Origin of the sequence: Lysobacter sp. Hz25 (genome assembly GCF_046097045.1) — a bacterium.
Lineage (GTDB): Bacteria > Pseudomonadota > Gammaproteobacteria > Xanthomonadales > Xanthomonadaceae > Lysobacter > Lysobacter antibioticus_B.
Genome location: NZ_CP175666.1, coordinates 348130 through 404690 on the forward strand (window position 1 = coordinate 348130; position 56561 = coordinate 404690).

Here is a 56561-nt window from a genome sequence, read left to right on the forward strand (position 1 = left end):
AGGCGCGGTAGTCGAGGTCGAGCACGACATAGCCTTCCTGGACCAGCAGGTTGTGGAACATCTGCTCGCGGAAGTAGTTCGGATAACGCGCGCTGACGTTCTGCAGGTAACCGGCGCCGTGCACGAACATCACGATCGGGTACTTCTTGCCCGGTTCGTAATTCTTCGGCCCGTAGAACTTGCCCCAGACCGTGCCGGCGCCGTGCTTGGACGGCACCTGCACGTACTCGGGCTGGATCCATTCGCGTTCACGGAAGCCCGGCTTGCGGGTGTCGGTCAGGGCGACGGTGTTCTCGCCGCTGCTGTCGACCACGGCGAGCTGCGGCGGGGTGTAGCTGTCGGAATGGCGCACCAGCACCTTGCGGCCGTCGGGCGAAAGCATGAAGTTTTCGACGCCGTCGAGCGCGGTCACTTCGCGCACCGCGCCGCCGTTGCGGTCGACCGCACAGACTTCGTAGTCGCCCGGCCACTTGCGGTTGCACAGGAAGAAAAAGGTCTTGCCGTCGGCGCTCAACTCCGGCTCGGACACTTCCCAGCGGCCGGAGGTGATCGCGCGCGGCGCGCCGCCGCCGCTGGCGACGTACAGGTGCGAATAGCCGCTCTGTTCCGACAGCAGCCACAGGTCGCTCCCGCCCTTGCCAGTGTCGGGCAGCCAGCCGAAATCGTTGAAGTTCCAGCCGATCCAGGCCGCATCGGTAAGGCGGTGGCGGGTCTGCAGCGTGGCCTTGCCGAGGTCGACCGAGGCCAGCCAGCGGTCCTTGTTGTCGATCGCGCGCACCAGCACCGCGGCCTGGCGGCCGTCGTCGCTCCAACGGATCGAGACGCCGCTGCCGTCGCCGTCGGTCTCGATGCGGACCGGGCGCTCGCCCTTCAGCGGGTCCTTCTTGGCGGCCTTGCGCAGCGCCGCGAGCGGGTCCTCGCCGATGCCGGGCAGGCCGCCGAACTTGAGTTCGCTGGCCTTGGCATTGGCGACGTCGACCAGCCACAGCTTCTGCGGCAGCGGTTCGTTGCGGCCGACGCGGGTGCGCACTTCCTCGAATTCCTCGTAGCCCGACTCGGTCACGTACTTGGGCATCTTGCCGGCGACGCCGGCATCGCCCTTCTTGGCCTGGGTGACGACGAGCAGCCAGCGCGCATCGGGCGAGAGCGCGCTGTCGACGATCTCGACGTCGTCGCCGAGATAGGTGGGCTTCGGCGCGCGGCTGCCGTCGCTGCGGCGCCAAGCCTCGTCCTGCTCGCGCGCGGCTTCGCGCTGGGCGCGGTCCTCGCGCAGGGTCTGCAGCATGGCGAGCTGGCGTTCGCGCAGGTCGTCGGCTTTCGGCGCCTTGGCCGGGTCGTTCTCGGCGCGGACCTGGGCGGCCTGGCTGAGGCCCTGACCGGCACGCCACTGGTACCACTGGTTGTCGACGCGGAACACCAGGTTGCCGTCGCGGCTCCACTGCGGCCGCGACTCGGTGTCGTTGCTGCGGGTGACCTGGGTCAGCGCGCCGCTGCGCAGGTCGCGCACGAAGATATCGCCGTTGCGCACGAAGGCCATGCGCGTGCGCTGGGTGTCGTAGGCCGGAATGGCGCCGTCGAGATCGTTGCGCGCGGCGCCGTCGAGGCGCTGCGGCGTGCCGCCGGCGACGCCGACCTGCCAGGTGTCGCGGATGATCGAGTCGTCGCGCCTGAGCTGGTACTGCACGCGCTGGCCGTCCCAACTCCACCAGGCGCGTTCGACCGGGGCTCCGATCCAGTCCGGGTTGGCCATGGTGTCGGCCAGGGTCAGCGGCGCGGCGGCCTGGGCGAAGGCGGCGGAGGCGAACAGCGCGCAGGGCAGCGCGGCGAGCGTGACGAAGGAAAGGCGCATCGAGCGGGCTCTGGGACAAAAGTCCGCGCAGGGTAGCAGCCGGATAGCGTCCGACGGGCCGGCCGTTGGTCATGCCCAGGCCCATGATCGCCGGCTCCGGCAAGGGTCGTGGCCGATGAATCGGCGGCGCGGCGGGTCCGCTCCGGTGGCTTGTCCGAGCCCGCTCGCCGGCTTTGCCGAAACCGGCCCCGGCGCGTCGCCGCGCCGGCAAAGATTGCCGTTCGCGCTGCCGCGCCGGCACAGATCGCCATTCGCGTCGCCGCGGATCGCCCTTCGCGAGGGCGGCGCGTCGGTCATGGCCGCGTGTCGCATTTTGTCGCACGAGGCCGGCCGGATTCGGGCGGTTTCGTGATGCAGTCCCGGGCCCGGCAGCCGCGTTCGCGATCTCATCGAGGCCTTGAGGCGACGCGCTCTTGTCGCGGTCGCCAGTGGCCGGCGCCGCCGTACCCGGATCGCATCAACACGTCGCGATCACGTCTTTGCGGTTTATGTGATTCGACGAAATCGCCGTAATCCGCGTTTACCGCGCCCACGCTGCGGCGCAAGATGAACAGGCCGGCGCACTGTATGGCGCCGTGGAGGCAATACACGTGGACGCCCTGCTGCTGTCGCGTATCCAGTTCGGCTTCGTGATCTCGTTCCACATCCTGTTCCCGGCCTTCACCATCGGCCTGGCCAGTTGGCTGGCCTTCGTCGAATGGCGCTGGCTGCGCACCCGCGACACGCTCTGGCGCGATCTGTATTTCTTCTGGACCAAGGTCTTCGCCGTGTCGTTCGGCATGGGCGTGGTCTCGGGCATCGTCATGAGCTTCCAGTTCGGCACCAACTGGGCGGTGCTCAGCGAACAGGCCGGCAACATCCTCGGCCCGCTGCTGTCCTACGAGGTGCTGACCGCGTTCTTCCTCGAAGCGACCTTCCTCGGCGTGATGCTGTTCGGCTGGAGCCGGGTCAAGGAACGCATGCATTTCCTCGCCACCTGCATGGTCGCGCTGGGCACGCTGATTTCGACGTTCTGGATCATCTCGGCCAACAGCTGGATGCAGACGCCGGCCGGCTACAAGATCGTCGAAGGCGTGTTCGAACCCGACAGCTGGTGGGCGATCGTCTTCAACCCCTCGTTCCCGTACCGCCTCGCGCACATGGTGCTGGCGGCCTTCATCACCACCTGCTTCGTGATCGGTGGCGTCGCCGCGTCGTATCTGCTGCGCGGTGTGCATGTCGAAGCCGGCAAGCGCATGCTCAAAGCGGCGGTGATCTTCGCCGCGATCACGGTGCCGGCGCAGGTGTTCGTCGGCGACCTGCACGGTTTGAACGTGCGCGAACACCAACCGATCAAGGTCGCGGCGATGGAGGCGCACTGGGAGTCGGGCGCGCCCGGCGAAGGCGTGCCGCTGATCCTGTTCGCGGTGCCGAACGAAAAAGCCGAACGCAACGACTACGAAATCGCGGTGCCGAAGCTCGGCAGCCTGATCCTCACCCACACCCTCGACGGCGACATCCAGCCGCTGAAGTCGGTCCCGGCCAGCGAACGGCCTCCGGTGAAACCGGTGTTCTACGCCTTCCGCATCATGGTCGGGCTCGGCGTGGCGATGCTGCTGCTGGTGCTGTTCTCGCTGTGGCAGTGGTGGCGCGGGCGCTTGTACCAATCGCGCGCGGCGCTGTGGGGCTGGCGCGTGCTGACCCTGAGCGGTTTCGTCGCCTTGCTGTCGGGTTGGTACGTGGTCGAGATCGGCCGCCAGCCCTACGTGATCTACGGTTTGTTGCGCACCGCCGATGCGGTCAGCCCGATCGCGGCGGCCAGCGTGATGACCTCGCTGATCGTGTTCGCGGTGGTCTACTTCGTCGTGTTCGGCGCCGGCATCGGCTATCTGGTCAAGCTGATCCGCAAGGGCCCGCATCCGCACGAACCGCCACCGCGCAGCGAGCAGGGCGAAAAGACCGCGGCGCGGCCGTTGTCGCTGCCGGACGAATCCAGCGAAGCCGGCGCCTAGGCGCGGCCCGGTGCGCGCCGGCGAGGCCGCGCGCGCTCATGCAAAGCACGATGGAGTAGGACGATGGAATACTGGCTGCCCGTGATCTGGTTCGGCGTGATCGGCTTCGGCGTGCTGATGTACGTGTTGCTCGACGGTTTCGTGCTCGGCCTCGGCATCCTGGCGCCGTTCGCCGAGGACGAAGGCCAGCTCGATCACATGATGAATACCGCCGCGCCGATCTGGGACGGCAACGAAACTTGGCTAGTGCTCGGCGGCGCCGGACTGCTCGCCGCGTTCCCGAAGGCGTATGCGCTGGTGCTGTCGGCGCTGTACTTGCCGGTGTTGCTGATGCTGATCGCGCTGGTGTTCCGCGGCGTCGCCTTCGAGTTCCGGTTCAAGGCGCGGCGCGCCAAGCCGGCCTGGGGCGCGGCGTTCGCGCTGGGCTCGATCTTCTGCGCCTTCGCCCAAGGCTTGATCCTCGGCGCGATCGTCGAGGGCATGCCGATGCAGGAAGGCAAGTACGTCGGCGGCGTGTTCGACTGGTTCAGCCCGTTCTCGATGCTGACCGGCGCGGCGGTGGTGTTCGGTTATGCGCTGCTCGGTTCGACCTGGCTGATCCTCAAGACCGACGGCCGCATGCAACTGATCGCCCGCACCCTGGCGCGGCCGCTGGTGCTGGTGGTGGCGGTGTTCATCGGCCTGGTCAGCGCCTGGCTGCCGTTCCTGGATTCGCGGATCATGGCGCGCTGGTTCGAGGGCGGGAATTTCTACTGGCTGTTCCCGGTGCCGCTGCTGGTGATCGGCAACGCCTATGCCCTGTGGCGCGCGGTGATGCGCGAGGGCAACGACGCCCAGCCCTTCGTCTACGCCCTGCTGTTCTTCGTGCTCGGCTTCCTCGGCCTGGTGCTGGGGATCTGGCCGAACATCGTGCCGGGGCTGTCGATCTGGGATGCGGCCTCGCCGCCGTCCTCGCAGGGCTTCGTGCTGGCCGGGCTGGTGGTGCTGCTGCCGGCGATCCTGGGCTACACGTATTGGTCGTATCGCGTGTTCCGCGGCAAGATCGCCGCCGACGCCGGGTATCATTGATGCGGCCCGGCGTTCGCAGATAGGACCGGGACGCCGCCCATAGGGGCCGCCGTCCGCACGACTGGATCGTCGACGGGGCGGTCCTAACACTTCGGCTTGCGCCTGGCGCTGAACGCCCAGGTTCGCGACACCCGGACGGGCGGGTATGCTGTACATCACATCTGCGGCGCAGAAAAACCCGTCCCCCGGCCGTACCCGCCCGCCCTAATGCAAGCCTACGTTTACAAAAGTCTCCGCAAGGCAGACACCTATGTGTTTTTGAGCGAGCGCGACGATTTCGCCCGTTTGCCCGACGCTGTCCGCGATCAACTGGGCACCCTGCAGTTCGTGCTCGAAACCGCGCTGACTCCGGAACGCAAACTCGCCCGCGCCGATGCCGCGGCGGTCCGGGAGAATCTGCGCCTGCGCGGTTTCCATCTCCAGTTCCCGCCGGCCCTCGAGGAGGCGCGGACGCCCGATGCCTGACGCCCAGACTCCGCGCGCCCCGTCCCGCGATCTCGCCCTTGCGCTCGCCGCCGGCCTGGTGCTGGCCCTGGCGACCGGTTTCGGCGGCAGCGTCGGCGGTGCGTTGGCGGCGCTGATCGGTGGCGCGCTGGCGCAGCCGGCGTTCGCGATCGCCGCGCGCCTGTGGCAGCGGCGCGACGCCGCGCCGCAGTGGCGCAGCGAATGGCCGGTGCTGGCGACGCTGTGGGGCGGCGCGACCGCCGCCACCGCGGTGCTGGTGGCCTGGCCACTGAGCGCGTTGTTGCAGAGCGGTTCGCTGCTGGCGGTGCTGGGCTTGAGCGTGGTCGCCGGGCTGGTGCTGCTGGCGCTGTGGCGGCTGTGGCCGCTGTGGCAGGAGGCCGAGCGCGAAGGCGCGGCGCTGGCGCCGCAATGGGCGCGCTTGCCCGATCTCGATCTCGGCGCCTGGCGCGGCCTCGGCGTGGCGGCGATCGTCGCCGGCCTGGTCGGGCTGATCCTGGTGCTGGCCTGGCCGGGCCTGTTGAGCGATGGCCTGCGCTGGACCCTCGCGGTGGTGTTCGCCCTGGTCTCGCCGGCCCTGCACGTGCTGCTGCAGCGGATCGCGCCGGCCGACTACCTGCCCGGCGTCGATTTCGACCCCGAACTCGACACCGTCACCCAGGTCGACGAACTCGGCGACGACGAAGCGCTGGAGCCGGCCCTGTACGCGGCCGCGCGCGCCGGCAAGGTCGAGCGCGCGCTGGAGCTGATCGAACTCGGCGCCGACGTCAACGTGCTGCCGGCCGCCGAGGATCGCGACCGCCGCAGCCTGCCGGTGCTGGCCGCGGTGCTGCCCGACCTGCGCCTGCTGCGCGCCCTGATCGGCGCCGGCGTCGATCTGAACGCCGCCACCGCCGGCATGACCCCGCTGCTGGCCGCCACCCGCGACAGCTGGCACGGTCGTCCCGACGCGGTCATGACCCTGCTCGCCAACGGCGCCGACCCGCGCCTGGCCGACCACGAAGGCAATACCCCGCTGCACCACGCCGCGCGCAGTTCCGACCCCGGCGTCGCCGCCTTGTTGCGCGATGCCCAGGCCGAACTCGACCCGGTCAACCACGACGGTTTTTCCCCGCTCGGCGTGGCCTGCGCCAGCGGCAACTGGCGCCTGGCCAAGTTCCTGCTCGAACGCGGCGCCAAGACCGAACAGCCAGGCGGCGCCCCGGCCTTGCTGGCCGCGGCCGGCGGCGACGAGGACGATCCGGCCGGCGTGCAATTGCTGCTCAAGCACAAGGCGCGCATCGACGCCCGCGACGGCCAGCGCCGCAGCGCCCTGCACGTGGCCGCGTTCGCCGGCCACCTCGATATCGTCACGGCCTTGCTCGCCGCCGGCGCCGATGCCGGCGCGATCGACACCCAGCAGCGCACGCCGCTGCTCGAAGCCGCGCGCGGCGCCCGCCCGGCGGTGCTCGAACGCCTGCTCGAACATCTGCCGCAGGGCGGCGTGGCCGAAGCCGCGGCGCTCGATGCCGACGGCGCCAGCGCCCTGATCCTGGCCTGCCAGGCCGAGACCGCCTCGCCGCCGCTGGTGGTGCGCCTGCTCGATCTCGGCATCGACCCCGAACTGCGCGACCGCCACGGCAAGCGCGCGGTCGACCGCGCCGCCGAGGCCGGCCGCTGGTCGCTGGTGGCCGCGCTCGACCGCGCCTATCCCTTGCCGGCCGCGGTCAGCGGCGAAGGCGACAGCGAGGACGGTGAGGGCGAGCGGGTGATCGTCGACCGCATGCCGGCCGCGCTGCTGCGCGACGGCCTGCGCGAAGGCCGCGCCGCCGAGCTGACCGGCCTGGCCAAGTTGCTGAGCCCGAGCGAGCTCGGCGCGCAGTTGCACGAAGAAGACGGCCAGATCCCCTCGGCCGAACGCATCGACTGGTTGCTCGGCCAGGGCGCCGACGTCAACGTGCGCGACACCAACGGCGACACCGTGGTGTTCGCCCTGCTCGATCGCACCCCGGCCGCGATGCCGGCTCTGCAGGCCTTGCTGCGCCACGGCGTCTCGCCGGCCGGCCGCGGCGGCCTCGGCCGCTTCCTGGCGACCTGTTCGGCCGGCGATCAGGCCACCCGCGGCCTGGAGCAGTTCGCCCTCGACCTGATCGAACGCGGCGCCGACGTGTTTTCGCCGACCCCGGCCGGCGATCCGCCGCTGGCGATCGCGGTGCGCCTGGGCTGGTCGCGTTTGCTCGAACGCCTGCTCGCCGCCGGCGTCGACCTCAACACCCGCGACAGCCACGGCATGAGTGCCCTGCATCTGGCCGCCGCGTTGGGCCGCGAGAGCATGCTCAAGCGCCTGGTCGCCAACGGCGCGGCGCCCGACCTGCTCGCCGCCGACGGCCAGACCCCGCTCGGCGTGGCCCTCTCCTCGGGCCGCCGCGATCTGGCCGACTGGCTGGATTGGCGCGGCTGGGCCCTGCCGCGCCGCGCTCTGCACGCGCAGGACGTCCCGGCCGCGGCCATCGTCGGCGACGCCGATGCGGTCCGCCGCCTGCTCGATCTCGGCCTGCCGGTCGATGCGCTCGACAGCCAGGGCTGCACCGCGCTGCTGCGCGCCGCCGGCGGCGGCCATCGCGCGGTCGTCGACCTGCTGCTCGCGCGCGGCGCCGACCCTCAGTTGGCCGCGCATTCCGGCGCGACCCCGCTGTCGGCCGCGGTCAGCATGCGCCATGCCGAAATCGTCGACCGCCTGGTCGCCGCCGGCGCCTCGCTGGAACAGCGCCTGCCCGGCGACCTGACCGTGCTGATGGTCGCTTGCGCGCTCGGCCTGACCGACCTGGCCGCGCGCCTGCTGACCGCCGGCGCCGACGTCCACGCCCGCGACGCGCAAGGCCGCATGGCCCTGCATTGCGCGGCGATGTTCGGCTTCACCGCGCGCGAGCGCAGCCGCCTGGTGGCCTTGTTCGACACCTTGCTGCTGGCCGGCGTCGACGCCGACCAGTCCGCCGCCGGCGCGACGCCGTTGCTGTTGCTGCTGGGCGCGCGTGCCGAACCCGGCACCGCGGCCGACGAAGACGTGCTGATCGCCGGCCTGGAACTGTTGCTCGACCACGACGCCTCGCTCGACGTGCAGGACCCGCGCGGTTTCGGCCCGCTGCACCTGGCGGCGCTGCACGGCTTGTTGCGTGTGGTGCAGCGCCTGATGCGCCACGGCGCCAACCCGGACATGCGCGATGCCCTCAACCGCACCCCGCGCGAGATCGCGGTGATGCGCGGCTTCATCGACATCGCCGCCGAGTTCACCCCGCCGGCGCCGGACAACGGCAGCAACGTGTCGATGGCGCGCTTCCTGCGCGGCCCGGGCGGCTGAGCGGTTCGCCGCGAGGGGTTTTCTGTAGGAGCGGCGTGAGCCGCGACCACGGGACGCGCAGAGACAGCAACTACGCCGTTACAGATCGAAGCGAAACTCCACAGGGGTAGGAGCGGCGCGAGCCGCGACCGCGCGACTGCGGTCTCGCCTCGTATCGGCGGATGTCCCTGTAGGAGCGGCGTGAGCCGCGACCACGGAACGCGCAGAGACAGCAACTACGCCGTTATTGATCGAAGTGAAACTCCACAGGAGTAGGAGCGGCGCGAGCCGCGACCGCGAATCTACGGCCGCCGGCGCGGGCGGTCGTGGCTGTGCGGTCGCGGCTCGCGCCGCTCCTACTCCTTGAATCGTCGTGGCCGAAGGGTTGCTGTTGCTGTTGCTGTTGCTGTGCGCCGCTACGCACTACAAAGGCAATAGAAGACCCGGAGGGCGGCCTGCAGGGATGCGGGCCGTTTTTCATCGGGACAGGGATGTCCCGTATGAAAAATCCCTGCGGAGGCATCGCTCGTGCGGGCCTGTGATTCAAAGCAAAAGCATTTTTCTTTGGTTACTTTCTTTTGTTGCTTTAGACAAAAGAAAGTTACCCGCCGCTTTAGTGGCGGAAGCTTTTATCGTTTGGTCTTGCTTCCATTAAAGCCACAGGCAAGTGCGAAGTACCCCTGTAGGAGCGACGTAAGTTGCGACCACGCTCTGCCGGCCTCCGGCACAACCCTTCAAGAAAGAGCAGAGCTTCCGTCCGCTACGCGGTCGGGTTACTTTCTTTTGCTAAGCCCAAAAGAAATGTAACCAAAGAAAAGGGCTCTCCTTGCAAGGGCACAGGCCACGAGTGCGATGCCCGCGCCGGGATTTTCCGATAAGACGTCCCTGTCTTATCGGAAAACGCCGCACGTCCTGTGCGGCGCCCTCCGGGTCTCCAGGTGTTCTCGCAAGTTCGGAACTGCGCCAAGCTTTCACGGCAACGGCAACGGCAACGGCAACGGCAACGGCAACGGCAACGGCAACGGCAACGGCTGCCGTGCTCTTAGGGTAGGAGCGGCGCGAGCCGCGACCGCGAATCTACGGCCGGCGCGGGCGATCGTGGCTGTGCGGTCGCGGCTCGCGCCGCTCCTACTCCTTGTATCGTCGTGGCCGCAGGATCGCTGTTGCTGTTGCTGTTGCTGTTGCTGCTGCTGTGCGCCTCTACGCACTACAAAGGCAATAGAAGACCCGGAGGGCGGCCTGCAGGGATGCAGGCCGTTTTTCATCGGGACAGGGATGTCCCGTATGTAGATCCCTGCGGAGGCACCGCTCGTGCGGGCCTGTGATTCAAAACAAAGCATTTTTCTTTGGTTAGCTTTCTTTTGTTGCTTATGACAAAAGAAAGTAACCCGCCGCTTTAGTGGCGGAAGCTTTTAGCGTTTGATCCTGATCCTGATCTTGCGTGAGCGATACGCCGCGAGATTGAAGCGCCGCGGTCGCGGCTCGCGCCGCTCCTACAGGGATGGATTCGCTGTGCTGGCTCGAGCAAGAGCAGAGCATCCATCCGCGTCGGTCCAATGCGGTGCGAATCGGTGCGCACCTTTCCATCGATGACGCCGCCGCCCCTCAATGCCGCGTCACATGCTCCGGCATCGGGCCCTGTTTCTCGACCATGTCGGCGAGCAAGCCTTGGCCGCGATCGGCGTCGAACAGCTCTTCCAATTCCTTGCGCGCATCGCGTGCGCTCTGGATCAACGCGTCCTCGTCGTCGTGGACCAGGTACTGGGCGTTGAGCATGCGCTCGTCGAGTTCGCGGAAGCGTTCGACATGGTCGCGCGCGGTCTCTGGGGCGACGCCGAGTTCGACCAGCACGTCTTCGCCGAGCTTGAGGCTGGAATGGAAGGTCTCGCGCATCGGCTCGGCGCCGAGGTCCATCAGATCCCAGGCGTGGCGGCGGTCGCGGGCGCGGGCGAACACTTTCGCCTTCGGGTACAGGCGGCGGATCGTGCGCACCGTGCGGATGCCGCTGTCGCGGTCGTCGATGGCGATCACGAAGATCTTCACCTGCGCCGCGCCGGCCGAACGCAGCAACTCGGGCCGGGCCGGGTCGCCGTAATAGATCATGTTGCCGAAGCGGCGCATGAAATCGACTTGGTCGGCGCTGTTCTCGATGGCGATGAAGGGCGTGCGGTGCGCCACCAGCAGGCGCGCGACGATCTGGCCGAAACGGCCCATGCCGGCGATCAACACCTGCGGGTGATGGTCGGGAATGTCGTCGTAGGGACGCTTGGGTTTCTCCGCAGGCGCGGCATCGAGCATGCGTTGGGCGCCGATCATCAACAGCGGGGTCAGCGCCATCGACACACCGACCGCGGCGATCAGGCGGTCGCGGGTCGGGTCGTCGAGCAGGTTGGCCTTGACCGCTTCGTTGAACACGATGAAAGCGAACTCGCCACCCAGCGACATCACCGTCGCCAATTGGAAGGCCCCGCGTTTCTCCAGTCCGCCGGCGCTGATGCCGACACCGAACAGCAGGATGAACTTCACCGACAGCAGCACCAGCACGATGCTGGCGATGGTGCCCGGCTCGGCCAGCACGCGCTGCAGGTCGATGCTCATGCCCACGGCCATGAAGAACAGGCCGAGCAGCAGGCCCTTGAACGGCTCGATCTGCGATTCGAGCTCGTGGCGGAATTCCGAATCGGCCAGCAGCACGCCGGCGAGGAAGGCGCCGAGACCGGCCGAGAGGCCGGCGATCTGCATGATCCAGGCCGAGCCGAGCACGGTCAGCAGGGCTGCGCCGGTGAACACCTCGGGCATCTGCGTGCGCGCCACCACGCGGAACACCTGACGCAGCAGCACGCGGCCGCCGAACACGACCGCGGCGATCGCGCCGACCGCCTTGGCCACGGCCATCCAGTTCAGGCCTTCGACCGCGGCGGCCTTGCCGAGCAGCGGAATCGCGGCGAGCAAGGGGATCGCGGCCAGGTCCTGGAACAGCAGGATGGCGAAGGCGAGGCGGCCGTAATCGGTGGCCAGGCTTTTGCGTTCGGACAACAGCTGCAGGCAGACCGCAGTCGACGACAGCGCCAAGCCGAGGCCGACCACGGTCGCCGCCTTCCAGCCCATGTGGCCGCCGAACATCGCCAGCGCGCCCAGGGCCAGGCCGCTCAGCAGTACTTGCAGGCCGCCGGCGCCGAACACCGGCTTGCGCATCACCCGCAGGCGCGCCGGCGACAGCTCCAGGCCGATCACGAACAGCATCATGACCACGCCGATTTCCGAGGCCGCCAGCACCGGCTCGGCGTCGCGGATCACCTTGACTCCGTAGGGGCCCAGCACCACGCCCGCGGTCAGATAGCCGAGCACCGCGCCCAGGCCGAAACGACGGAACACCGGCACGGCGATGACCGCCGCCAGCAGGAACAACAACGCGAGTTCGAGACCGCCACCGTGCATGAGCACCTCCGGCTGGGATTATGGCGCGATACGCCGGGGCTGCGACGATCGGGCCTGCGCTGCATTACGCAACGCTGCGTAGCCGGGAAGGATGACGTCGGGACTTTGCAATGGTTGCCCGCTGCCCGGATTTCAATCGCTGCGGCGGTAACCTCGTTTGAAAGCGCGCTGACCATGGATCGCGATGGACGCGATGCCGCTGGCGAGTGGGTACCCGCGCGACCCTCTCCATCACCCGGGCGGCTTCGATCGGAGCGCCTTTTCAAGGCCATTTTGGCGATGAGACGAATACCGCGGCACAGCCGTTCGGTGCGAGCGCCGTTCTCAATCGCAGTCTCTGCGAGGGCTTCCCAGGACAATGACGGGCGAGCCGCCGGACGCATCGGAGCGTGCGGCGGCGCGCAGGAGCGCAGTCCGTCTTCGAACAGGGAGGTTCATCATGCGAGCGTTGCTGGCGATGTTGACGTTGGTGTTGCTGAGCGGCTGTCAGCCGGGTTGGGAGGAGCAGTCGCGCGAGGCGGTCGCGTTCGCCGCGCAGGATCGGCCGATCGGCAGCGAGCCCGCGCGCGGGCTCAGGTAGTGCGGCGGAGCGGATGCTTCGGGCCTCCCGGCCCCGCGGTCGGGCCGGGAGGCGACGCAAGCTCAGCCAAGGGGGCCGGGTCAGGGCCTGCCCCCGAACCCCTGCCTGGGCTGCCGGGGGGCTGCTCCATTCGGCACCGAATTGCCCTCGAAGCTGAACGAGAGGCATGATGCGGGTCCGCCGGCGGCCTGGCCGCGGGCGACCGGGTTCTAGGGGACCCGGGTCACCGACAAGGAGCAGTGCATATGAATGCAGCAGTCGATTCGAATCCCGGCGGCCGTACGCCGACCGGCGCCTCCCACCCACCGCGCTGGTACGCCGGACAGCCCGCAGCGCAGGACGGGACCTCGGGCTATACCGCTTTGCTGCCCGCCGACGACGAGTGGTCGCGCGACACCGTATTGCGGGCGATCGTCGCCGATGCCTTGCAGCGCAACGGCCAGGTGGTCGACGAGGACACCCTCGAGGCGACCGTGGCTTCGGTCGCCGCACCCGGCGGCGCGCTCGCACAGGCCGCGCTGAGCTGGAAGTTGCATCCGGGCGAAACCCGCGCCGACGGCCGCGTGTCGCCGCCGTTCCATGGTTATGCGGTGGAGGTGCCGGCCGAACTGCAGACCTCGCTGGTCGGCTACGCCAAGACCTGGTCGGCGCAGCGCGATGCGGCGCCGCCGGCGCCGATCGACGGCGCGGTGATGGAGCTCAAGACCCTCGCCCGCAGCGGCGGTCACCGCGATATCGAACAGACTCTGGAAGCGATCGACGCCGCGATCAAAGCCGGCAGCGCCGCCAGCCAGGCCGGCCGTCCGCTCGATGCGGTGGCGATGAGCGCGGTATTGGAATTCGCGACCCGCAGCGGCCACGAGCGCCAAGCGGCGAAACTGCTGGAACGCTACAGCGCGATCAAGGACGTGACCGCTGGCGTCAAGACCCTCGGCCAGAACGCCGGTCGCGTGTTCAACGGCCGCGACCCGGTCACCGGCAAGGCGCTGCGCACCGACGATCGCGTCGACGCCGCGTTCGACTTGCTCGACGGCGGCTTCAAGCTTGCCGGAGGCATCGGCAACGTCGCCCTGATGATGGGCGCGCGCAATGCCGGCCTGGTCGGCACCCTGATCGGCATCGCGCCGATGGGCGCCGCCATCGTCGCCTTCGCCGCGGGCGCGTTCGAGTTGATCAAGCGCGCACGCGAAGCCCTGCTGGCGCCGCGTTGGGACGAGTTCCGCGAGCGCTTCCCGTTCGCCGAAGGCATGGAGCCCAAGCGCGCCATGAACGGCGTGCTGCGGCAGATCGCCGGTATGCCGGTCGATGCCGGCAACGCCTTGTCGACGGCGACGCGCATCCTCGACGGGCTCGGCCAGAACCCGGAAACCCGCGAGCGTTTCCTCGCCTTCCTCAAGCAGAAGGTGCAGCCCGAGTCGCTGGTCGACACGCTCGCCCGTGGCGACCTGGGCCGTTTGAATACGCAGGAGGCGATGCAGTTGGCGCAGGCGGCCAAGGGTTCGGCCAAGGAGTTCATGGATCTGGAGCTGCAGGACGTGAAGCGCTACGTCCGCGATCGCGACGGCGATCGCGAGCGCGGCACGTATCTGTTGCCGCCGGAACTGCGCGACGTCGCCAATCGCAACAACAACCCGGTCGGCGGCGCGGTCGAGGACGGCCTGCGGGTGGCGGCGATCCTGAGCAGCGGCGCCAATGCCCTCAACGGCATGTACAAGGAAATGCTGGGCAAGGTCCAGGGCAGCGAGCTGGGCCAGGGCAAGCTCAACGAACAGCAGCAGAAGAACCTCGCCGCGGCCTTGGTGCCGGCCATGCGCGACGGCGGCCTGACCCAGGTCGATCATCTGCTGGCGAGCAAGGACGGCAGCAAGCTGTTCGCGGTGCAGGGCGATCCGCAGTCGCCGAGCCGGCGCATGGTCACCCTCGATGTCGCCGCGGCTTCGCAGCAGAGCGTGGAAGCCAGCAGCCAGCTCGCCGCACGCGCGATGGCCACGGCCGAGGCGCCGACGGTGCAGGTCAACCAGGGCGGCGGGCGCGGGTTCTAAGCGTTCGTTCGCGCACGGGCCGCATGCGGATCGTGCATGCGGCCTGTGGGAGGCGAAATGGTGGTTTCGTCGCGACCTGGATGCTGCGTTGTCGCGGCCTGCGCCGCTCCTACCCGAGGAGCGGTCGCATTGGGGTAGGAGCGGCGCAAGCCGCGACCGCCATGCCGAAATGCCGGCGCCTGTTCCCATCGCAAGCACGCTCCCGCCACCAACGAAAACGCCCCGCATCGCGGGGCGTTTTCGTTACCGCGCCGGTGAAACTCAGCGCTTCATCGAACTGAAGAACTCGTCGTTCGACTTGGTGGTCTTCATCTTGTCGAGCAGGAATTCCATCGCGCCGATCTCGTCCATGCCGTGCAGCAGTTTGCGCAGGATCCAGATCTTCTGCAGCAGTTCCGGTTCGATCAGCAAATCCTCGCGGCGGGTGCCGGAGCGGTTGATGTCGATGGCCGGGTACACGCGCTTTTCGGCGATACGGCGGTTCAAGTGGACTTCCGAGTTGCCGGTGCCCTTGAACTCTTCGTAGATCACTTCGTCCATCTTGCTGCCGGTGTCGATCAGCGCGGTGGCGATGATCGTCAGCGAGCCGCCTTCTTCGACATTACGCGCGGCGCCGAAGAAGCGCTTCGGACGGTGCAGGGCGTTGGCGTCGACGCCGCCCGACAGCACCTTGCCGGAACTCGGCACGACGTTGTTGTAGGCGCGGGCCAGGCGGGTGATCGAGTCGAGCAGGATCACCACGTCCTTCTTGTGTTCGACCAGGCGCTTGGCGCGCTCGATCACCATCTCGGCGACCTGGACGTGGCGCGCGGCCGGTTCGTCGAAGGTCGAGGAGACCACTTCGCCGCGCACGGTGCGCTGCATTTCGGTCACTTCTTCCGGACGCTCGTCGACCAGCAGCACGATCAGGTGCACGTCGGGATGGTTGTGGGTGATCGCGGTGGCGACCTGCTGCATCATCATCGTCTTGCCGGCCTTGGGCGGCGAAACGATCAAAGCGCGCTGGCCTTTGCCCTGCGGCGCCATCAGGTCGAGGATGCGGCCGGTGATGTCTTCGGTCGAGCCGTCGCCGCGCTCGAGCTTGAACTTGCGGCGCGGGAACAGCGGGGTCAGGTTCTCGAACAGGACCTTGTTCTTCGACGCTTCCAACGGCTCGCCGTTGATGCTGTCGACCACCGACAGGGCGAAGTAACGCTCGCCGTCCTTCGGGAAGCGGATGCGGCCCGACAGATGGTCGCCGGTGCGCAGGTTGAAGCGGCGGATCTGGCTCGGCGAGATATAGGTGTCGTCCGGGCCGGCGAGGTAGGAAGCCTCGGCCGCGCGCAGGAAGCCGAAACCGTCGGGCAGGATTTCCAGCACGCCGTCGGCGGCGACGCCTTCGCCGTGGCGGGTCAGCACCTTGAGCAGGGCGAAGATGACGTCCTGCTTGCGGGCGCGGGCCACGCCTTCCTGGATGCTGAGCTGGTCGGCCAGATCCAGCAGCTTGGGCGCCGGCATGCGCTTGAGATCGCCCAGAGAGTACTGCGGGAAGCCTTCCGGCACCTGCGGGTGCGGGCGCGGGACGAAGTTCTCGCCGTTGCCGTTGTCGAAGGAGCCGTCTTCGTCGCGCTGCTGCGGGCGGTTGTTGCGGTCGCGGTCGCGGCGGTTGCGGAAACGGTCGCGGCGGTTGCCGCCGCGGTTGTCGAAACCGCCGTCGCGCTGCTGGCCTTGCTGCGACTGCGGATTGCCGCGGTCGTTGCCCTGGCCCTGGCCTTGCGGCGCGGCGCTCTCGGCGCCGGAGGCGGCCGGGGCGGACTCGCTGGCGCTGACGGCCGGAGCAGGTGCGGGGGCGGGAGTGCGGGGTGCGGCGGCGACCGGAGCCGGCGCGGCGGGAGCCGGCGCGACCGACGGCGCGGCTGGCGCGGCGGGTCGAGCGGCAGGAATCAGGGGGCTGGCATCGCTGGCAGCGGCCGGAGCGGACTCGGCGGCTTTGCTGACGCGCGGCTTACGCACGCGCTTTTCGGCGGTATCGCCAGCGTCGGGGGTCTTATCGGACAAGCGGAGGTTCCTCGCTAAGCGGCGAGCGCTCGCATCGGGCGAGCGGGACGTCAGGGACGTGGGTTGATAGATGGGTATCAGACGGGGTGCGGCGGGTGGGACGCGAGGTCCGACGCCGGGTGTTGCGAAACTAGCACTGCTGCTGCGTGGCGGCAAGCTTCCCGAGCCGGGCCGTTCACGTTACCGGGCAAGGCCCGGAGCGCTTGCGCCCGCGCGGGGCGGGCGTAAGCGCGGCGGCTTCACATGGCGGGCCGCTTCAGAGCAGGCCGCTTCAGATGGCCTTGTCGATCATCTGGGTCAACAGCGACTTGATGTTCGGCGGCGCGCCGAGCTGGCTCGAATGGACCTGGCCGTCCTTGAACATCAACAGCATGGGGATGCTGCGCACGTTGTAGCGAACGCCCAATGCCGGGAATTCCTGGACGTCGACCTTGACCACCTTGGCCTTGCCTTCGTACTGGTCGGCCAACTGTTCGACGATCGGGCCGATGGCCTTGCACGGGCCGCACCAGGGGGCCCAGAAATCGACGAGGACGGGTTCGGACGACTGCAGCACGGTGGCGTCGAAGTCGGAATCGCCAGCATGCAGAACTTTTTCGCTCACGGGGGTCTCCTGCGGGGGGGTACTCGCCCGTACGGAACGGGCTATTCTTGAACGGAACCCCGGGCGGGCCATGCCGGGCGGGGGCTTACGCTAAACTGGGGCGTTACGCGGCACCTTCAAGGGCTGCGCCACGGCCTCATCGAGCCTGCCTTCAGAGTTCAACTCGGGCGCCGGCTCGGCCCCGGCAGTCTGCTTCGCCGACGCCACCCACGCAAGCGACCACCTACTGCGCCCAGTGCGCGCGGATCTCTGAGAAGCATGAGCGACAAGCCTTTAACCGACATCACCTTTTCTTCGTTCGACCTGCACCCGAGCCTGTTGGCCGGCCTCGAGGCCGCCGGGTTTTCGCGCTGCACGCCGATCCAGGCGCTGACCCTGCCGTTGGCGCTGACCGGGCGCGACGTCGCCGGCCAGGCCCAGACCGGCACCGGCAAGACCCTCGCCTTCCTGGTCGCGGTGATCAACCGCCTGCTGACCCGTCCGGCGCTGGCCGAGCGCAAGCCCGAAGACCCGCGCGCGCTGATCCTGGCGCCGACCCGCGAGCTGGCGATCCAGATCCATAAGGACGCGGTCAAGTTCGGCTCCGACCTGGGCCTGAAGTTCGCCCTGGTCTACGGCGGCGTCGACTACGACAAGCAGCGCGAGCTGCTGCAGAAGGGCGCCGACGTCATCATCGCCACGCCCGGCCGCCTGATCGACTACGTCAAGCAGCACAAGGTCGTGTCGCTGCACGCCTGCGAGATCTGCGTGCTCGACGAAGCCGACCGCATGTTCGACCTGGGCTTCATCAAGGACATCCGCTTCCTGCTGCGGCGCATGCCGATCCGCACCGAGCGCCAGACCCTGCTGTTCTCGGCGACCTTGAGCCATCGCGTGCTCGAGCTGGCCTACGAGCACATGAACGAGCCCGAGAAGGTCGTCGTCGAGACCGAGTTCATCACCGCCGCCAAGGTCCGCCAGAAGGTCTACTTCCCGGCCGACGAGGAAAAGGTGCCGCTGTTGCTGGGCCTGTTGTCGCGCAGCGAAGGCGCGCGGACGATGGTGTTCGTCAACACCAAGGCCTGGGTCGAGCGCGTCGCGCGTTCGCTCGAACGCGGCGGTTACCGCGTCGGCGTGCTGTCGGGCGACGTGCCGCAGAAGAAGCGCGAGTCGCTGCTCAACAAGTTCCAGAAGGGCCAGCTCGAAATCCTGGTCGCCACCGACGTCGCCGCGCGCGGCCTGCACATCGACGGCGTCAGCCACGTCTACAACTACGATCTGCCGTTCGATGCCGAGGACTACGTCCACCGCATCGGCCGCACCGCGCGCCTGGGCGCCGAGGGCGACGCGATCAGCTTCGCCTGCGAGCGCTATGCGATGAGCCTGCCGGACATCGAGGCCTACATCGAGCAGAAGCTGCCGACCGCGCCGGTCGATGCAGAGCTGCTGATCGCCCTGCCGCGCACCCCGCGCGAGATCCCGGCAGCCGAGGAAGGCGAAGAGAACGAGAGCATCGGTTCGATCTTCAAGGAAGCGCGCGAACAGCGCGCCGCCGACGAACAGCGTCGTGGCGGCGGTCCCGGCGGCCGCAGCGGCAGCCGCAGCGGTTCCGGCCCGAGCCGCGGTCCGCGCAGCGAAGGCCGCCGCGATGGCGCGCCGCGTCGCGAACGCGCGCCGGTCGAGGCCGGTGCGGCCAAGCCGGCCGAAGCCGGTGTCGCCGCGGCAGTCGAAGCTGCGCCGCGTCCGCCGCGCAAGCCCAAGCCGGAAGGCGAGGTGACCGCGACCACCGGCGTGCCGGCGATCGAGGGCGAGCGCGCACCGCGCAAGCGCCGTCGCCGTCGCGGCGGCCGTCGCATCGAAGGCGCCGAGACCGACAACGGCGCACCGACCGCGAGCCAGGGCGAGAGCGCTGCGGCCAAGCCGACGCCGTCGAAGCCCGCCGCCAAGCCCGCGCACAAGCCCGCGGCGGCTGCCGCGGCGCCGGCCGGCGAGGCCAAGCCTTCGCTGCTGGGCCGCATCAGCCGCAAGCTCAAGTCGCTGGTCGCGCGTCCGCCGCGTTCGCAGCACTGATCGCCGCGTAGCGATCCGTCGACGGCAGGCCCGCGGCCTGCCGCCGAGCCCGCACGCGAACCTCGTCGCCTCGACGAGGTTCGCGGCGGTCTTTCGTCACAGGGTCCTGCTGACGAACACCGACCAGGTATTGGCCGAGGTCTCGACGAGCTGGAACACGTCGAGATCGCCGTCGACGTCGATGTCGAGCAACTGCAGCTGATTGCTGTAGTTCGGCGAGGCCGGCCAGCCGATGCCGAAGGCGCCGCCGGCATACGGCCAGGTGGTATATACGCCGCTGCTGCCGGGCTCGAAGTGGCCGCGGCGACCGCTGCCGCCGGCGCTGCACCAGATCGTCAAACGCCAGTTCGGCGGCGCGCTGCCGAACGAGGGAAACACGATGAAACGGGCGTTGCCGTAGCCGGTCGAGCCGGCCGGGCAGGCCAGGGTGGCGACGTTGAGCGGCGGGTCGTATTGCTCGGCGCGGGCGCTGTCGGCGTACAGGCCGAGGGCGAGCAGGGCGAATGCCAGGTGAGCCTTGGTCGTTTGCATGGTGGTGCTCCTTGATGAAGTCGACGACGGTCCGCGCCGGCCATCGGGGCCGGCGGCGGTGCTTCCTGTGTCGGACGATCAAGGTGCTGCAAGGCATCGCGCGGGTGGCTCGGACGGCTGTGCCGAGATCGGGCCCGCTGCGGTCGTGCTGGGCCGGCCGGCCTGCGAGGCCGGTCGGTGCCGTCGATTCGTCGTCGAAGCCGCGCGACGACCGCAGCGCGAACATAGGCCAAACGCCGGGGCCGAAACGTGATGTCTCCGGCGATTCGCTCTGCGATACTTCCGGCCATGACCGTATTGCGCTTCGACAACGTCAGCAAACGCTACAGCAGCGGGCACGAGGCCCTCAGCGAAGTCAGCTTCGAGGTGGCTCCCGGCGAGATGCTGTTCGTCACCGGCCACTCCGGCGCCGGCAAAAGCACCCTGCTCAAGCTCATCCATCTGAGCGAACGCCCGAGCCGCGGCGCGGTGTTGTTCGGCGAGCGCAACCTGCTCAAGGTCGGCGGCCGTCGCATCGCCCTGCATCGGCGCGAGATCGGCGTGGTGTTCCAGGATCACCGCCTGCTCGCCGACCGCAGCGTCGCCGACAACGTCGCCCTGCCGCTGTTGCTGCGCGGCCTGCGCCGCCCCGACATCGGCCGGCGCGTGCGCATGACCCTGGAGAAGGTCGGCCTGGGGGCGCGCGCTTCGGCTCTGCCGGGCGAGCTGTCGGCCGGCGAGCAGCAACGCGTGGGCATCGCCCGGGCGATCATCGGCGAGCCTCGGTTGTTGGTGGCCGACGAACCCACCGGCAACCTCGACCCGACCCTGTCGGCGGAAATCATGACCCTGTTCCAGTCGCTGCCCGAGCGCGGCACCAGCGTGCTCGTCGCCAGCCACGACCTGGCCCTGGTCAAGCGCATGAAGAAGCGCGTGCTGGTGCTCAACCAGGGCCGCCTGGTCGACGACATCGCGCCCGAGGACCTGGCCGAATGAGTTCCTTTCCGACCCCAGAGTCTTCCCATGGCGAGGCGCATTCCCGCATCGAGGCCCCGGCCTCGCGCGACGACGACCTCGCGGTCGAGTCGGCGGTGCAGTCGCGCTTGGGGGTGTGGTTCGACCATCACCTCTACAGCCTGGTCGCCAGCGTCGGCCGATTGCTGAGCAAGCCCTGGGCGGCGTTGCTGACGATCGGGGTGATGGCGGTCGCCCTGGCCCTGCCGCTCGGCCTGTGGGCGGCGCTGAGCAACATCGAACGCTTCGCCGGCGAAGTGCAGCAGTCGCGCCAGATCAGCCTGTTCCTCAAGCCCGAGATCAAGCTCGAACGCGCCCGCGCCCTCGCCGAGGAACTGCGCGCGCGGCCCGACATCGGCGCCATCGAACTGCGCACGCCCGAGCAGGGCCTGGCCGATCTGCGCGAGAAGAGCGGCCTCGGCGACAGCCTGAGCGCGATCGAAGGCAATCCATTGCCCAGCCTGTTGCTGGTGACGCCGAAGGGCGACGAACTGGCCCTGGCCGAATCGCTCGGCAGCCTGGCCGAGACCGACGTGGTCCAGCACGATGCCGGTTGGCGCCAGCGTCTCGAAGGCTGGCTGCGGTTCGGCATCCGCCTGGCCTGGTTGCTTGCGGCGATGCTGGGCCTGGGCGCCCTGCTGGTGGTCGGCAACACCGTGCGCCTGGACATCCAGTCGCGGCGCGAAGAAATCGGGGTGCTGCAATTGCTCGGCGCCACCGACGGCTTCATCCGCCGGCCCTTCCTGTACCTGGGCGCCTGCTACGGCCTGGCCGCCGGCGCAGTCGCGCTGGCCTTGCTGACCGCGGCCGACCGCACCCTGCGCGAACCGTTGACCGCCCTGGCCACGAGTTACGGCAGTCATTTCGAGCTGCAGGGCTTCGACCTGCCGCAGGCCTTGGCGATCCTGGCCGGTGCGGCCGCGCTGGGCTGGCTCGGCGCCGGTTTCGTGACCGGCCACTACCTGCGCCAGAGCCGCTCCGGCCAAGGCTGAGCGGTCCGCGCCTTGTCGCGCGGTTGTCAGGATGTTGCTTGAGACTCGGATTCGGCGGCCGCTTCCGCCTAGAATCGGGTTCCCCCGCCTGTGCGCTTGGCGTCGATGCCCTCGGGCGTCGGCCCGGCGTCGCCGACACGGTACCGTTCCTGATATGCAAAGCCAGAATCTACGTCACTTCGAAAACACCGCACCGCGGGTGATGGTGGTCGACGGCTCCAAGCTGGTCCGCAAGCTCATCGCCGATGTCCTGATGCGCGAGCTGCCGAACACCCGCATCGTCCAATGCGGCAGCATCATCGAGGCGCGCGTCGCCCTCGACCACGGCGAGGTCGATCTGGTCACCACTGCCCTGGTCCTGCCCGACGGCGACGGCATCGCCCTGGCGCGCGCCGTGCGCGAAGCCGCGGCCCAGGCCTACGTGCCGGTGATCGTGGTCTCCGGCGATGCCCAGGCGCATCTGGAAGCGCGCCGCTTCACCGAAGACGTCACCGATTATTTCGACAAGGCGCTCGGCCCGAACGCCCTGGCCGAGTTCATCCGCGGCTATGTGCAGCCGCAGCCGATTCCCGGCGCGCGCGTGCTCTACGTCGAAGACAGCCGCGTGGTGGCGGTGGCGACCAAGCGCATGCTCGAGCGCCACGCCCTGCAGGTGCTGCACTTCATCGGCGTGGAGGAAGCGCTCGAACATCTCGAGGCGCACCGCGCCAGCGGCGCGGCCGGCGGCGATGCCGGCGCCGACCTGGTGCTGACCGACGTGTATCTGAAGGGCGAGCTCGGCGGCAAGGATCTGCTCGCCCGGCTGCGCAACGACTTCGCTTACGGCAAGCGCCGTCTGCCGGTGTTGGTCATGACCGGCGACGCCAATCGCGACAACCAGAGCGAGCTGCTGCGCGCCGGCGCCAACGACCTGGTGCTCAAGCCGATCGAGGAGCGCCTGCTGGTGACCAAGACCCTGTTCCAGTTGCGCCTGTCGCGGCTCGAGCCGACGGCGTTGCCGGCATGAACGACGCCGACCGCGAGCCCAAGCTCGAAGCCTCCTGGAAAGCCCGCGTCGGCGACTGGTTCGCACGCGAGGACATGCAGTCGCTGTCGCGCTTCCTGCGCGAACGCAAGACCGCCGGCGCGCGCATCTTCCCGCCCGGTGCGCAGATTTTCTCGGCGTTCGACGCCACCCCGTTCGAACAGGTCAAGGTCGTCATCCTCGGTCAGGACCCGTACCACGGTTACGGTCAGGCGCACGGGCTGTGTTTCTCGGTCCAGCCCGGCGTGCCGGTGCCGCCGTCGCTCGACAACATCTTCAAGGAAATCCAGCGCGACCTCGGCATCGCCCGGCCCGATCACGGCTGCCTGCTGCCGTGGGCGCAACGCGGCGTGCTGTTGCTCAACGCCGTGCTGACGGTCGAGGAAGGCCGCGCCGGCGCGCATCAGGGCAAGGGCTGGGAAGGCTTCACCGACCACGTCGTCGACACCCTCAATCGCGAACGCGAGGGCCTGGTGTTCCTGCTCTGGGGCAGCTACGCCCAGGCCAAGGGCAAGGTCATCGACGCCGGCCGCCATCGCGTGCTGAAGGCGCCGCATCCCTCGCCCTTGTCCGCGCATCGCGGCTTCATGGGCTGCGGGCATTTCTCCACCGCCAACGAGTACCTGTCGCGCCACGGCAAGGGCCCGATCGATTGGACCTTGCCGCCGCGCGATGCGCTTTGAGCGCGTAAGCGTGGCCGAAGGCTAGGGGTAGGAGCGGCGCCAGCCGCGACCGCGCTATGCGACGCGCGGCGCAACAACGAGGTCTGCATGCATTGCGGCCCTGGCTTCCGTGGCGGTTTCGGCGCGATCGGATGCGCCGCGGTCGCGACTCATCTCGCTCCTACAGTCGCCGCTTTTGTAGGAGCGGCGTAAGCCGCGACCGTCATATCCGGCGCGCGGGGTAATCACGATAGCTGGATGCATGCGTGCCGCGATTCGCGTTGGCTTCGGCGTAATCCGGGGATTCGCGGTCGCGGCTTGCGCCGCTCCTACCCTGAAGGCGGGCGCCGCTTTTCTTCGCTCAGGCGAAATACGCCTGCAAGGCTTCGCCGGCTTCGCGCAGGGCCGGGTTCGCATCGGCCGGCGGCGGCAACAGCCGGAATACGCAGGACGGCAAGGCCGGCAGCCGGCTCGAACGCGCGATCATCAGGCCTTCGCCGATCGCCGAGGCATTGAGGCAGCCCAGGCCCAGGCCCGCACGCAAGGCTGCCTGCACGCCGGCCACGCCGCTGCCGAGGTGGGCGATGCGATGGCCGACGCGCTGTCGTTGCAGTACACGTAAAGCGGTCTGGTGCAGGCTGCAGCTCGGCGGCAGGAGTACCAGCGGCAAGGTCGTTTCATTGCGCAGGTCCAGTCCGGCTGCCGCCGCCCAGGCCAGCGGTTCGCGCCGCAATTCGCCCTGCGTCGCGCGGCGGCGCGGTCGCGCCGTCGATTCGACCTGCATCGTCAGCGCCAGGTCGAATGCGCCCTCGGCATGGCCCTGCGCGAGCGTCGCGCTCTGGCCCATCGTCACCTGCATCTGCAGCTGCGGGCAGTGGCGGGCGAGATGGCGCAACAGATCGGCGATCTCGTCGGGGCGGAAGTAATCGCTGATCGCCACCCGCACCTCGGTGCGGCGCAGCTCGCGGCGCACATCGTGCAAGGCCAGCTCGCCCAGGGCGAGTATCTGCCGCGCGTGGCCGATCAGGCGTTCGCCGGCCGGGGTCGGGACCACGCCGTGGCGCGAACGCAGCAACAAGGCGGTATCGGCCGCGCGTTCGAGTTTCTGGATCTGTTCGCTGACCGCCGACTGCGAACGGAACACGCGTTCGGCGCCGCCGGAAATGCTGCCGGCCTCGGCGACCGCGACGAAGGCCTTCAGCTGTTCCAGGTCGAGGGTGCTCATGGTGATCCTTTAGCCATCGGCCAATCCGATGGATAGGCTCGGATCTTCCCGCTATTCCGATAGTAGGCGCAAGCCTAAGCTGAGCCCATCGAATCACGCCGAACGTCTCGGCTCTTACAGGAACGCCGCCATGCCGCACATCAACCTGCAACTCTCCGGAACCCCCGATGCCGAGCTCAGCCGCCGCGCCGCGGCGGTGGTCGCCGACTTGACCGTCGAGATTCTCGGTAAGCCGCGCGAGCTGGTCGCCGTCGCGATCCACTACGTCGACCGCCCGCACTGGTTCATCGACGGCCGTTCGCTGGCGCAATGGGGGCGCAACGCTTTCCATCTCGATATCAGCATCACCGACGAGACCAACACCAAGGCCGAGAAGGCGCGCTATCTGCAGCGGATGCATGCGGAGCTGTCGGCACTGATCGGCGAGGTGCACGAGACCTCCTACATCCACGTCATCGATGCGCGCGCCGCGGCCTACGGCTACGGCGGCCTGACCCAGGAGCAGCGTTATCAGGCGGCGCGGATCGCTGCGGCCTGAGGCGATCGGGCGTGTTCCAATGCGCCGTCCGCGGTCTCAGCCCGCGGGCGCGCTTTCGACCTTCGCCTCGCTGCGCAGCCAATCGCGCAGCGCCAGCACTTCCTCGCTCGGCGGCGTATCCGGCCGCAGCAGCCAATGCGGATAGCCGTCGAGCGCCGGGCCGAAGGGCTGCACCAGTGTGCCGGCGGCGAGATCGTCGGCGACCAGCGCCAGGCTCAGCAGGGCCACGCCGTGGCCGGCGATCGCTGCCTGGATCGCATGGCTTTCGTCGGTGAAACGCAGGCCGGCCTCGACATCGAGCCCGGCCAGGCCGGCGCGCGCGCACCAGGCCTGCCAGGTCGGCGTGTCCTCGGTGGGATGCCGCCATTCCGAATGCAGCAGCGACTGCGCGCGCAGGTCTTCGGGATGGCGCAGGCCCAGGCGCGGGCTGCATAGCGGAGCGAAGCGGTTCTCGATCAGGCGCTCGGCGACCAGTCCCGGATAGGGGCCGCGGCCATAGCGGATCGCCGCATCGGCGACGCCGCCATGCAGGTCGACCGGGTCGTCGGAGGCGTGCAGGCGCAGGTCGAGATCGGGGTAGGCGGCACGGAACGAGGCCACTCGCGGCACCAGCCATTTGGCGGTGAACGACAGCGGCGCCGACAAGGTCAGGGCGCGCCGCTGGCGCCGCGCCGCGATCGCCGCGATCGCTCCGGCGAAGGCATCGAAGCCGTCGCGCAGCACCGGATACAGCGCGGCCGCTTCGGCGGTCAGCGCCACCTTGCGGGTCTGGCGCTCGAACAGGCGCACGCCGATTTGCGCTTCGAGTGCGCGGATCTGGTGGCTGATCGCGGTCGGGGTGACCGACAGCTCCTCGGCGGCGCGCTTGAAACTGTGCAGGCGCGCCGCGGCCTCGAAGGCACGCAGGGAGCCGAGCGGGGGCAGGCGGCGTCCGGACATGGGTGAGAAAAATTCTCTTATCGGCTGAGTAATCGGAGTTTGTCGGGATCGTAAGCCCAGATCAACATGGCTCCAGCCAGCGCCACTCCGGCCTGAACATGATCAGGGCTCATCCATGGGCCCGCCACGAGAACCGCCATGACCCGACTCCTGCACATCGATTCCAGCGCCCGCCCGCACGCCTCCGACGCCGCGGCCCACGGCTCGCACAGCCGCCGCCTCAGCGCCCGCTTCGTGCGCCGCTGGCGCGAACGCCATCCCGACGCCCCCATCGTCCAGCGCGACGTCGGCGTCGCCCCGCCGACCCCGGTCAGCGGCCGCTGGATCCATGCCGCCTTCACCCCGCTCGTGCAGCGCGAGGACTGGATGCACGAGGTGCTGGCCGAAAGCGATGCCTTGATCGACGAGCTAATCGCCGCCGACCTGATCGTGATCGGCGTGCCGATGTACAACTTCGGCGTGCCGGCCCCGCTCAAGGCCTGGATCGACAACGTCGTCCGGGTCGGCCGTACCTTCGGCTTCGACCGTTCGCGCGAAGGCGAGCCGTACTGGCCGATGCTCGCCGATGCCGGCAAGCGCCTGGTCCTGCTCAGCTCGCGCGGCGACTACGGTTACGGCAAGGGCGAACGCCTGGAGTCGATCAACCACGTCGAACCTTCGGTGCTGACGCCGATGGGTTACATGGGCATCACCGACGCGCACGGCGTGGCCATCGAGTACGACGAATTCGGCGGCGAGGACCTGCGCCGCTCGATCGAAAGCGCCGAAGCCGAGGTCGATGCGCTGGTCGAGCGTCTGTCGCGCCAAGGCGAAACGCGCAAGGCGGCTTGAGACGGCGGAGGCGGCCCTCGGTGGCGAATCCGAACCGAGGATTTTGCTTTTGGCGTCGCTCGACCTAAGGTGGGCGGCCTGATCGCGCATCGCCGCGATCGCCCGTCACCGCCGAGCCGACCGCAATGGAACGTCCGTGTTGAGGACCGTCTGCGCCACCCGTTACGTCACGCCGCTGCGCGAAGGCGGCTCGCTGCCGGCCGTCGTCGAAGCCGACGACGACGGCCTGTACGTGATGAAGTTCCGCGGCGCCGGCCAGGGCCGCAAGGCCCTGATCGCCGAGATCGTCGCCGGCGAGCTCGCGCGCCGGCTGGAACTGCCGGTGCCGGAAATCGTGCTGATCGAACTCGACCCCGACATGGCCCGCACCGAGCCCGATCCGGAGATCCAGCACCTGATCCGCGCCAGCGCCGGTCTCAACCTCGCGCTCGACTACCTGCCCGGGTCGGTCAACTACGATCCGCTGGTCGACCGGCCGAGCGACGAGCTGGCTTCGCGCATCGCCTGGTTCGACGCCTTCGTCACCAACGTCGACCGCACCGCGCGCAACACCAACATGTTGCTGTGGCATCGCCGCCTGACCCTGATCGACCACGGCGCCGCGCTGTACTTCCATCACGACTGGGCCAACGCCGGCAACGCCGCGGGCAGCCGCTTCGCACCGGTCAAGGACCATGTGCTGCTGCCGTTCGCCAGCGACATCGCCGAGGTCGACGCGGCGATGGCTGCAGCGGTCACGCCGGCGCTGGTGCAGTCCATCGTCGAGCTGGTGCCCGACAGCTGGCTGATCGACGAACCCGGCTTCGCCGATGCCGCCGCGCACCGCCAGGCCTATGCCGATTATCTGAACCGCCGCGTGCAAGCGCCGCGCGCATTCGTGGAGGAGGCGATCCATGCCCGCTCGCGCTCCCTATGACTATGCGGTGATCCGCGTGGTGCCGCGGGTCGAACGCGAAGAGTTCGTCAACGTCGGCGTGCTGGTCTCGTGTCCCGGTTCCAGCCTGCTGGTCGCCGGGATCGAACTCGATGCGGCGCGGCTGCGCGCGCTCGACCCTGGTGTCGACATCGAGGCGGTGCGATTGCACTTGCAGGCGATCGAGCGCATCTGCCGCGGCGGCCGCGATGCCGGCCCGATCGGGCAATTGCCGGCGCGGGCGCGTTTCCACTGGCTCACCGCCAAGCGCAGCTCGATCATCCAGATGTCGCCGGTGCACACCGGCCGCTGCCTGGAACCCGAGCGCATCGTCGAGCACCTGCTCGAACGCATGGTGCGGCCGATCCCGGCGCGGGACTGACGCCGCGCCGGCGCGGGCTTGTTGCGCGGCGCCGGCGCCCCTATGTTCGCCTTACCGCGATCGTCCGATCGCGGCAGCGAGCGACAAGCCGAGACGGAGCGAGAGCGAATGGAGCAGGGCCAGGACATCTTCGACGACAGCGCCGACGCGGCCGATCTCAAGCGCGCGGTGGCGCTGCTGGAAACCCCGTCGATCACCGCGCGCATGACCGCCTTCGTCGGCGCGCCGATCGAGTTCGGCATGTCCAAGCTGCCCGGCTTCGTCAGCCGCAGGATCCAGAACATCGTGCATGGCGCCCTGCACAAGGCGGCCGCGGCGGCGCTGTGGACGGTCAAGGATCAGCCGAGCAAGGCCTCCTCGACCAAAAGCCACAAGCTCGTCGCCGGCGCGGTCGGTGCGGTCGGCGGTTTCTTCGGCGCCGCCGGCCTGGCCGCGGAACTGCCGGTGTCGACCGTGGTGATGATGCGCGCGGTCGCCGACATCGCCCGCAGCGAGGGGTTCTCGCTGTCCGATCCCGAGGTGCAGGCCGCTTGCGTGGAAGTGTTCGCCTTCGGCGGCGGCAGCGACGAGGACGATGCGTCCGCGTCCGGTTACTACGCCGTGCGCACCGCCCTGGCCGAAGTCGGCCGGCTGGAACTGGCCGGGCTGGCCGGCCGGCGCGGTGCCCAGCACGCCACCCATGCCTACGCCAAGAAGCAGGCCACGGCCTGGATGAGCAAGCTGGTCGACGTGGTCGCCACGCGCTTCGGCGTGGTGGTCGGCGAGAAAACCGCGGCGCAGCTGGTGCCGGTGATCGGCGCAGCCACCGCGGCGACGATGAACATGCTGTTCACCAATCACTATCAGGATATGGCGCGCGGCCATTTCATCGTCAAGCGCCTGGAACGCAAGTACGGCCACGCCGAAGTCGCGCGCGCCTACGAACGCCAGCGCACCGCCCCGCCGTCGCTGTCGGCGCCGGCGGCGATGCCGCGGGCCTTGCCGGCGCCGCCTGCGGACGACGCTGCGGGCGATTAACTGGACGAGTGAGCCCGGCGGCATCGGTCGGCTGGCGGCATCACTTCCCGCAGCCAAGGGCAGGAGCGGCGCGAGCCGCGACCGTGCACTTCCACGTGTCGGTGGCGCGTGGTCGAGCGGTCGGATTTTCGTGCGAGAACACCCGAGGTCTCTGCGACCCGGCCAGGGCGCATGGCGCCCTGGCGTTCGTGGATGCGCGAGCCAGTGGCTCGCGAGCGGCATCCATTCACTCCGCCTTCGCGGGGATGACGGTTGGAGGTATTCGTAGCGGCTGCCGTTCAATCCGGCCGCAAGCGTAGCGTGGTGCGTGTGCCGCGTTCGGCGGCATCGAAACGCAGGCTCCAGCCCAGGTGCTCGCACAGGCGCGAAATCAGGTCCAGGCCGATGCCGCCGCCTTCGCGGCCGCCGCGCGCGACGCGCGCGTAGATCGCGCTGATCTCCTCCGGCGTCATGCCGTGGCCCGGGTCTTCGATGATCACGGTCGCATCCGCAGACAGGCGGATCGCGATCTCGCCGCGGTCGCTGTTCTCGATGGCGTTGCGCAGCAGGTTGCCGATCGCCGCCTGCACGATCGGCAGCGGCGCGACGATCTCGCAATGCGGCAGCGGCGCCAGCGCCAGGCTCAGGTCCTTGTCGCGGGTCAGATGCCGGTGGTCTTCGACGATCTCCGGCAGCAACTGGTCCAGGGCGACGCGGTCGGCGCTCGCGGCGAGCCGTTGCGGGTCCTTGGCCAGGGTCAGCAGCAGCGAGATCAATTGCTCGACGTCGCGCGCGGTGCGGCGGATCCGTTCGAGCTGCAACTGCGCGCCCGGCGGCAGCTCGCGTTGTTCGAGCGCCAGTTCGGTCGAACCGGCGATCACCGCGATCGGCGTGCGCAGTTCGTGGCTGGCGCTGTCGACGAAGGCGCGCTCGCGTTCGACGAAACGATCGTTGCGTTCGAGGTAGTCGTTGACCGCATCGGCGATCACGACCAGCTCCGAACTCGCCGCTTCCGGCACTTCGACTCGCTGGCCGGCGCGATCGGGCTGCAGATTGCCGATGCGCTGGGCCACATGGCTCAGCGGGCTGACCAGGCGGTGCACGCCCCACGCGATCATCAGCGCCAGCAGCAACAAGGTGAGGATCGCGGCGCCGGCGATGGTCAGCGCCATGTCGAACTCGCTGTGCTCCATGTCGGTGATGTCGAGCGACAGGGTCAGGCGCCCGCCCTCGACGTCGCGCACCATGACCACGCGTTCGCCGCCGTCGACCAGGATGTCGTCGTGCACGCCGGGGCCCAGCACCTGCAGGTCGGCGGGGATCAGCCGGCTGCTGCGGCTGTCGTAGAGGCTCAGCGATTCGGTGTCGATCCAGCGATAGTCGGGTTCGATCCGGCGGCGCTCGATGAAGTGATCGAGCTCGGAATCCATCAGCGAGGTCCACACCAGATGTTCGGCGTGTTCGTTGACGACGAACCCCTGCACCACCACCGCGATCGACAGCAACGCGGTATAGCCGAGCACGCCGAGCAGGATGCGGCGCTGCAGGCTCGAACGGAATCCGCCGCGAGCGCTTGCGGTCCCGGCGGCGGGCCCGTTGGATTCAGCCGGCGTGGGCATCGTTGTCGCGCTCGGCGGCCGGCACGGCGATGCGATAACCGACGCGCGGCAGGGTCTGGATCAGCTTGACCGGGTAAGGGCCGTCGACGGCGCGGCGCAGCTCGTAGATATGCGAGCGCAGCATGTCGCCGTCGGGCGGGCTGTCGCCCCACAAGGCGTGTTCGAGGCGTTCGCGGGTGACCGCGGCCGGGCTCGACTGCATCAGCACTTCGAGCAATTTGCGGCAGGCCGGATACAGGTGCAGCGCGCGGCCGTCGCGGCTGACTTCCAGGGTGGTCAGGTCGAGCTTGAGGTCGGCCAGTTGCAGCACCCGGCTGCGGCCGCGGCCGGCGGCGCGCGCGGCCAGCGCTTCCAGGCGCACTTCGAGTTCGGGCAGGGCGAAGGGTTTGGTCAGGTAGTCGTCGGCGCCGGCGCGGAAGCCGGCGATCTTGTCGGGCAGTTCGTCGCGCGCGGTCAGCATCAGCACCGGCACGTCGGAACCGGCTTCCTCGCGAAGGCAACGCAACACCTCGCGCCCGTCCAGGCGCGGCAGCATCCAGTCCAGCACGATCGCATCGTAGTGTTGGGTCACCGCCAGGTGCAGGCCGGTCGGGCCGTCGGGCGCGGCATCGAGGGTGTAGCCGCGGGCCTCGAAATAATCGAAGAGGTTGGCGACCAGGCTGCGATTGTCTTCCACCACCAACAGGCGCATGCGCCGAATCTCCCGCCGCCGCTCGCGGCTCCTTGCGATAGTGCCCGATTCGCACCGGCGCGGCCCGTGGCCGCCGCCGACCGTGTTCGCCCCGAGCTGCCCCGGGCGCCGCACCAAACCGCCGCACCAAACCGCCAGGGTCGCCCAGGTCGCGTCGGAGCGATGTCGGAGCGTCGCCAGGGCGCCTCCCGATGCACGCCGCCGGCCACGCCGGCAGCTGAACGCCGGCGGTTGCGGCCTGCGCCCTCAGCGGTGCTTTAACGAAGCGCGAACCTGGCTCCGACCGCTCTCCGACAGCAGCGCTTCGATGATCGCCGCCGGTCCGGCCGATCCCATTGCGGGACCGCCTTCGCCGCCCTGCGAGCCCTCCGCCGTCGATGAACCCCTCCGCCTATTTCCTCGCCCGTTCCGCTCTTTCGCCGCCGCATTACCCGTCGCATCGCCGTTTCCTACGGACGCATCTCGCCGCGCCGCTGCTGTTCTGGTTCGCCGTGACGGCCTGGGCGATGGCAGGCGGCGACTTCTGGCTGGCCGACCGTTTCTATGCCTGGCAAGGCGGGCGTTGGGCGCTGCAGAACGCCTATCTGACCGAGCATCTGGTCCATCGTTTCGGCCGCGACGCCAGCACCGCGGCCTGGTTCGGCGTGCTCGCATTGTGGCTCGCCGCGCGCCTGCGCCCGGGCTTGAGCGAATGGCGGCGGCCGCTGGCGTATCTGTTGCTGTCGACCGTGCTGGCGATCGCGCTGGTGTCGGCGCTGAAGTCGCTCACCAACATGGATTGCCCCTGGGACTTGAGCCGCTACGGCGGCGCCAACGAGTTCTTCGGCCTGCTGTCGCAGCGCCCATCGGGCCTGGCGCGGGGGCGCTGCTTTCCGGCCGGCCATGCCAGCGCGGGTTATGCCTGGGTCGCCTTGTACTTCTTCTTCCTGGCCGTGCAGCCGCGGCTGCGTTGGCTCGGGCTGTCTGTCGGCCTCGGCCTCGGCTTGCTGTTCGGTTTTGCGCAACAGCTGCGCGGCGCGCACTTTCTCTCGCACGATCTGTGGACCCTCGGCATCGCCTGGTCGGCGGCGCTGACGCTGTACCTGGCGATGGCGCCGCTCAAGCGCGCGGCGCCCGTGGCGGTCGCCTTGCCGTTCGCGCCGGGGGCCGGCCGATGAACGCGATCGTCCGTTCGCGGCTGCGTTGGCCGGCCTGGTTCGCTTACCGGCCCGAGGCCAGCGTCGAGACCATCGCCCTGGCCGCGAGCCTGTTCTTCGCGGTGTTCGCCAACGGCGCGTTCTGGCGCGCGGCCTCGGCCGCCGGCGCCCTGAGCGCGAGCGACGGCGCCTGGATCGCCGTGTGCATGTTCGTGACGATCGTCGCGATCACCGTGCTGTTGCTCGGGGTGTTGCTGAACCGCTGGACGGTGAAGCCGCTGCTGACGCTGTTGCTGCTGGTGACCGCGGCGGCGGCGCATTTCATGAGCCAGTACGGCGTGTATCTCGACACCGGCATGGTGCGCAACGTGCTGCAGTCCGACGGCAAGGAGTCCGGCGAGCTGCTCAGTGCCGGCCTGATCCTGCCGATGCTGTTGTACGGCGTGCTGCCGTCCTTGTTGCTGTGGCGGGTGAAGTTGAAGCCGCGTCCGCTCGGTCGCGCGGTGCTGGTCCGCCTGGGCGCGCTGTCGGCCGCGCTCGCGGTCGGCGTGCTGGCGCTGATGCTGTCGTTCCAGGACGTCTCGGCCTTGATGCGCAACCACAAGGAGATTCGCCACCTGGTGACGCCGGCGAATTATCTGGTTTCGCTGGCGCGGGTCGCGCTCGACGACTCGGCCTCGCGGGTGCGCGGGCGCGCGCCGATCGGCACCGATGCGCGGGTCGCCGCGCGTCCGCCCGGCGCCCGGCCGCGCCTGCTGGTGCTGGTGGTCGGCGAGACCGTGCGCGCGCAGAACTGGGGCCTCAACGGTTACCAGCGCCAGACCACGCCGGAGCTGGCGCGGATCCAGCCGGTCAATTTCCCCGACATGACCGCCTGCGGCAGCAGCACCGAGGTGTCGGTGCCGTGCATGTTCTCGCCGTACGGCCGCGAGAACTACGACAAGCGCCGCATCGAGGGCTCGGAGTCGTTGCTCAACGTGCTCGAGTACGCCGGCATCCAGACCTTGTGGCGCGACAACCAGACCGGCTGCAAGAACGTCTGCAAGGGCCTGGCGTTCGAGTCGTTCGAGCACGACCGCGATCCAGCCTTCTGCGATGCCGAGCGCTGCTTCGATGAGGTCATGCTGCGCGGCCTGCGCGAACGCCTCGACGTGCGCGGCGGCGATGCGGTGGTGGTGCTGCATCAGCTCGGCAATCACGGGCCGAGTTATTTCCGCCGCTATCCCGAGCGCCTGCGCCGCTACACCCCGACCTGCGACACCAACGAGCTGGGGCGCTGCAGCCGCGAGCAGATCGTCAACGCCTACGACAACGCGGTGTTGGCCACCGACGAATTCCTCGCCCGCACGATCCGTTACCTGGCCGGCGACGCCGGTCGCGACACCGCGCTGATCTATCTGTCCGACCACGGCGAGTCGCTCGGCGAGAACGGCCTGTACCTGCACGGCGTGCCGTACGCCATCGCGCCGAAGACCCAGACCCGGGTGCCGATGGTGATGTGGATGTCGCCGGGCTTCAGCGCCGCGCGCGGCCTCGACCTGCGGTGCCTGCGCAACGAAGCGCGGCGGCCGGCCAGCCAGGACAACCTGTTCCATTCGGTGCTCGGCCTGATGCAGGTCGAGACTTCCGTGTATCGCAAACGCCTGGACCTGTTCGCGCCGTGCGAGCGTGGGGCCACGGCCTCTACTTGAGGGGGCGCGCCGAACGCGATCCGCTCAGCTCTCGCCCCACCAGCGCCGGTGCAGCACGCGCCGGTGGCTGTGGCGCAACAGGCGCCGTACTTCGCTCTCGTCGGCGCGCTGCGGATACGGCCAGTTCGCGCTCTGGGCGCTGTCGGGATGCCAGCCGTTCTGCCGCCACATCGCGTCGACGGCGGCGAAGTAGCCGTGATTGACCAGAACCTCGAACTCCGGGTCGAGGAAGCGATCGAGATCGGTGCGGAACCGGCCGATCACCTCGCGCACCAGCGCAGGGCTATAGCCGTCGGCGCCTTCGTCGCGCGAGCCGTTCAAGCTCCAGTACACGCCGGTCAGCGAGCCGCTCTCGGCCTGGCCGAAGAACAGCCGCTTGCGCAGGGCCTCGGCCTGGTTGCCGACGACCTGGGTGTAGCGCAGCAGCCGCTGCAGCCACCAGCGCCGGGTCTCGAACGCGAACGGGCCGCCGGCGTCGGACACCAGCACCTCGCGGTAACGGCGCAGCGCCGGCTCGGTGGCGAGGTTGTCGTAGACACCGCCGTCGCTGAGCTCGATGCGTGCGCGCAGTTCGTCGCCGTCGTCGCCCTGGTAGTGACCGCCCTGGTAATCGCCGGCTTCGGTGTCGAAGCGGACCGGGCCGAACACCGGCGGAAACGATGAGGACGCGGCCACTGCGCAGGCCAGGCCGACGCGCCGTGCGCCGTCGCGCAGATAGCCGGCGAGGTAGTCGCCGACGCGGCGCCGCGAGAACTCCCAGTTCACCCCGAAGGTCAGATCGGTGGCGCAGAACACGAAGGCCGGCGATTCGGGCAATTCGTCGAGCGTGCGTTCGCCGCAGACTTCGGCATAGCGGCGTTCGAGCAGGGCGATGCGGTGCGAGGGCCAGAGCCAGTTGTAGGCGACGGTGGCGAGCACGGGCGCGGTGCGGATGTCGCGGGCGACGACGGCGCGGAACGGCTCGACCACCACCGCGCGGAAATCGATGCGGTCGCTCCAGGCAGCGAAGGCTTCGCCGTCGAGGCGGGTGTCGAGATAGCGGCAGGCGAGCCAGGCCGAGACGATGCTGCCGCCCGAGACCGAGCTGAACATCGTCGTCCCGGCCAGCAATCCGCTCTCGTGCAGCCGCAACAAGGCGCCGAGGTGGAACAGCGCGGCGCGATAACCGCCACCGGACAGGCAGACGGCGCGGCCCTCGCGTTCGACCGCGACGCGGGTGTCGGCGGCGAGCGCGGCGCGGCGCGCTTCGCGGCGGATGCGCAGGCGTTCGAGTTCGACATCGGTGCTTTTCATGGTGGACGCCTCGGCGGGTGAGGCGCGACGAGAACATCGCGCGATCAGCCGGTCATTCTCGCCGAAGCGCGTCTTGCAGGTTGGGACAGGTGGTCGGCGCCTTGGGGAGCCCTTCGCAAGCCGGGCCCACCTCTCCGAACGCCTCGCCTTGTGGCTTCGGGCGCTTGCGAGGGCGACGGTGCCTTCCTTCTCCCGGTTACGGGAGAAGGTGACCCGCAGGGCCGGATGAGAGCGGCGGGCCGCGAGGCTGATGCCGATGGGCCCCGCCTCAGGCCTCCAAGGCCTCCACCGCGCGCAGCCGCGTCGGCGTTTCCTTCGCCGATGCGGCCTGCACGGCCGGGCCCGACGCGGCCGGCAACAGCCCCCACTCGGCCAGCGCACGCACCGCGGTCGCGCCGCCTTCCTCGGCGTGGATGCGTTGGCCGAGTTGCGCGGCTGCCTGCACCATCGGCGCCTGCAGTCCGGCGCCGATCGCCTGCGCCATCTGCGCCGCGGTCACGCTCACGCGGTCCAAGGCCGGCGGCGCCGCGCCCAGCTCGTGCATGCGCCGCGCCCAGAACGGTTGATCGCCGAAGAACGGCACGAACACCGAGGGAATGCCGGCGCGCGCCGCCGCCGCGGTGGTGCCGGCGCCGCCGTGATGCATGGCCAGCGCCATGCGCGGGAACAGCCAGTCGTGCGGCGCGTTGTCGATCACGTAGGTGCGCTCGTCGCGGCGCCCGGGTTCGCCGCGCAGGCCGCCCCAGCCGGTCGCGAGCACGGCGCGGCGGCCGCTTAGACGCGCGGCGTCGAGCACGGTCGCGGTGAAGGCTTCGGCGTTGTTGGCCAGCATGCTGCCGAAGCCGATGTAGATCGGTTTCTCGCCCTCGTCGAGAAAGTCCTGCAGGGCCTGCGGCGGCTGCCACTGCTCGGCCTGGTCGAGGAACCAGCCGCCGGTGACGCGTGCCTCCTCGGGCCAGTCGCTGGGTCGCGGCAGGATGTGCCGGCTGTAGCCGTACAGCACGCGTTTGCGCAAGCGATCGCGCTCGAAATAAGGGCCGTACCAGGGATAGCGCGGCAGGCCGAGTTGCGGGCGGATCACGTCGTTGACGGCGGGCTTGAGCGTGTACCAGGCCAACAACTTCATGAGTTGGTACAGGCCCAGGTTGACCGCGCCCGGGAACCGCGCCTTCGACCAGAACGCCAGCGGCGAGAGTTCGCGCGAGGGCGTGAACGGTTGCAACTGCGCCTGCACGAAGGCGATGCCCTCGGCCTCGCCGAGCGCTTTCGCCAATTGGGTGGCGATGCCGTTGCCGATCAGCAGCGCCGCGCCCTCGCAGGCCGGCCGCGTCTCGCGCACCCAGGTCGCGGCCATCGAGGCGAATTTCTCGCGCGTGTGCTTGACCAGGAACAAGGGGTTGAGCGCCTTGTCGACGGTTTCCGGGTTGTTGGTCAGCAGATCGCTGAAGTCGGCGCTGAGGGCGAAGAACTCCAGCCCCGCCTCGCGCACCATGCCGGCGAAGTTATCGCTGGTGACGATGCGGACCCGGTGGCCGGCCTCGCGCAAGGCCACGCCGAGGGCGACGCAGGGACGCGCGTCGCCTTGGGTGCCGACGGTGAAGATGACGATGGCATCGGACACGGGGCGTCTCCTTACGAGTACGCGACCGCGAGCGCGGCCGGCGTCGGTGGCGGGGAAGGCAGCGGCCGCGAGTCCAGCCGCTCGCGCAGCACACGGCCGATGTGGGCGGCCGCGCGCGGCTCGAGCATCGACTGGTGATGGCAGTCGACGTCGTGGATCTCGATGCGCCCGCCGATGAAGGGCTGCCAGGCCGCGGCGTGGTAATGCAGCAGGCCGTCCAGGTCGACGTGCTCCTTGAGGCCGGCGTTGAAGAACACCACGTCGGTCTCGATCGGCGCCGGCCGATAGCGCCGCGCCAGCATCAGGTTGTTGCGGGTCACCGCGGTGACGTTCTCGATCAGGCGCGCGTCGGCCTTCATGATTTCCTGCACCAGCGGAATCGAGAACACCTCGTACTCGCGGCACAACAAGTCGGCCAGGCTGCGCATGTCCTGCGGCGGGTTGTCGCGGATGCGGTGGTGGAAGCCTAGGAACTTGAGCACGGCCACGGCCTGTTGCGCCTCGCTCTGGGCGTCGTGGGCATCGGCCACGAACGGATACGAATCCATCATCGCCAGCAGTTCGATGCGTTCGCCGACCTGCTGCAACTGCGCGGCGATGGCATGCCCGATCAGGCCGCCGAGCGACCAGCCGAGCAAGCGGTAGGGCCCTTGCGGCTGGATCCGGCGCATCTGCGCGATGTAGTCGGCGGCGATCTCCTCGATGCTGCCGGGCAGGGCGCCGCCGCCGCGCAGGCCGCGCGACTGCAGGGCGTACACCGGCAGGGCCTCGTCGAGGTGGCGCAACATGCCGGCGTAAGACCAGCTGAAGCCGGTCACCGGGTGGATGCAGAACAACGGCCGTTCGCGATCGGTCGGGCGCAGCGACAACAGCGCGCCGAGCGGATCGTTCTCGCCGCCGCTGCGCTCCAGATACGCGGCCAGGCCGGCGATGGTCGAGCCCTCGAACAGCGCGCCGAGCGACAGTTCGCTGCCGAAATGCTGCGGGAAAGCGGCGACCAGTTCGGCGGCAGTCAGCGAGTCGCCGCCGAGTTCGAAGAAGTTGTCGTGGATGCCGACGCGTTCGAGGCCGAAGATCTGCTGCCACAGCGCCACCAGCTTGCGTTCGATCTCGCTGCGCGGCGCGGCATAGGCGGCCTGGCGGCTGCGCTCCGGCGGCGCCAGCGCCTTGCGGTCGAGTTTCCCGCTCGGGGTCAGCGGCAGCGCCGCCAGTTCGACGTAGACGCTCGGCACCATGTGGTCGGGCAGCTTGGCGGCGAGGCGGCGGCGCAGGCCGTCGCTGTCGAGGCGCAAGCCGGTCGCGGGCACCAGGTAGGCGGCGAGCAACGCGTGTCCCGCGGCGTCGCTGTGCAGGGCGACCGCGGCCTCGGCCACCGTCTCCTCGGCGCCGAGATGGGTTTCGATCTCGCCCAGCTCGACCCGGTGACCGCGGATCTTGACCTGCTGATCGGCGCGGCCCAGGTATTCGATGACGCCGTCGTCGCGCCAGCGCGCGAGGTCGCCGGTGCGGTACAGGCGCGCATCGGTGGCGGTGAGCGGATCGGTTCGGCGGGCGGCGAAAGGATCGGCGATGAAGCGCTCGGCGGTGAGCTCGTCGCGGCCCAGATAGCCCTTGGCGACGCAGGCGCCGCCGATGTAGAGCTCGCCGACGCTGCCGGTCGGCACCGGGCTCAGCGTGGTGTCGAGCACGTAGGCGCGGGTGTTCGCCAGCGGCTTGCCGATCGGCGGCGGCGCGCCGTCGGCGAGGTCGGCCGCGGTGATCTCGACCGCGCTGGCCCACACCGTGGTTTCGGTCGGCCCGTACAGATTGGTCACGCGCGCGGCCGCGGCGACCAGGCGCTGGGCGAGTTCGGGCGGCAGGGCTTCGCCGGTCGACAGCGCGTGCACGCCGTCCAGGCGCAGCTCGGGGTTGGCCAGCAGCATCCGCCACAGCGACGGCGTGGCCTGGACGAAGTTGAGGCCGTGCTCGGCGATCAAACGGGCGAGCGCGAGCGGATTGCGCACCACCTCGGCGGTGGTCACGACGATGCGCGCGCCGACGCTCAGCGGCAGGAACAACTCGAAGCAGGCGATGTCGAAGGCGACCGTGGTCTGGGCCAGGAAGCGATCGGCCGCGGTCGGCGCGAACAGGCGCTGGGTCGCGAGCAGGAAGTTGCCGAGATTGCGCTGAGTGACTTCCACGCCCTTGGGGCGGCCGGTCGAGCCCGAGGTGTAGATCAGGTAGGCGGTGGCATCGAAGCGCGCGCGCGGCAGGACGGCGTCGACGTCGATCTCGTAGGCCTCGTCCTGTTCGTGGGCGAACAGCAGCGGCAGGGCGCGGCCGGCGAAGGCCTCGGCGAGGTTCGAGGTGGTCAGCAGCAGGCTCGGCGCGGCGTCGTCGAGGGTCAGGGCGATGCGCTCGGCCGGCGCTTCCGGGTCCAGCGGCAGATAGGCCGCACCGGCCTTCCACACCGCGAGCAGGGCCGCGATCAAGACCTCGTCGCGCGGCAGGGCGATGGCGACGATGTCGCCGGGGCGCGCGCCCTTCGCGATCAAGCGGTGGGCGAGGCGGGTGCTGCTCTCGTCGAGTTCGCGATAGCTCAGCACGGTGTCGCCGGCGATCACCGCGACCGCATCGGGCGTGCGCGCGGCCTGCTGCTCGAACTGGTCGAGCGCGGTGCTGTCCGGCAGCGGTGCGTCGGTGTCGTTCCAGCCCAGCAACAGGCGTTCGCGCTCTTCGTTGCCGAGCACGTCGATCGCGCCGAGGCTGAGCGACGGATCGGCCGACACCGATTCGATCAACCGCATCAGGCGGCGCCGGTGTTCGTCGAGTTCCGCGGCCGGGTACAGGGTCGGGTTGGCGTCGAGGTCGAAGCTCAGGCCTTCGCCGTCGTCGCGGTCGTAGACGAACACGGTCAGGTCTTCGGCCGAGCCGTTGTGCAGGTTATGCCCGGTCGCGCGATGGCCGCCGAAGCTGCCGTAGTCGAAGGGCTCGATGTTGATGCCGAGCCAGGCCAGGTGCTGGTCGGGATTGACCAGGCCGAGGTCGCGGCGCAGGTCTTCGTAGCGATACTGCTGGTGGCGCAGCGCCTGCCGGACCACGCGCGAGACCTGCGCGAACAGTTCCGGCATGGTCGTCTGCGGGCTCATCGCCAAACGAATCGCGACCACGTTGGCGACCATACCCGGGGTGCTGCGCAGGGCGTGATTGACGCGGCCGGTGACCGGCATGCCGAACACCAGGTCGTGGGAGCCGGTGGCGCGGTGATAATAGGCGGCGATCAGCGCGATGAGCACCTGCGGCAGGCTCACCCCGCAGTCGCGCGCGATCTCGACCAGGCGCGTGCGCGCCGCGTCGTCGAGCAGGCCGCGCGCACGGCGCAGGCCGCCGTTGTTGCGCACGCGCCGGCGCGCCAGGGTCACCGCCTCGGGCAGGGCCGCCAGTTGCTCGCGCCAGAACGCGCGGTCGCGCTGGAAACGTTCGGAACCGCGATAGGCGGCTTCGCTTTCGACCAGCGCCGCCAGCGAGCCGTAGCCGCAGGGCTCGGGCTCGCGGCCTTCGACATAGGCGCTGTACAACTCGCTGATGCGGCGCACGGTCATGCCGCCGCTGTAGCCGTCGTAGATCGTGTGGTGGGCGCGCTGGTACCAGCAATAGCGGTCGTCGGCGAGCTTGAACAGCGCGCTGACCCACAGCGGGTCGTGGACGAAATCGACCGGCTTGGCGAGTTCGGCCTGCATCCAGCGTTCCGCGGCCGCGCGCGGATCGGCTTCCAGGCTGAGGTCGAAATACGGGAAGTCGCTTTCGTATTCCTCGCGCACGATCTGCCGCGGCAAGCCGCCTTGTTCGACGATGCGCACGCGGGTGGCATCGGCTTCGCGGGTGAATTGGCGCAGTGCGCGCAGGAACAGCTCGGTATCGACCGGGCCGCAAATCTCCACGGCTTCGGCGATGTTCATGGAGGCTTCGGCCGAGGCGATCTTCTGCCCGACCCACAGGCCGCGCTGGGCGGTGGTCAGGGGCAGAGCGGGGGAGTGGGATTCATTCATGGCGCGCATCCTTTGAGGCGGCCGTTGGCCGCACGCCGTCAGCGGCCGGCGGGCGCGATGCCCGACGACGCGTTGTTTTCGCGCGCGATCCCGCGGCCAGCTCGTCGTTACGAGTGGCCCCCTCTCCATGTTTGTTTCGAAATAAAACTATGTCGCCGCCGCGGCGCTTGGCGCCGGGGCTGAGCCCTGTCCGTAGCAGCTGGCTGCGCTACTCGCGCAGATGGCGGGCTTGAGTTCTTATGTGGTTGCCTGCGGCAGCGACGATCCGCATCGCGCTTCGCTGCCGCTTCGGATTCAATATCCCTGAGCGCTCCGGCCGTGTCCATCGAGATCGGTGAGAGACGGATCACAAGTCGAATATTTACGAAGCCGGCGTTGAGAGCCGGATCACAAGACGGATATGTGAAGCTTTTTCTACAGGCGACAAGATCGCGCGAATATTCTCGCCGCAGCGATTTTTCGCGTTTGCGCCGCTGAAATATCGGTATCCGCGCGGTATCGCAACGCGGTTCGAAATCACGATCCGCCTGTGATGCCGCGCGGCATCGAGGCGCTTTCGATTTTCGCTTTCGCGAATGAATTTTCCGCCAGCGCATATCCATGGCGCGCAGACCGCCGCGTCGAGCGATGCAGAACTATCGAACTGCGACGCGCGGCCGGCTCGGATCGCGACGCCCGGGTGAATGCGGTCGGGCGGCATGGCCGGTATCGCCGGCCCGCGCCGTCGTGGCCTGGGATATGATGAGAGCCATTCTCATTTGAGGCCGGTCGATGCCGTCCCCGTCAGCGTTTGCCGTGCCCGAGCCCGCCTTCGCGGCGGCCGCCATCCCGACCCGCGAAGCGCTGCTGGACGTCGCCGCGCGCCTGTTCGTCGAGCGCGGCACCGAGCGCGTCGCCCTGGCCGACATCGCCGCCGGCGCCGGCCTGGAACTGCGCGTGCTGCGCGACCACTTCGCCAGCCGCGAGCATGTGCTGCTGGCCTTGCAGCAGCGTTTCGTCGAGGGTTTTCGCGTCCGTCTCCACGAGGCCATGGACCGCTGCCGGCCCAACGATTGGCCGGCACGCCTGCGCGCCTGGGTGCAGAGCGCGGTCGAGGGGTATCTCGACCAGGTCGCCTTGCACGACGTGGTCTTCCACGACCTGCGCACCCACGACCGCCATGCCATGCAGGAGAACCCGGTCGTCGATCAGCTGGTCGAGTTGCTCGAAGGCGGCATCGCGGCGCGGGTCTGGGCCGCGCCGGACCCGCGCCTGACCGCGGTGATCTTCTTCACCGCGATGCATAGCGCGGTCGACCGGGTCATCGCCTGCGGCGAGCCGCAGGACCGGCAACGCCTGGTGCAGACCCTGATCGGTTACTTCGAGCGCTCGGTGCAATGGTGGGCGCGCTTCTGAATCCGCCGCGCAGCGTCGCGGTCAGGCCGCGCGGGCGGTCATGAGCTCGGCGATGGCTTCGCGATGGACGTGGTCGATCGCGTCGAGGAACTCCGCGCCGATCATGCCGCGCGCCTCGTCGAGGGCTTCCAGCGCCGCCTGCACGCGTCCGCTGCGGTACAGCGCCTGACCCAGCAGCAAGGCCGCCAGCGGCGCCTGATTCTGCCGGCACCAGGCGCGCGCCTCGCGCGCCGCGGCGATGCAGGCTTCGTCCTGGCCGAGCCGGTAGTGCGCGTCGGCGATGCCGCTGCGCAGCCAGTAGCGGATCTCGTCGTCGTGCATGCCGGTGTCGGCCAAGGCGATGGCCTGCGCCCAATGCTGGGCGGCCTGGCGGTAATCGCCGCCGGCCTGATGGCCGATGGCCTGGTTGGCGAGGTCGAGGACCTGCGCCTCGACGTCGTCGAGGGCATTCATTTCCATATGCATATCGGTTCCTTCCCGGCCGCCGTCATTGGCGGCCTGCGCATGGGTTAACGCACTGCGCCGGGAAAAGGGGTCAGCGCTCGGCGCCGATCCTTTCGGCGCCGATCATTGCAGATGAAACGAATGCTCGAGGTGGCCGGCGTCCGCCGCGGGTTCTTCGCGCGGGGGGCGGTTGCGGCCGCGCCACTCGCCGGGCTGGTGCCAGGGAATGCGCATGACGAAGCGCGCGCCGCCCAGCGGCGAGCTTTCGATGTGGACCTCGCCGCCGTGGCGGTCGATCACCTGGCGCACGATGCTGAGGCCGAGTCCGAAGCCGCCGGTGGCGCGGTCGCGGCTGCGGTCGAGGCGATAGAACGGTTCGAACACGCGCAGGCGGTCTTCCGGCGGGATACCGACGCCGTCGTCCTCGACCACCAACTGCCAACCGTGCTCGACCGCTTCGGCGCCGACCCGGATGGTGCCGTCGGCATAGCGCAGGGCGTTGCGCATGAGGTTGGAGAAGGCGCGGCCGAGGCTGCGCGGCTCGACCACGACCTCTTTCAGCGCCGGGGCGAGCGCCCATTCGATATGGGTAGTGCGGATGCGCAGCTCCTCGGCCGACACGCCGGTCGAGGCGCGCAGGAACGCGGACAGGTCGATGCGCTCCAACGCCGGCATCGGGCCGCTGCGTTCGAGCATGCCCAGGGTCAACAGTTCGCCGACCAGCAGGTCGAGTTCTTCGACGTCGCAGCGCAAGGCGTGCACGCGCGCGCGCGCGACCCGGTCGTCGAGGGTGTCGCCGAGGTTGGCCAGGCCGAACTCCAGGCGGGTGATCGGCGTGCGCAGCTCGTGCGAGGCGGCGTTGACCATGTCGCGCTGCGACTGGATCAGGCAGCCGATCTGGTCGGCCATGTTGTTGAAGTAGACGCACAGCTGGCGGATCGACGAGCCGCCCGGCAGGCGCGCGCGGGCGTTAAGGTCGCCGTCGCCGAAGCGCGCGGCGGCGTCGCGCAGCTGCTCCAGGTCGCGCCAATGCGGCTGCAGCCAGATCATCAGGCCGACCAGCACCATCGCGAACACGGTGGCGTAGGCGATGTAGCGGATAGGAAAATCGCTTTCGTCATAGCTGATCTGGACCACGTCGCCGTGGTCGAGGCGGACATAGACGTGGTGATGCTCGGTGCTGACGTGGTCGCTGGCGGTGCCGGTGGCGGCCAGTTCGGCCAGCACCCGCGACGGCAGGCGCAGCGCCATCGCCGGCGACAGCACGCTGTAGCGGTCCGGGTTGCTGCGGTTGAGCGTGGCGATGCGCTCGGGCAATTCGCCGATGCCGACGCCGCGCAGGTGCTCGCGCAGCAGCGCGAGCTCGCCGCTGAATTCGTGCCGCGCCGATTGCGAATACTGGTCCGGGAACAGGTATGGAAAGGCTTGCTGCACCAACAGCATCGAGCACAACAGCAGGCCGGCCACGGTCAGATACAGCCGCACCAGCATCGCGAACATTCAGTCCTCCCAGGCGATCGGACTGAACAGGTAACCGCGGCCCCATACGGTCTTGATCTTGCGCGGCTCGTGGGCGTCGTCGCCGAAATGCCGGCGCAGGCGCGAGATGCTGACGTCGACGGTGCGGTCGACGCCGTCGAAGCCGATCCCGCGCCAGCGCCGCAGCAACTCGTCGCGATTGAGCACGCGGCCGGCGGCCTGGGCCAGGATCACGAACAGGTTGTAGTCGGCGGTCTTGAGGTCGATCTCCTGTCCTTTCCAGCGCACCTGGCGCGCGGTCATGTCGATCTGCAGGCCGCCGTACAGCAGCATCGAGGAGCCGTTGGGCTGCGGCCGCGCCTGGCTGCGGCGCAGGATGGCGCGCAATCGCGCCAGCAACAGCCGCGGTTCGACCGGCTTGAGTACGTAGTCGTCGGCGCCGACCTCCAGGCCGGTGACCTGATCGAACAGATCGCCGCGCGCGGTCAGCATGACGATCGGCAGGCTCGATTGCTTGCGGATCTGGCGACAGACGTCGAAGCCGTCCATGCCGGGCAGCATCAGGTCGAGCACGATGACGTCGGGTGGATCGTCCTCGATCGCGGTCAGCGCCTGGTCCCCGCGCAGTACCACCGAGGTTTGAAAGTCGTAGCGTTGCAGGTATTCGGATATCAGCCCGGCCAGTCGGGCGTCGTCCTCTATCAGCAGGACTTTATTCATGGCCACCTCATGCGAGCCGGCATGGTAGCGCCGGCGGGTGGTGCTCGTCGGGACCGTACAAATAAACACATCCGGGTATCGAAGCCGGCGTCGGGCGGCGCGCGCGGCGGGCGCCACGGCGGCGGACCGGCGCGCGCGTCCGCAACCGGGCCGGGCGAATGACGTTCGTTTCGGAAACGCAGCGGTGAGGGCATCGAAGGCGGCGCAGTGAGTGGGCTTGCTGACAGTGATGCCGCAATCGTGCGCAGGGTTGCAAGCGCGATGCGCGGACGGCGGCGTGAGCGGCGACGCGATGACGCGGCGCCCTTGCACGACAGCGTAATGGCGGTTGCTGTACGCAGAGACAAGGCGAAACCGATGGACGGATCGCAAGAGCGTACCAGCGGCGCATCGGTGGCCGCTGCGATACGCGCGACGGCGGCATTGCGCCGCCGTCGTAGTCGAGACACGAGCCTGGCGATGGCCAGGCATGAACTTTATCGTTGTCGTCGCAACGCACCGGCGCGGCCACGATTGATGACAAACGTCATACGGATACGACGCAGATTTCGCTGCGATCAGAGCGTCGCCCAGAGCTGGCGCGCTTCGTGCGCGATCACTTCCGGAAACTCTTCGGGGTAGAACAGTTTCGCGCCTTCGATGAAGCGGATGCCGCGCGAGTTCGGGAACAAGCGGTCCAGGTAGTGCGGGCTGGCCGGCGAGAAGATCGTGTCGCCGGTGCCCCAGACGATCCGCACCGGTTGCGTGCAGCGCTTCAGTGCCGCCTCGATGCCGGCGAGCGGGTTCGGGTCCAGCCCCATCGCATAGGCGTCGGTGAGCTGCACGCGTTGCGGCGTGCTGACCAACGGGGTGAAGTAGGTCTCGATCGCTTCGTCGCTCGGATGATCGGGATAGGTGAAGCACTGTACGCCGATGCCCTTTTCCGAACGGGCAAAGGCATGGTCGGCCAGTTGCGGCGGAAACGTTTCCAGGGCGAAGCGGCCGCGCCGCGCGGCTTCGATCACCGGCACCACCGCGGCCGGCGGGCTGTCGTTCTCGACGTCGCAGTTGGTCAGCAGCATGCTGCGCACGCGCTGCGGATACTTGACCAGGAACATCTGCGCGACCGCGCCGCCGCTGTCGTTGGCGATCAGGTCGACGCTGTCGATGCCGAGCCGGTCGAGCAAGGTCGCGAGCATGTCGACCTGCGCGTCCGGCGCGACGCTCTGGCCTGCGGCGACCCGCGTATAGCCCAGGCCCATGAAGTCGGCGGCGATGCAGCGGCGGTACGGCGCCAGATAGGCCATCGCGCCGCGCCACTGGAAGCTGTTGAGCGGGAAGCCGTGCAGGAACAGGGCCACGGGCCCCTGACCGCGCTCGACGTAGGCGATCTCGCCGAACGAGGTCGCGACGAAGCGGCGCGCGGCATGGAACGCGGCCGCGTTCCACGGCGCGGTATCGGCGGCGGTGGCGCCGGCGCCGGTCAGGCCGGTGGCGCAAGCGCCGAGCAGGCCGACGCTGGCGGCGCCGACGCCGAGTTGGATGAAGGTTCTGCGGTTCATGTCGTCTCCCAGGCCCGGTCGGGCGTTTCGATGGGAGGCGATGATCGAGATCGGCAGTCATGCCGGCAATGACGTCGCAGGTGCAATCTGCATGACCTGCGAGGTCATGGTTTTGACCGAAGCCGGCTCCTATCATGGCCGCATGAACATGGCCCTCGCTACGAATCCGAAGACCGGCCCGCGCAACCAGAGCGTCGGCGCGCTGCTGCGCGAGTGGCGCGCGGTCCGGCGCTGGAGCCAACTGGACCTGGCCCTGGACGCGGGCGTATCGGCCCGTCATCTGAGCTATGTGGAGACCGGCAAGTCGCAGCCGAGCCGCGAGATGATCGTCAAGCTCGCCGACGCCCTCGACATGCCGCTGCGCGAACGCAATGCGTTGCTGGTCGCGGCCGGCTTCGCGCCGAAGTACCCCGAGACCGCGTTGGCGATGCCCGAGTTCGCCCAGATCCGGCGCGCGATCGAATTCATCCTCAAGCAGCAGGAACCGTATCCGGCGTTCCTGTTGAACCGGCACTGGGACGTATTGATGGCCAACGAGGCCGCGGTGCGCACCAATGCCTTCGTCATGCGCGGTCGCCCGAACCGCCACGCCAACATGATCCGGCAGTTCTTCGACCCCGAGGATCTGCGCCCGGCGGTCGCCAACTGGGAAGAGGTGGCCGGCGAGCTGATCCGTCACCTGCATACCGCGGTCGCGGCTACGCCCGGCGACAGCGCGGCGCGCGCCTTGCTCGACGAAGCCATGGCCTATCCCGGGGTGCCGAGCCATTGGCGCCGGCGCCAGTTCGATGCGGCACCGTCGCCGCTGCTCACCACGATCCTGCGCCGCGACGAACACGAGCTGCGGTTCTTCTCCACCATCACCACCTTCGGCACCCCGCGCGACGTCACCATCGACGAGTTGCACGTGGAATGCTGTTTCCCGATGGACGAGGCCACCGCGCAGCTGTGCCGCGCCCTGCAGGATGGTTCGCTCGGGGCCTGAATCGGGCGCGGGTCCGGTGGCCGCGAGCGGCCTGATCGCCGCGATAGCGATGTAAGGCAACCAAATGGTTGCATTTCGCTGTCGGCGGGACTAGCCTTCGGGTCGGAGGTACGACCATGAACGCATCCACCGATCGCATCGAGAAGCAGATCCTGCTCAAGGCGCCGCGCTCGCGGGTCTGGCAGGCCTTGGCCGACGCCGAGTCTTTCGGCGAATGGTTCGGCGTCCGCCTCGAAGGCCAGCGCTTCGTGCCCGGGCAGACCACCCAGGGCTACATCACCTATCCGGGCTACGAGCACCTGTTGATGCAGGTCGAAGTCCAGCGCGTCGAGCCCGAACGCCTGCTGTCCTTCCATTGGCATCCCTACGCGGTCGATGCCGAGGTCGACTATTCGCAGGAAGCGCCGACCCTGGTCGAGTTCACTCTCGAAGAGGTCGACGGCGGCACCCTGTTGCGCGTAGTCGAGTCCGGTTTCGACCGCGTGCCGGCCTCGCGCCGCGACGAAGCCTTCCGCATGAACAGCGGCGGCTGGGACGAGCAGATGAAGAACATCGAGCGCTATGTCGGCTAGGGCCGCGTTGAAAGCGCCGACGCTGCGCAAGTCGGCTTTGTCTAAATCGGCCTTGTCTAAATCGGCCTTGGATAAATCGGCACGGGTCTTCGCCGCACTCAGCGACGAGACCCGCCTACGCTTGGTCGTGGCTTTGTGCGCGGGCGGTGCCATGTCGATCGCGCAACTCACCGGCGGCACCGACATCAGCCGCCAGGCGGTGACCAAGCATCTGCAGGTCTTGGCCGAGGCCGGCCTGGTGCGCGACCTCAAGGCCGGGCGCGAACGCTTGTGGGAGTTCGAGCCCGCGCAACTGGACGAGGCCCGGCGCTCGCTCGATGCGATCTCGCAGCAGTGGGATCAGGCCTTGCTGCGGCTTAAATCCTTCGTCGAAGACTGAAGCCCCGAGGCCGCCGACGCTTGCCGGCGCAACGCCGGCGGCGCCGGTTATCGCTCCATCAGATCGCGCGGCGGCAGCCCGTGCTCGCGGCAGTAGCGCTCGTATTCGGCGCGTTGGGTTTCGGCGGTGGCGCGCATCCGCACCACGTCGCCGGGGCCGAGGAATTCGACCGCGCCCATAACCACGACCAGGGCGATCATCGGTTCGTCGCCGACGATCTTCCACCAATCGGTATTGCCCGGGGGCTCATAGACGTAGTCGCCGGGGCCGATCAGCTCGCCGGTGCACAACAGCCGGCTGCCGCTGAGGTTGTAGGCATGGATCTCGCCGGTGTGGCGGTGCAGCGGCATGACCACGCCCGGGTCCATGCGCAGCAGTTCGACGAAGCCCTGGTCGTCGGCGAGGAAGCGCAGAGGTTTGGCGGCCTTGCCCGGGGTCGAGGACGGAATCCACGGCAGGTCGGCGCTGGTGCTGAAACGTGCGGGCAGATAATCGTGCAAAGCATCGAGTCCGTGCGGCATCGGGTATTCCTCGGAGGATAGGGAAGGCAGCCAGGCGCGGCCGGCTCAGCCGGCGACCGCGGCGAGGAAGCGATCGAAGGAGTCGTCGACCGCCTGGCGGCCGCCGCCGATGATGTTGCGGCCCCAGGTGTAGCCGTAGACGTCCTCGAATGCGTAGCTGGCGACGCGTTCGCGCATCGCCCGCACGTCGCTGGGTTTCATCGGGATGTAGTTGGGATAGCTGTACATGAAGGTCACGTGGCGGCGGTCGAACACCACCTGCAGCGCATCGCCCGGGAACAGCGCGCCGCCGTCGCGCGGGCCGCGCTTCCAGTGCAGCGCGGTGCTGCCGGGGAAGTGGCCGCCGCAGCGGATCAGGGTGACGTCCTCGGAGAGTTTGTGTTCGTCGCCGTTCCAGTAGCGGATGCGTTCGGAAGGGCGTTGCACCCATTCGCGATCGGCTTCGTGGATCAGGATCGGCACGCCGCCGAGCGCTTCGCTCCACTCGACCATCGAGGCGTAGAAATGCGGATGCGAGATCGCGATCAGGTCGACGCCGCCGCGCGCGCGCAGCTCGGCCACGGCCTCGTCGGTGACCAGGGCCAGGCATTCCCACAGGATGTTGCCGGCGTCGGTCTGCAGGTACGCCGCGCGCTGGTCGATCGCGAACGCCGGCGCCAGGCCGATGCCGAGCACGCCGGCATCGTCCTCGAGCCGCAGCGTATAGCGTTGCGCCAGCGCTTCGTGGGTGGTCCAGCGCTGGCCCTGCCAGCCGACGTACTGGCGATCGTCTTCGCAGATCGGGCAATGCGCCGGCACGCCGGCATGAGGGGCGAACTGGGTGCCGCAGGTTTCGCAGATCGGCAGGGACATGGCGGACCTCGTGGCGGTGGGCTGTGCGGGCGTGCGACGAGTCAGGACTTCGCGTTCGTCGCGCCCTGGTTGAACAGGACGTTTCGCGCTTCCTCCGACAGCACCGGCGCCTTGGTGTACGGGTCGTCGATGCCGGCGTAGACGCGCTGGGTGGCCGGACGTGCGGCGATGCTCTGGAACCAGCGCTGCAGGTGCGGGGTCGCGGCGAGGTCCTGGCCGAGCCCGGCGTGCGGCACGATCCACGGGTAGCAAGCGATGTCGGCGATCGAATAGGCGTCGCCGCCGAGATAGGCGCGGTCGGCGAGGCGGCGGTCGAGCACGCCGTACAGGCGCTTCACTTCCTGGGTGTAGCGCTCGATCGCATACGGCAGCGGCTCGGGCGCATAGACGCGGAAGTGACCGGCCTGGCCGGCCATCGGGCCGAGCCCGGCCATCTGCCAGAACAGCCACTGGGTGACTTCGAGGCGGGCGCGGGCGTCCTCGGGCAGCAGCAGGCCGGTCTTCTCGGCGAGATAGAGCAAGATCGCGCCCGACTCGAACACCGCCACCGGTTCGCCGCCGTCGCGCGGGGCGTGGTCGACGATCGCCGGGATCTTGTTGTTCGGCGAGATCGCCAGGAACTCGGGGGCGAACTGCTCGCCGGCCGAAAGCTGCACCGGCACGACCCGGTGGGCCAGGCCGGACTCTTCCAGGAACAGGCGCAGCTTCAAGCCGTTGGGGGTCGGGCTGTAGTAGAGGTCGATCATCGGCAGGGGCTCGTCTGGGAGGGGTAGTGCGGCGGCGTCGTGCCGCTTCCATGGACTCAGCTTAGGAGTACTCTGGCGCCCTGAATGAGCCAAAACGGTGATATTTCATGGGGCCAGTTTTCCCGTTTCCTCTCGCCCTGCCGGACCGCGGCCAAGGCACCCTGACCCAGGAACTGCACCACCAGCTGCGCTCGGCGATCCTCGACGGCCGCCTCGCCGCCGGGGCGCCGCTGCCGGCGACGCGCCAGGTCGCCAGCGAGCTCGGCATCGCCCGCAACACCGTCGTCACCGCCTACGACCTGCTGATCGCCGAAGGCTATGCGCTGCCGCGCAAGGGCGCGAAGACCGTGGTGGCCGACGTCGCCGGACGTCGCGAACGGCGCGCGCCCTCGCATCTGGAGCAGGGGCTGGAAGACCCACGCCTGAACCCGCTGTGGCGCACGCCGTTCATGCGTCCCGCGCCGCCGCGCAGCCTGCCGGAACGCTGCTTCCGCCTCGGCATTCCCGACCATCGCCATTTCCCGCACGATGTCTGGCGGCGTTTGTCCGCGCAGAGCCTGCGCGAATGGTCGAAGACCCATTTCAGTTATCCGCCGTCGGAAGGCATCCCGGCCCTGCGCGAAGCGATCGCCCAGCACGTCGCGTTCGCGCGTGCGGTCGCCTGCGCGGCCGACGACGTCATCGTCACTTCCGGCGCGCAGCAGGCCTTCGATCTGCTCGCGCGCTTGCTGGTGACGCCGGGCGTGACCCAGGTGGCGGTCGAAGAGCCGGGCTATCCGCCGGTGCGCGCAGCCTTTGCCGCCGCCGGCGCGCGCCTGGTGCCGATGCCGGTCGACGACGAAGGCCTGTGCGTGGAGCGCCTGCCCGAGGACGTGCGCGTCATCGCCGTCACCCCCTCGCACCAATCGCCGACCGGCGTCGCCTTGTCGTTGCGCCGGCGCAAGGCGCTGCTGGAGTTCGCCCGCACTCATCATGCGGTGGTGATCGAAGACGATTACGACGGCGAGTTCCGTTTCGGCGGGCGCCCGCTCGACGCGCTGCAGACGCTGGATCGCGACGCCTTGGTGTTCTACGTCGGCACCTTCTCCAAGAGCTTGTTCCCGTCGCTGCGCAAAGGCTTCGTGGTCGCGCCGGCGTGGGCGCGCGATGCCCTGATCACGGTCAAGCAATGCGCCGATTCGCATTGCGACACGATCACCCAATCGGTGCTCGCGGCCTTCATCCGCGACGGTCATCTCGCCCGGCACGTGCGGCGCATGCGTTCGATCTACGGCGAGCGCCGCGACGCCCTGCTCGACGGCCTGCGCCGCGAACTGCATCCGTGGCTGGAGCCGATTCCGTCGGAAGCGGGGCTGCACCTGGCCGCGCGCATCCGCGACCCCGGGCTGGCGCCGGCGATCCTCGCGCGCATGCTGCGCCACCTGCCCGGTGCGCAGTCGGTCGGCGACTATGCGATCGGCGCCTTGGAACGGCCGGCACTGACCTTCGGTTATGGCGTCATCGATGCCGACGAGATCGCCCCGGCCCTGAAGCGTTTCCGCCGCTCGCTGGAGGAACTCGGCGACGCCTGATTCCGGCTCAGGCGGGAGCCACCGGGATGAAACAGCGCGGCTTCATCCGGCCGAAGTCGGTCCTGCGTTCGCTGCGCACGCGCGGATTCGGGTCGAGCACGCAGCCGCCTTCGTCCGAGTGCAGATAGACCACCCAGTGCCAGCTGCCCTCGCGGCGGTTGGGATTGATGCCGGCGATGCCGCTGCGATCGAGCGCATCCCATCGCGCCAGGCGGCGTTCCGGCCCCGCGCGCAGGCCGAGCAGCTTGAGCATGCGCCGCAACTGTCTGGCGTCGCTGAAGTAGGCATTGCGCACCGTGCGCGCTTGGTCGCCGCGGCCTACGACCCGATCGTGCGGGCCGACGCCGAGCCGGCGCGCCAGCACTCGCGCCTGCGCATAGCCGATGCCGCCGAGCATCGCCACGCAGGCCAGGCCGCAGCCGGTGGCGTCTTCCTGGGTCTTTCGTCGGATCACGGGCAGTCCGGGGCGGGCGGCGTCGCCTCACTGTAGTGGCGCGCCGGCCGCAGGCGCGAGCAGGGCTGCGGGGTGAACCTTCGTCCGGATCGGGGGTCGAAGCCCCGGTCGCCGCTCTCGGCCCGGCGCCGGTTTTGCGATCTGGGACCCCAGTCCTGATGGAATGTGCGCCCGGATCAGGCCGATGGTGGCGTTTCGCCGCGCCGGTTCAGGCAGCCGACGGTGCCACGGGCGGATATTCGAGTGCCCGGGTCCTGGGCTGAATGGCGCCGGCGGCCGGTTCGCTTTAATAAGTTATTAATTACAAAGGGTATGTTGATGTCCGCGCCGCCGTCTCATCGGTCCGGCGCTCCGCCGCCCGGGCCGGTCAAGGCCCGGTCGCCCGTTCCAGTACCGCAACACTGTGGAACTTTCCCCACCTTTAGCAGTCATATATCGCGACTGCTAAGATGACCCCCATGACCTCTATCGCCCAATCCACTGCTCTAGTCGCCAACAACCTGCCTGTGCCCAGCGCGCTCGGTTCGCTGGACGCGTATATCGGCGCCGTGCACCAGATCCCGGTGCTCAGCGTAGAAAACGAGCAGGCGCTGGCGCGCCGCTTCCGCGAAGGGGAAGACCTCGACGCGGCCCGTGAACTTGTTCACTCCCACCTGCGCTTCGTCGTCCACGTGGCCCGCGGCTACAACGGCTACGGTCTGCAGATCGGCGACCTGATCCAGGAAGGCAACATCGGCCTGATGAAGGCGGTCAAGCGTTTCGACCCCGACCAGGGCGTGCGTCTGGTCTCGTTCGCGGTCCACTGGATCCGCGCCGAGATGCACGAGTTCATCCTCAAGAACTGGCGCATCGTCAAGGTCGCCACGACCAAGGCGCAGCGCAAGCTGTTCTTCAACCTGCGCAAGAGCAAGACGCGCCTGGGCTGGATGAACGCCGAGGAAGTGCGCCTGGTCGCCAAGGACCTCAACGTCTCCGAGCGCGAAGTGCTGGAAATGGAATCGCGCCTGTCCGGCCGCGACATCGGTTTCGATGCGCCCTCCGACGAAGACGACGATCATGCGCCGCCGTCGCCGGCCGCGTACCTGCGCGCGAGCGATGAAGATCCGTCGCAGTCGTACGAGCGCGAGGACGAGGAAGACAACCAGCTCGGCCTGCTGCGCGAAGGCCTCGCCGGCCTGGATGCGCGTTCGCGCGACATCATCAAGCGTCGCTGGCTCGATGCCGACAGCAAGATCACCTTGCAGGAACTGGCCGACGAGTACGGCGTCAGCGCCGAGCGCATCCGCCAGATCGAAGCCAATGCCCTGAAGAAGATGCGCGGCCTGTTCGTCGCCTGATCGGCCACCAGCAAGCTTAGCGACGACGGCCCGGGAAACCGGGCCGTCGTCGTTTGCGGCGCCGCAAACGGCTGCAGCGTTCGCGACCGCGCAGCGCAAGAAGCGGATATCGCCGCGCGCGCGCGGCATCTAACTTGGGGCCCTGTCTTCCAGGGAGTTACCCCATGTCTCGCTACCGCATCGCCGGCCTGTCGCCGGAACCCTTCGCCACCCTCGGCGCGCTCGACGACGCCAGCCTGCGCGCCCACGGCATGCGCCGCATCGTCGCCGACTCGCCGAACGGCTACCCCTGCCGGATCAGCCTGGCCGACGCCGCGCCCGGCGACTCGGTGTTGTTGCTGACCTTCGAGCACCACGCCTGCGATGGCCCCTACCGTTCCAGCGGCCCGATCTACGTGCGCGAGGGCGCCGCCCAGCCGAGCGTGTACGAGGATGCCCTGCCGCCGTTTCTGCGCACCCGCCACCTGTCGCTGCGCGCCTACGACGCCAACGGCTGGATGCGCGGCGCGCGCGCGATCGATGGCGCCCAGGCCGATGCGGTGTTGGCCGAGCTGCTCGACGATCCGGACACGACCGAAGTGCACGCGCACAATGCCCGCACCGGTTGCTTCATGTGCCGGATCGATCGCGTCTGACGCGAGCTTGCAGACAGCCACCGAGTCCGCGGTAAACACGAAGGGCGCCGCGAGGCGCCCTTCGTCGTCGTTACCGCTGCAGCCGAGGGATGCACGCGCACCGCGTCGCCCGCCTGTCTTCATGACGGCGGTGCCGGTGGATCGGCGCGGGCGGGCTCGCCGGTGCCGAAGATGATGCGGGCGTGGCGTTGGTAGGTGAAGTAGGCCCACGACCAGTTGAGCATCACGATCAGCCGGTTGCGGAAGCCGATCAGGAAGAACACGTGCGCGGCGAGCCAGAACACCCAGGCGGCGAAGCCGGAGAACTTGAAGCCACGCAGGTCGACCACCGCGGCGCGGCGGCCGATGGTGGCGAGGTTACCGAAGTCGACGTAACGGAAAGGTTCGAGCGTGTGCCGATCGAGACGTGCGCGTATCGCACGCGCGACGTAGGCGCCCATCTGCTTGGCGCCCGGCGCGACCCCGGGCACGGGCTGGCCGTTGGCTTGCTTGACGCTGGCCAGATCGCCGGCGACGAAGATCTCCGGATGCCCGGGCACGCTGAGGTCGGGTTCGACCAGCACGCGCCCGGCGCGATCGCGCGGCGCATCGAGCAGGGCGCCGAGCGGCGAGGCCGCGACGCCGGCCGCCCACAGCACCGTGCGCGACGGCACGACCTCGGCGCCGAGTCGGTAGCCGCGCGCGTCGATCGCGGCGACCGGGGTGCCGGTGGCGACTTCGACCCCGAGTCGCTGCAATTGCGCGCGGGCTTTTTCCGACAGCGATTCGGGAAAGTTGGCGAGCACGCGCGGGCCGGCTTCGATCAAACGCACGCGCGCCTGTGCCGGGTCGATGCGGCGGAACTCGCGGCGCAGGGTCTTGCGCGAAATCTCGGCGAGGGTGCCGGCGAGTTCGACCCCGGTCGGGCCGCCGCCGACCACGGCGAAGTGGAGCCAGGCCGAGCGTTCTTCCTCGGTTTCGGCCGCTTCGGCGCGTTCGAAAGCGAGCAGGACGCGGCGGCGGATGTGCAGGGCGTCGTCGAGGGTCTTCAGGCCGGGCGCATCGTCGGCCCATTCGTCGTGGCCGAAATAGGCATGGGTCGCGCCGCTGGCGAGCAGCAGGTAGTCGTAGTCGATGACGTCGCCGCCGGCGAGGCTCACCTGGCGCGCGTCGGCGGCGATGCCGGTCACTTCGCCCAGGCGCACTTCGACATTCTTCTGATTGCGCAGGATGTGGCGCAAGGGCGCGGCGATGTCCGGCGCCGACAGGCCGGCGGTCGCGACCTGGTACAGCAGGGGCTGGAACAGATGATGGTTGCGACGGTCGATCAGGGTGATGCGCACCTCGGCCGAAGCCAGGGCGCGCGTCGCCCACAGACCGCCGAACCCGCCGCCGACGATGACGACGTGC

The 56561-nt window shown here is 69.1% G+C and carries 47 protein-coding genes (2 of these 47 only partly in view); 25 read left to right on the top strand and 22 right to left on the bottom strand.

From position 1 onward, the window contains the following. A protein-coding gene (locus ACKN61_RS01395; RefSeq protein WP_408951966.1) for a prolyl oligopeptidase family serine peptidase crosses the window boundary here: on the bottom strand, positions 1-1849 show its 5' portion. Its footprint begins 542 nt before the window's first position; 1849 of the gene's 2391 nt are visible here — the first part of the coding sequence; its start codon is at positions 1847-1849; its stop codon lies beyond the left edge, outside the window. 590 nt (positions 1850-2439) lie between these two features. Between ACKN61_RS01395 and ACKN61_RS01400 the strand changes: the two genes are divergently transcribed. The 4 genes from ACKN61_RS01400 (at position 2440) to ACKN61_RS01415 (ending at position 8707) form a co-directional block, all read left to right on the top strand. Further along, positions 2440-3840 (top strand): cytochrome ubiquinol oxidase subunit I, encoded by a 1401-nt coding sequence (locus ACKN61_RS01400; RefSeq protein ID WP_408951967.1) that lies wholly within the window; start codon positions 2440-2442, stop codon positions 3838-3840. 63 nt (positions 3841-3903) lie between these two features. Next, the gene (gene cydB / locus ACKN61_RS01405; RefSeq protein ID WP_408951968.1) at positions 3904-4908 is read left to right on the top strand and encodes a cytochrome d ubiquinol oxidase subunit II; all 1005 of its coding nucleotides are present in this window, start codon (positions 3904-3906) and stop codon (positions 4906-4908) included. Positions 4909-5115: 207 nt separating this feature from the next. Next, complete coding sequence (locus tag ACKN61_RS01410; protein WP_031371229.1) at positions 5116-5373, top strand: YcgL domain-containing protein; 258 nt, start codon at positions 5116-5118, stop codon at positions 5371-5373. Then, positions 5366-8707 carry an ankyrin repeat domain-containing protein gene (locus ACKN61_RS01415; RefSeq protein ID WP_408951969.1) on the top strand — a complete coding sequence of 1114 codons (3342 nt, stop codon included), beginning with the start codon at positions 5366-5368 and terminating at the stop codon, positions 8705-8707. Before ACKN61_RS01410 ends, ACKN61_RS01415 begins: the two co-directional genes overlap by 8 nt. Before the next feature lie 1584 nt (positions 8708-10291). On the opposite strand, the gene ACKN61_RS01420 is transcribed toward ACKN61_RS01415, so the two are convergent. Continuing rightward, on the bottom strand, positions 10292-12124 hold the full coding sequence (locus ACKN61_RS01420) for a monovalent cation:proton antiporter-2 (CPA2) family protein (protein ID WP_408951970.1): 1833 nt from the start codon (positions 12122-12124) through the stop codon (positions 10292-10294). A 439-nt stretch (positions 12125-12563) separates the two neighbouring features. Here ACKN61_RS01420 and ACKN61_RS01425 point away from each other — a divergent pair, with 439 nt between their 5' ends. Further along, the gene (locus ACKN61_RS01425; protein ID WP_408951971.1) at positions 12564-12704 is read left to right on the top strand and encodes a hypothetical protein; all 141 of its coding nucleotides are present in this window, start codon (positions 12564-12566) and stop codon (positions 12702-12704) included. Between the two features lie 245 nt (positions 12705-12949). Next, the gene (locus tag ACKN61_RS01430) at positions 12950-14746 is read left to right on the top strand and encodes an XVIPCD domain-containing protein (RefSeq protein WP_152566332.1); all 1797 of its coding nucleotides are present in this window, start codon (positions 12950-12952) and stop codon (positions 14744-14746) included. Positions 14747-15007: 261 nt separating this feature from the next. Here the strand turns inward: ACKN61_RS01430 and rho are convergent, their stop codons facing one another. Further along, positions 15008-16783 (bottom strand): transcription termination factor Rho, encoded by a 1776-nt coding sequence (gene rho, locus ACKN61_RS01435; protein ID WP_408951972.1) that lies wholly within the window; start codon positions 16781-16783, stop codon positions 15008-15010. Between the two features lie 271 nt (positions 16784-17054). Beyond that, on the bottom strand, positions 17055-17387 hold the full coding sequence (gene trxA, locus ACKN61_RS01440) for a thioredoxin (protein WP_031373276.1): 333 nt from the start codon (positions 17385-17387) through the stop codon (positions 17055-17057). 258 nt (positions 17388-17645) lie between these two features. On the opposite strand from trxA, the gene rhlB reads away from it, so the two are divergent. After that, on the top strand, positions 17646-19436 hold the full coding sequence (rhlB, locus tag ACKN61_RS01445; protein ID WP_408951973.1) for an ATP-dependent RNA helicase RhlB: 1791 nt from the start codon (positions 17646-17648) through the stop codon (positions 19434-19436). A 96-nt stretch (positions 19437-19532) separates the two neighbouring features. On the opposite strand, the gene ACKN61_RS01450 is transcribed toward rhlB, so the two are convergent. Beyond that, positions 19533-19967, bottom strand: a complete 435-nt coding sequence (locus ACKN61_RS01450; protein WP_408951974.1) for a hypothetical protein — start codon at positions 19965-19967, stop codon at positions 19533-19535. A gap of 288 nt (positions 19968-20255) precedes the next feature. Between ACKN61_RS01450 and ftsE the strand changes: the two genes are divergently transcribed. From ftsE to ung, 4 genes are all read left to right on the top strand, one after another. Then, complete coding sequence (gene ftsE, locus ACKN61_RS01455; protein WP_223621340.1) at positions 20256-20942, top strand: cell division ATP-binding protein FtsE; 687 nt, start codon at positions 20256-20258, stop codon at positions 20940-20942. Further along, on the top strand, positions 20939-21952 hold the full coding sequence (gene ftsX / locus ACKN61_RS01460) for a permease-like cell division protein FtsX (RefSeq protein ID WP_408951975.1): 1014 nt from the start codon (positions 20939-20941) through the stop codon (positions 21950-21952). Before ftsE ends, ftsX begins: the two co-directional genes overlap by 4 nt. Before the next feature lie 154 nt (positions 21953-22106). Then, complete coding sequence (locus ACKN61_RS01465; protein ID WP_031373271.1) at positions 22107-22958, top strand: response regulator; 852 nt, start codon at positions 22107-22109, stop codon at positions 22956-22958. Next, on the top strand, positions 22955-23659 hold the full coding sequence (gene ung, locus ACKN61_RS01470; protein WP_408951976.1) for a uracil-DNA glycosylase: 705 nt from the start codon (positions 22955-22957) through the stop codon (positions 23657-23659). Before ACKN61_RS01465 ends, ung begins: the two co-directional genes overlap by 4 nt. 340 nt (positions 23660-23999) lie before the next feature. Here the strand turns inward: ung and ACKN61_RS01475 are convergent, their stop codons facing one another. Beyond that, positions 24000-24863 (bottom strand): LysR family transcriptional regulator, encoded by an 864-nt coding sequence (locus tag ACKN61_RS01475; RefSeq protein WP_408951977.1) that lies wholly within the window; start codon positions 24861-24863, stop codon positions 24000-24002. Positions 24864-24993: 130 nt separating this feature from the next. Here ACKN61_RS01475 and ACKN61_RS01480 point away from each other — a divergent pair, with 130 nt between their 5' ends. Next, positions 24994-25401, top strand: a complete 408-nt coding sequence (locus tag ACKN61_RS01480; RefSeq protein WP_031373268.1) for a 4-oxalocrotonate tautomerase family protein — start codon at positions 24994-24996, stop codon at positions 25399-25401. A gap of 36 nt (positions 25402-25437) precedes the next feature. Here the strand turns inward: ACKN61_RS01480 and gcvA are convergent, their stop codons facing one another. Further along, positions 25438-26340 carry a transcriptional regulator GcvA gene (gene gcvA / locus ACKN61_RS01485; RefSeq protein WP_408951978.1) on the bottom strand — a complete coding sequence of 301 codons (903 nt, stop codon included), beginning with the start codon at positions 26338-26340 and terminating at the stop codon, positions 25438-25440. A 138-nt stretch (positions 26341-26478) separates the two neighbouring features. Here gcvA and ACKN61_RS01490 point away from each other — a divergent pair, with 138 nt between their 5' ends. From ACKN61_RS01490 to ACKN61_RS01505, 4 genes are all read left to right on the top strand, one after another. Beyond that, positions 26479-27171, top strand: a complete 693-nt coding sequence (locus ACKN61_RS01490) for an FMN-dependent NADH-azoreductase (protein WP_408951979.1) — start codon at positions 26479-26481, stop codon at positions 27169-27171. 139 nt (positions 27172-27310) lie between these two features. Next, the gene (locus ACKN61_RS01495) at positions 27311-28087 is read left to right on the top strand and encodes a HipA family kinase (protein WP_408953743.1); all 777 of its coding nucleotides are present in this window, start codon (positions 27311-27313) and stop codon (positions 28085-28087) included. Continuing rightward, the gene (locus ACKN61_RS01500; protein ID WP_408951980.1) at positions 28065-28466 is read left to right on the top strand and encodes a DUF3037 domain-containing protein; all 402 of its coding nucleotides are present in this window, start codon (positions 28065-28067) and stop codon (positions 28464-28466) included. The genes ACKN61_RS01495 and ACKN61_RS01500 overlap by 23 nt, the downstream gene beginning before the upstream one ends. A 108-nt stretch (positions 28467-28574) precedes the next feature. Next, positions 28575-29483 (top strand): EcsC family protein, encoded by a 909-nt coding sequence (locus ACKN61_RS01505; protein WP_408951981.1) that lies wholly within the window; start codon positions 28575-28577, stop codon positions 29481-29483. A 278-nt stretch (positions 29484-29761) separates the two neighbouring features. On the opposite strand, the gene ACKN61_RS01510 is transcribed toward ACKN61_RS01505, so the two are convergent. Next, positions 29762-31081 carry a sensor histidine kinase gene (locus ACKN61_RS01510; protein WP_408951982.1) on the bottom strand — a complete coding sequence of 440 codons (1320 nt, stop codon included), beginning with the start codon at positions 31079-31081 and terminating at the stop codon, positions 29762-29764. Continuing rightward, positions 31065-31772, bottom strand: a complete 708-nt coding sequence (locus tag ACKN61_RS01515; protein WP_408951983.1) for a response regulator transcription factor — start codon at positions 31770-31772, stop codon at positions 31065-31067. Before ACKN61_RS01515 ends, ACKN61_RS01510 begins: the two co-directional genes overlap by 17 nt. A gap of 377 nt (positions 31773-32149) precedes the next feature. Here ACKN61_RS01515 and ACKN61_RS01520 point away from each other — a divergent pair, with 377 nt between their 5' ends. Together ACKN61_RS01520 and ACKN61_RS01525 are read left to right on the top strand one after the other, a co-directional pair. Next, positions 32150-32929: a phosphatase PAP2 family protein gene (locus ACKN61_RS01520; RefSeq protein WP_408951984.1), complete on the top strand. Its 780-nt coding sequence runs from the start codon at positions 32150-32152 to the stop codon at positions 32927-32929. Beyond that, complete coding sequence (locus ACKN61_RS01525) at positions 32926-34599, top strand: phosphoethanolamine transferase (protein WP_408951985.1); 1674 nt, start codon at positions 32926-32928, stop codon at positions 34597-34599. Before ACKN61_RS01520 ends, ACKN61_RS01525 begins: the two co-directional genes overlap by 4 nt. A gap of 24 nt (positions 34600-34623) precedes the next feature. Here ACKN61_RS01525 and ACKN61_RS01530 read toward each other — a convergent pair whose 3' ends face one another. From ACKN61_RS01530 to ACKN61_RS01545, 4 genes are all read right to left on the bottom strand, one after another. After that, positions 34624-35892, bottom strand: a complete 1269-nt coding sequence (locus ACKN61_RS01530; RefSeq protein WP_408951986.1) for a patatin-like phospholipase family protein — start codon at positions 35890-35892, stop codon at positions 34624-34626. Positions 35893-36160: 268 nt separating this feature from the next. Continuing rightward, on the bottom strand, positions 36161-37513 hold the full coding sequence (locus tag ACKN61_RS01535) for a glycosyltransferase (RefSeq protein ID WP_408951987.1): 1353 nt from the start codon (positions 37511-37513) through the stop codon (positions 36161-36163). An 11-nt stretch (positions 37514-37524) separates the two neighbouring features. Then, positions 37525-41541 carry an amino acid adenylation domain-containing protein gene (locus tag ACKN61_RS01540; protein WP_408951988.1) on the bottom strand — a complete coding sequence of 1339 codons (4017 nt, stop codon included), beginning with the start codon at positions 41539-41541 and terminating at the stop codon, positions 37525-37527. Positions 41542-41902: 361 nt separating this feature from the next. Continuing rightward, entirely contained in the window at positions 41903-42241 is a 339-nt protein-coding gene (locus ACKN61_RS01545) for a hypothetical protein (RefSeq protein WP_408951989.1), read from the bottom strand. A 95-nt stretch (positions 42242-42336) separates the two neighbouring features. On the opposite strand from ACKN61_RS01545, the gene ACKN61_RS01550 reads away from it, so the two are divergent. After that, positions 42337-42936 (top strand): TetR/AcrR family transcriptional regulator, encoded by a 600-nt coding sequence (locus ACKN61_RS01550; RefSeq protein WP_408951990.1) that lies wholly within the window; start codon positions 42337-42339, stop codon positions 42934-42936. Positions 42937-42957: 21 nt separating this feature from the next. Here the strand turns inward: ACKN61_RS01550 and ACKN61_RS01555 are convergent, their stop codons facing one another. The 4 genes from ACKN61_RS01555 to ACKN61_RS01570 form a co-directional block, all read right to left on the bottom strand. After that, a complete protein-coding gene (locus ACKN61_RS01555; protein WP_408951991.1) occupies positions 42958-43401 on the bottom strand; it encodes a hypothetical protein in 444 nt (147 codons plus the stop codon). Positions 43402-43503: 102 nt separating this feature from the next. Then, a complete protein-coding gene (locus ACKN61_RS01560) occupies positions 43504-44880 on the bottom strand; it encodes an ATP-binding protein (protein WP_408951992.1) in 1377 nt (458 codons plus the stop codon). Further along, positions 44881-45579, bottom strand: a complete 699-nt coding sequence (locus ACKN61_RS01565; protein WP_057972445.1) for a response regulator — start codon at positions 45577-45579, stop codon at positions 44881-44883. It abuts the gene before it with no gap. 557 nt (positions 45580-46136) lie between these two features. Beyond that, entirely contained in the window at positions 46137-47120 is a 984-nt protein-coding gene (locus ACKN61_RS01570) for an alpha/beta fold hydrolase (protein ID WP_408951993.1), read from the bottom strand. Positions 47121-47262: 142 nt separating this feature from the next. Between ACKN61_RS01570 and ACKN61_RS01575 the strand changes: the two genes are divergently transcribed. From ACKN61_RS01575 to ACKN61_RS01585, 3 genes are all read left to right on the top strand, one after another. Beyond that, complete coding sequence (locus ACKN61_RS01575) at positions 47263-48105, top strand: helix-turn-helix domain-containing protein (protein WP_408951994.1); 843 nt, start codon at positions 47263-47265, stop codon at positions 48103-48105. A 116-nt stretch (positions 48106-48221) separates the two neighbouring features. Beyond that, positions 48222-48677, top strand: a complete 456-nt coding sequence (locus tag ACKN61_RS01580; RefSeq protein WP_408951995.1) for an SRPBCC family protein — start codon at positions 48222-48224, stop codon at positions 48675-48677. Further along, positions 48667-49056, top strand: coding sequence for an ArsR/SmtB family transcription factor (locus ACKN61_RS01585; protein ID WP_408951996.1), 390 nt, complete (start codon positions 48667-48669; stop codon positions 49054-49056). Before ACKN61_RS01580 ends, ACKN61_RS01585 begins: the two co-directional genes overlap by 11 nt. A 47-nt stretch (positions 49057-49103) precedes the next feature. Here the strand turns inward: ACKN61_RS01585 and ACKN61_RS01590 are convergent, their stop codons facing one another. The 3 genes from ACKN61_RS01590 to ACKN61_RS01600 are packed head-to-tail and all read right to left on the bottom strand — an operon-like array spanning position 49104 to position 51175. Beyond that, complete coding sequence (locus ACKN61_RS01590; protein WP_408951997.1) at positions 49104-49577, bottom strand: cupin domain-containing protein; 474 nt, start codon at positions 49575-49577, stop codon at positions 49104-49106. A gap of 45 nt (positions 49578-49622) precedes the next feature. Further along, entirely contained in the window at positions 49623-50429 is an 807-nt protein-coding gene (locus ACKN61_RS01595) for an MBL fold metallo-hydrolase (RefSeq protein WP_408951998.1), read from the bottom strand. Positions 50430-50470: 41 nt separating this feature from the next. Beyond that, complete coding sequence (locus ACKN61_RS01600) at positions 50471-51175, bottom strand: glutathione binding-like protein (RefSeq protein WP_408951999.1); 705 nt, start codon at positions 51173-51175, stop codon at positions 50471-50473. A gap of 107 nt (positions 51176-51282) precedes the next feature. On the opposite strand from ACKN61_RS01600, the gene ACKN61_RS01605 reads away from it, so the two are divergent. Further along, entirely contained in the window at positions 51283-52746 is a 1464-nt protein-coding gene (locus tag ACKN61_RS01605; RefSeq protein ID WP_408952000.1) for a PLP-dependent aminotransferase family protein, read from the top strand. Positions 52747-52753: 7 nt separating this feature from the next. On the opposite strand, the gene ACKN61_RS01610 is transcribed toward ACKN61_RS01605, so the two are convergent. Then, entirely contained in the window at positions 52754-53200 is a 447-nt protein-coding gene (locus ACKN61_RS01610; RefSeq protein WP_408952001.1) for a hypothetical protein, read from the bottom strand. Between the two features lie 458 nt (positions 53201-53658). Between ACKN61_RS01610 and rpoH the strand changes: the two genes are divergently transcribed. Next, positions 53659-54537 carry an RNA polymerase sigma factor RpoH gene (gene rpoH, locus ACKN61_RS01615; protein WP_031373242.1) on the top strand — a complete coding sequence of 293 codons (879 nt, stop codon included), beginning with the start codon at positions 53659-53661 and terminating at the stop codon, positions 54535-54537. A gap of 164 nt (positions 54538-54701) precedes the next feature. Beyond that, positions 54702-55172 (top strand): DUF1203 domain-containing protein, encoded by a 471-nt coding sequence (locus tag ACKN61_RS01620; protein WP_408952002.1) that lies wholly within the window; start codon positions 54702-54704, stop codon positions 55170-55172. 119 nt (positions 55173-55291) lie between these two features. On the opposite strand, the gene ACKN61_RS01625 is transcribed toward ACKN61_RS01620, so the two are convergent. Further along, a protein-coding gene (locus ACKN61_RS01625) for an NAD(P)/FAD-dependent oxidoreductase (RefSeq protein WP_408952003.1) crosses the window boundary here: on the bottom strand, positions 55292-56561 show its 3' portion. It continues 17 nt past the right edge of the window; 1270 of the gene's 1287 nt are visible here — the last part of the coding sequence; its start codon lies off the right edge, out of view — the gene reads right to left on this strand; it ends in the stop codon at positions 55292-55294.

Excerpts from the sequence above, each read along its gene's own strand:
- ACKN61_RS01590 (WP_408951997.1), bottom strand. The coding sequence starts at position 49,577 with ATGCCGCACGGACTCGATGCTTTGCACGATTATCTGCCCGCACGTTTC.
- ACKN61_RS01560 (WP_408951992.1), bottom strand. The coding sequence starts at position 44,880 with ATGTTCGCGATGCTGGTGCGGCTGTATCTGACCGTGGCCGGCCTGCTG.
- ACKN61_RS01450 (WP_408951974.1), bottom strand. The coding sequence starts at position 19,967 with ATGCAAACGACCAAGGCTCACCTGGCATTCGCCCTGCTCGCCCTCGGC.
- ACKN61_RS01500 (WP_408951980.1), top strand. The coding sequence starts at position 28,065 with ATGCCCGCTCGCGCTCCCTATGACTATGCGGTGATCCGCGTGGTGCCG.
- ung (WP_408951976.1), top strand. The coding sequence starts at position 22,955 with ATGAACGACGCCGACCGCGAGCCCAAGCTCGAAGCCTCCTGGAAAGCC.
- ftsE (WP_223621340.1), top strand. The coding sequence starts at position 20,256 with ATGACCGTATTGCGCTTCGACAACGTCAGCAAACGCTACAGCAGCGGG.
- rhlB (WP_408951973.1), top strand. The coding sequence starts at position 17,646 with ATGAGCGACAAGCCTTTAACCGACATCACCTTTTCTTCGTTCGACCTG.
- ACKN61_RS01570 (WP_408951993.1), bottom strand. The coding sequence starts at position 47,120 with ATGAACCGCAGAACCTTCATCCAACTCGGCGTCGGCGCCGCCAGCGTC.
- ACKN61_RS01415 (WP_408951969.1), top strand. The coding sequence starts at position 5,366 with ATGCCTGACGCCCAGACTCCGCGCGCCCCGTCCCGCGATCTCGCCCTT.
- ACKN61_RS01420 (WP_408951970.1), bottom strand. The coding sequence starts at position 12,124 with ATGCACGGTGGCGGTCTCGAACTCGCGTTGTTGTTCCTGCTGGCGGCG.
- ACKN61_RS01580 (WP_408951995.1), top strand. The coding sequence starts at position 48,222 with ATGAACGCATCCACCGATCGCATCGAGAAGCAGATCCTGCTCAAGGCG.
- rpoH (WP_031373242.1), top strand. The coding sequence starts at position 53,659 with ATGACCTCTATCGCCCAATCCACTGCTCTAGTCGCCAACAACCTGCCT.
- ACKN61_RS01555 (WP_408951991.1), bottom strand. The coding sequence starts at position 43,401 with ATGCATATGGAAATGAATGCCCTCGACGACGTCGAGGCGCAGGTCCTC.
- ACKN61_RS01505 (WP_408951981.1), top strand. The coding sequence starts at position 28,575 with ATGGAGCAGGGCCAGGACATCTTCGACGACAGCGCCGACGCGGCCGAT.
- ACKN61_RS01475 (WP_408951977.1), bottom strand. The coding sequence starts at position 24,863 with ATGAGCACCCTCGACCTGGAACAGCTGAAGGCCTTCGTCGCGGTCGCC.
- ACKN61_RS01515 (WP_408951983.1), bottom strand. The coding sequence starts at position 31,772 with ATGCGCCTGTTGGTGGTGGAAGACAATCGCAGCCTGGTCGCCAACCTC.
- ACKN61_RS01540 (WP_408951988.1), bottom strand. The coding sequence starts at position 41,541 with ATGAATGAATCCCACTCCCCCGCTCTGCCCCTGACCACCGCCCAGCGC.
- ACKN61_RS01430 (WP_152566332.1), top strand. The coding sequence starts at position 12,950 with ATGAATGCAGCAGTCGATTCGAATCCCGGCGGCCGTACGCCGACCGGC.
- ACKN61_RS01575 (WP_408951994.1), top strand. The coding sequence starts at position 47,263 with ATGAACATGGCCCTCGCTACGAATCCGAAGACCGGCCCGCGCAACCAG.
- ACKN61_RS01410 (WP_031371229.1), top strand. The coding sequence starts at position 5,116 with ATGCAAGCCTACGTTTACAAAAGTCTCCGCAAGGCAGACACCTATGTG.
- ACKN61_RS01425 (WP_408951971.1), top strand. The coding sequence starts at position 12,564 with ATGCGAGCGTTGCTGGCGATGTTGACGTTGGTGTTGCTGAGCGGCTGT.
- ACKN61_RS01605 (WP_408952000.1), top strand. The coding sequence starts at position 51,283 with ATGGGGCCAGTTTTCCCGTTTCCTCTCGCCCTGCCGGACCGCGGCCAA.
- ACKN61_RS01545 (WP_408951989.1), bottom strand. The coding sequence starts at position 42,241 with ATGCCGCCCGACCGCATTCACCCGGGCGTCGCGATCCGAGCCGGCCGC.
- ACKN61_RS01510 (WP_408951982.1), bottom strand. The coding sequence starts at position 31,081 with ATGCCCACGCCGGCTGAATCCAACGGGCCCGCCGCCGGGACCGCAAGC.
- ACKN61_RS01620 (WP_408952002.1), top strand. The coding sequence starts at position 54,702 with ATGTCTCGCTACCGCATCGCCGGCCTGTCGCCGGAACCCTTCGCCACC.
- ACKN61_RS01530 (WP_408951986.1), bottom strand. The coding sequence starts at position 35,892 with ATGAAAAGCACCGATGTCGAACTCGAACGCCTGCGCATCCGCCGCGAA.
- gcvA (WP_408951978.1), bottom strand. The coding sequence starts at position 26,340 with ATGTCCGGACGCCGCCTGCCCCCGCTCGGCTCCCTGCGTGCCTTCGAG.
- ACKN61_RS01585 (WP_408951996.1), top strand. The coding sequence starts at position 48,667 with ATGTCGGCTAGGGCCGCGTTGAAAGCGCCGACGCTGCGCAAGTCGGCT.
- ACKN61_RS01490 (WP_408951979.1), top strand. The coding sequence starts at position 26,479 with ATGACCCGACTCCTGCACATCGATTCCAGCGCCCGCCCGCACGCCTCC.
- ACKN61_RS01480 (WP_031373268.1), top strand. The coding sequence starts at position 24,994 with ATGCCGCACATCAACCTGCAACTCTCCGGAACCCCCGATGCCGAGCTC.
- ACKN61_RS01600 (WP_408951999.1), bottom strand. The coding sequence starts at position 51,175 with ATGATCGACCTCTACTACAGCCCGACCCCCAACGGCTTGAAGCTGCGC.
- ACKN61_RS01465 (WP_031373271.1), top strand. The coding sequence starts at position 22,107 with ATGCAAAGCCAGAATCTACGTCACTTCGAAAACACCGCACCGCGGGTG.
- ACKN61_RS01595 (WP_408951998.1), bottom strand. The coding sequence starts at position 50,429 with ATGTCCCTGCCGATCTGCGAAACCTGCGGCACCCAGTTCGCCCCTCAT.
- ACKN61_RS01525 (WP_408951985.1), top strand. The coding sequence starts at position 32,926 with ATGAACGCGATCGTCCGTTCGCGGCTGCGTTGGCCGGCCTGGTTCGCT.
- ACKN61_RS01520 (WP_408951984.1), top strand. The coding sequence starts at position 32,150 with ATGAACCCCTCCGCCTATTTCCTCGCCCGTTCCGCTCTTTCGCCGCCG.
- ftsX (WP_408951975.1), top strand. The coding sequence starts at position 20,939 with ATGAGTTCCTTTCCGACCCCAGAGTCTTCCCATGGCGAGGCGCATTCC.
- ACKN61_RS01565 (WP_057972445.1), bottom strand. The coding sequence starts at position 45,579 with ATGAATAAAGTCCTGCTGATAGAGGACGACGCCCGACTGGCCGGGCTG.
- cydB (WP_408951968.1), top strand. The coding sequence starts at position 3,904 with ATGGAATACTGGCTGCCCGTGATCTGGTTCGGCGTGATCGGCTTCGGC.